The organism is Pseudomonas marginalis (genome assembly GCF_008692035.1).
GTDB lineage: Bacteria > Pseudomonadota > Gammaproteobacteria > Pseudomonadales > Pseudomonadaceae > Aquipseudomonas > Aquipseudomonas marginalis.
Genome location: NZ_VTFG01000002.1, coordinates 681,753 through 737,757 on the forward strand (window position 1 = coordinate 681,753; position 56,005 = coordinate 737,757).

Annotated in this window: 57 protein-coding genes, 1 tRNA gene and 1 pseudogene (2 of these 59 only partly in view); 31 read left to right on the forward strand and 28 right to left on the reverse strand. The window is 60.8% G+C overall.

The features are described from left to right. Together FX984_RS23185 and FX984_RS23190 are read left to right on the forward strand one after the other, a co-directional pair. Positions 1-745, forward strand: the 3' portion of a protein-coding gene (locus FX984_RS23185; RefSeq protein WP_027604342.1) for an alpha/beta fold hydrolase. It extends 140 nt beyond the left edge of the window; only the last 745 of its 885 coding nucleotides appear in the window; its start codon lies off the left edge, out of view; it ends in the stop codon at positions 743-745. A 110-nt stretch (positions 746-855) separates the two neighbouring features. Further along, positions 856-929, forward strand: a tRNA-Gly gene (locus tag FX984_RS23190). 143 nt (positions 930-1,072) lie between these two features. Here FX984_RS23190 and FX984_RS23195 read toward each other — a convergent pair. Further along, positions 1,073-1,582, reverse strand: a complete 510-nt coding sequence (locus FX984_RS23195; RefSeq protein WP_092356545.1) for a GNAT family N-acetyltransferase — start codon at positions 1,580-1,582, stop codon at positions 1,073-1,075. Between the two features lie 9 nt (positions 1,583-1,591). Then, entirely contained in the window at positions 1,592-1,960 is a 369-nt protein-coding gene (locus FX984_RS23200; protein ID WP_133822129.1) for a hypothetical protein, read from the reverse strand. A gap of 496 nt (positions 1,961-2,456) precedes the next feature. Between FX984_RS23200 and FX984_RS23205 the strand changes: the two genes are divergently transcribed. Continuing rightward, the gene (locus FX984_RS23205; RefSeq protein ID WP_027604345.1) at positions 2,457-2,981 is read left to right on the forward strand and encodes a DUF3833 domain-containing protein; all 525 of its coding nucleotides are present in this window, start codon (positions 2,457-2,459) and stop codon (positions 2,979-2,981) included. A 20-nt stretch (positions 2,982-3,001) separates the two neighbouring features. Then, a complete protein-coding gene (locus FX984_RS23210) occupies positions 3,002-3,307 on the forward strand; it encodes a DUF6482 family protein (protein ID WP_092356542.1) in 306 nt (101 codons plus the stop codon). A 68-nt stretch (positions 3,308-3,375) separates the two neighbouring features. Here the strand turns inward: FX984_RS23210 and FX984_RS23215 are convergent, their stop codons facing one another. Next, the gene (locus tag FX984_RS23215) at positions 3,376-3,615 is read right to left on the reverse strand and encodes a DUF6124 family protein (RefSeq protein WP_027604347.1); all 240 of its coding nucleotides are present in this window, start codon (positions 3,613-3,615) and stop codon (positions 3,376-3,378) included. Positions 3,616-4,018: 403 nt separating this feature from the next. Here FX984_RS23215 and FX984_RS32525 point away from each other — a divergent pair, with 403 nt between their 5' ends. Further along, a complete protein-coding gene (locus tag FX984_RS32525; protein ID WP_051429321.1) occupies positions 4,019-4,261 on the forward strand; it encodes a helix-turn-helix domain-containing transcriptional regulator in 243 nt (80 codons plus the stop codon). A 5-nt stretch (positions 4,262-4,266) separates the two neighbouring features. Here the strand turns inward: FX984_RS32525 and FX984_RS23225 are convergent, their stop codons facing one another. Both FX984_RS23225 and FX984_RS23230 read right to left on the reverse strand, forming a co-directional pair. Further along, positions 4,267-5,457, reverse strand: a complete 1,191-nt coding sequence (locus tag FX984_RS23225; RefSeq protein ID WP_146475791.1) for an MFS transporter — start codon at positions 5,455-5,457, stop codon at positions 4,267-4,269. Further along, positions 5,454-6,617: an MFS transporter gene (locus FX984_RS23230; RefSeq protein ID WP_146475792.1), complete on the reverse strand. Its 1,164-nt coding sequence runs from the start codon at positions 6,615-6,617 to the stop codon at positions 5,454-5,456. Before FX984_RS23230 ends, FX984_RS23225 begins: the two co-directional genes overlap by 4 nt. Before the next feature lie 95 nt (positions 6,618-6,712). Between FX984_RS23230 and FX984_RS23235 the strand changes: the two genes are divergently transcribed. The 5 genes from FX984_RS23235 to FX984_RS23255 all read left to right on the forward strand — a co-directional run bounded on the left by FX984_RS23235 (position 6,713) and on the right by FX984_RS23255 (position 9,413). Further along, on the forward strand, positions 6,713-7,609 hold the full coding sequence (locus FX984_RS23235) for a LysR family transcriptional regulator (protein ID WP_027604350.1): 897 nt from the start codon (positions 6,713-6,715) through the stop codon (positions 7,607-7,609). Positions 7,610-7,773: 164 nt separating this feature from the next. Beyond that, the gene (locus FX984_RS23240; RefSeq protein WP_003189411.1) at positions 7,774-7,956 is read left to right on the forward strand and encodes a type II toxin-antitoxin system HicA family toxin; all 183 of its coding nucleotides are present in this window, start codon (positions 7,774-7,776) and stop codon (positions 7,954-7,956) included. 22 nt (positions 7,957-7,978) lie between these two features. Then, on the forward strand, positions 7,979-8,389 hold the full coding sequence (locus FX984_RS23245) for a type II toxin-antitoxin system HicB family antitoxin (protein WP_027604351.1): 411 nt from the start codon (positions 7,979-7,981) through the stop codon (positions 8,387-8,389). Between the two features lie 88 nt (positions 8,390-8,477). Next, positions 8,478-8,819 (forward strand): hypothetical protein, encoded by a 342-nt coding sequence (locus FX984_RS23250; RefSeq protein WP_027604352.1) that lies wholly within the window; start codon positions 8,478-8,480, stop codon positions 8,817-8,819. Between the two features lie 93 nt (positions 8,820-8,912). After that, positions 8,913-9,413 carry a methylated-DNA--[protein]-cysteine S-methyltransferase gene (locus FX984_RS23255; RefSeq protein WP_027604353.1) on the forward strand — a complete coding sequence of 167 codons (501 nt, stop codon included), beginning with the start codon at positions 8,913-8,915 and terminating at the stop codon, positions 9,411-9,413. Here the strand turns inward: FX984_RS23255 and FX984_RS23260 are convergent, their stop codons facing one another. Further along, entirely contained in the window at positions 9,414-10,196 is a 783-nt protein-coding gene (locus FX984_RS23260) for a GNAT family N-acetyltransferase (protein WP_027604354.1), read from the reverse strand. A 175-nt stretch (positions 10,197-10,371) separates the two neighbouring features. Between FX984_RS23260 and FX984_RS23265 the strand changes: the two genes are divergently transcribed. Continuing rightward, a complete protein-coding gene (locus FX984_RS23265) occupies positions 10,372-10,797 on the forward strand; it encodes a low affinity iron permease family protein (protein ID WP_027604355.1) in 426 nt (141 codons plus the stop codon). Between the two features lie 54 nt (positions 10,798-10,851). Here FX984_RS23265 and FX984_RS23270 read toward each other — a convergent pair whose 3' ends face one another. The 4 genes from FX984_RS23270 to FX984_RS23285 all read right to left on the reverse strand — a co-directional run bounded on the left by FX984_RS23270 (position 10,852) and on the right by FX984_RS23285 (position 13,533). Continuing rightward, on the reverse strand, positions 10,852-11,379 hold the full coding sequence (locus FX984_RS23270; RefSeq protein ID WP_027604356.1) for a DUF4142 domain-containing protein: 528 nt from the start codon (positions 11,377-11,379) through the stop codon (positions 10,852-10,854). A gap of 118 nt (positions 11,380-11,497) precedes the next feature. Next, on the reverse strand, positions 11,498-12,139 hold the full coding sequence (locus FX984_RS23275; RefSeq protein ID WP_146475793.1) for a LysE family translocator: 642 nt from the start codon (positions 12,137-12,139) through the stop codon (positions 11,498-11,500). 54 nt (positions 12,140-12,193) lie between these two features. Continuing rightward, the gene (fos, locus tag FX984_RS23280) at positions 12,194-12,604 is read right to left on the reverse strand and encodes a fosfomycin resistance glutathione transferase (protein WP_146475794.1); all 411 of its coding nucleotides are present in this window, start codon (positions 12,602-12,604) and stop codon (positions 12,194-12,196) included. 11 nt (positions 12,605-12,615) lie between these two features. Next, a complete protein-coding gene (locus tag FX984_RS23285; protein WP_391564217.1) occupies positions 12,616-13,533 on the reverse strand; it encodes a LysR family transcriptional regulator in 918 nt (305 codons plus the stop codon). A gap of 77 nt (positions 13,534-13,610) precedes the next feature. On the opposite strand from FX984_RS23285, the gene FX984_RS23290 reads away from it, so the two are divergent. Next, entirely contained in the window at positions 13,611-14,099 is a 489-nt protein-coding gene (locus FX984_RS23290) for a DMT family transporter (protein ID WP_146475795.1), read from the forward strand. On the opposite strand, the gene FX984_RS23295 is transcribed toward FX984_RS23290, so the two are convergent. From FX984_RS23295 to FX984_RS23315, 5 genes are all read right to left on the reverse strand, one after another. Beyond that, positions 14,100-15,431, reverse strand: coding sequence for an MFS transporter (locus FX984_RS23295; protein WP_027604361.1), 1,332 nt, complete (start codon positions 15,429-15,431; stop codon positions 14,100-14,102). Positions 15,432-15,490: 59 nt separating this feature from the next. Further along, positions 15,491-16,432 (reverse strand): hydroxymethylglutaryl-CoA lyase, encoded by a 942-nt coding sequence (locus FX984_RS23300; RefSeq protein ID WP_092356524.1) that lies wholly within the window; start codon positions 16,430-16,432, stop codon positions 15,491-15,493. Next, positions 16,429-17,622: a CaiB/BaiF CoA transferase family protein gene (locus FX984_RS23305; protein ID WP_027604363.1), complete on the reverse strand. Its 1,194-nt coding sequence runs from the start codon at positions 17,620-17,622 to the stop codon at positions 16,429-16,431. Before FX984_RS23305 ends, FX984_RS23300 begins: the two co-directional genes overlap by 4 nt. A gap of 68 nt (positions 17,623-17,690) precedes the next feature. Then, the gene (locus tag FX984_RS23310) at positions 17,691-18,620 is read right to left on the reverse strand and encodes a LysR family transcriptional regulator (RefSeq protein ID WP_027604364.1); all 930 of its coding nucleotides are present in this window, start codon (positions 18,618-18,620) and stop codon (positions 17,691-17,693) included. Continuing rightward, positions 18,620-19,294, reverse strand: coding sequence for an NAD(P)H-binding protein (locus tag FX984_RS23315; protein ID WP_027604365.1), 675 nt, complete (start codon positions 19,292-19,294; stop codon positions 18,620-18,622). The genes FX984_RS23310 and FX984_RS23315 overlap by 1 nt, the downstream gene beginning before the upstream one ends. Before the next feature lie 355 nt (positions 19,295-19,649). Between FX984_RS23315 and FX984_RS23320 the strand changes: the two are divergent. Together FX984_RS23320 and FX984_RS23325 are read left to right on the forward strand one after the other, a co-directional pair. After that, a pseudogene (locus tag FX984_RS23320) lies at positions 19,650-20,877 on the forward strand (aminotransferase class I/II-fold pyridoxal phosphate-dependent enzyme). A 140-nt stretch (positions 20,878-21,017) separates the two neighbouring features. Next, positions 21,018-22,205: an MFS transporter gene (locus tag FX984_RS23325; protein ID WP_146475796.1), complete on the forward strand. Its 1,188-nt coding sequence runs from the start codon at positions 21,018-21,020 to the stop codon at positions 22,203-22,205. Here the strand turns inward: FX984_RS23325 and yiaY are convergent. After that, positions 22,172-23,320, reverse strand: a complete 1,149-nt coding sequence (yiaY, locus tag FX984_RS23330) for an L-threonine dehydrogenase (protein ID WP_098480233.1) — start codon at positions 23,318-23,320, stop codon at positions 22,172-22,174. The genes FX984_RS23325 and yiaY overlap by 34 nt on opposite strands. 125 nt (positions 23,321-23,445) lie before the next feature. Here yiaY and FX984_RS23335 point away from each other — a divergent pair, with 125 nt between their 5' ends. Further along, positions 23,446-24,462, forward strand: a complete 1,017-nt coding sequence (locus tag FX984_RS23335; protein WP_027604368.1) for a DUF4917 family protein — start codon at positions 23,446-23,448, stop codon at positions 24,460-24,462. Between the two features lie 61 nt (positions 24,463-24,523). On the opposite strand, the gene FX984_RS23340 is transcribed toward FX984_RS23335, so the two are convergent. After that, positions 24,524-25,051, reverse strand: a complete 528-nt coding sequence (locus FX984_RS23340; protein ID WP_027604369.1) for a helix-turn-helix domain-containing protein — start codon at positions 25,049-25,051, stop codon at positions 24,524-24,526. Between the two features lie 158 nt (positions 25,052-25,209). On the opposite strand from FX984_RS23340, the gene FX984_RS23345 reads away from it, so the two are divergent. The 6 genes from FX984_RS23345 (at position 25,210) to FX984_RS23370 (ending at position 32,217) form a co-directional block, all read left to right on the forward strand. Then, positions 25,210-25,992, forward strand: a complete 783-nt coding sequence (locus FX984_RS23345) for an aldolase (protein ID WP_027604370.1) — start codon at positions 25,210-25,212, stop codon at positions 25,990-25,992. A 28-nt stretch (positions 25,993-26,020) separates the two neighbouring features. Next, positions 26,021-26,893, forward strand: a complete 873-nt coding sequence (locus FX984_RS23350) for a dihydrodipicolinate synthase family protein (protein ID WP_027604371.1) — start codon at positions 26,021-26,023, stop codon at positions 26,891-26,893. A gap of 137 nt (positions 26,894-27,030) precedes the next feature. Beyond that, positions 27,031-27,570, forward strand: a complete 540-nt coding sequence (locus FX984_RS23355) for an RNA polymerase sigma factor (protein ID WP_027604372.1) — start codon at positions 27,031-27,033, stop codon at positions 27,568-27,570. Beyond that, positions 27,567-28,535: a FecR family protein gene (locus tag FX984_RS23360; protein ID WP_027604373.1), complete on the forward strand. Its 969-nt coding sequence runs from the start codon at positions 27,567-27,569 to the stop codon at positions 28,533-28,535. Before FX984_RS23355 ends, FX984_RS23360 begins: the two co-directional genes overlap by 4 nt. Positions 28,536-28,662: 127 nt before the next feature. Continuing rightward, positions 28,663-31,221: a TonB-dependent receptor gene (locus FX984_RS23365; protein ID WP_092356515.1), complete on the forward strand. Its 2,559-nt coding sequence runs from the start codon at positions 28,663-28,665 to the stop codon at positions 31,219-31,221. A 102-nt stretch (positions 31,222-31,323) separates the two neighbouring features. Next, a complete protein-coding gene (locus FX984_RS23370) occupies positions 31,324-32,217 on the forward strand; it encodes a DMT family transporter (RefSeq protein WP_027604375.1) in 894 nt (297 codons plus the stop codon). 4 nt (positions 32,218-32,221) lie between these two features. On the opposite strand, the gene FX984_RS23375 is transcribed toward FX984_RS23370, so the two are convergent. From FX984_RS23375 to FX984_RS23390, 4 genes are all read right to left on the reverse strand, one after another. Next, a complete protein-coding gene (locus tag FX984_RS23375) occupies positions 32,222-33,439 on the reverse strand; it encodes a class I SAM-dependent methyltransferase (protein ID WP_027604376.1) in 1,218 nt (405 codons plus the stop codon). A 121-nt stretch (positions 33,440-33,560) separates the two neighbouring features. Then, complete coding sequence (locus FX984_RS23380) at positions 33,561-34,178, reverse strand: TPM domain-containing protein (protein WP_027604377.1); 618 nt, start codon at positions 34,176-34,178, stop codon at positions 33,561-33,563. A 28-nt stretch (positions 34,179-34,206) separates the two neighbouring features. Further along, on the reverse strand, positions 34,207-34,935 hold the full coding sequence (locus FX984_RS23385) for a TPM domain-containing protein (RefSeq protein WP_027604378.1): 729 nt from the start codon (positions 34,933-34,935) through the stop codon (positions 34,207-34,209). An 18-nt stretch (positions 34,936-34,953) separates the two neighbouring features. After that, on the reverse strand, positions 34,954-35,565 hold the full coding sequence (locus FX984_RS23390) for a LemA family protein (RefSeq protein WP_065928260.1): 612 nt from the start codon (positions 35,563-35,565) through the stop codon (positions 34,954-34,956). Positions 35,566-35,803: 238 nt separating this feature from the next. Here FX984_RS23390 and bglX point away from each other — a divergent pair, with 238 nt between their 5' ends. Then, positions 35,804-38,095 (forward strand): beta-glucosidase BglX, encoded by a 2,292-nt coding sequence (gene bglX, locus FX984_RS23395; protein WP_098480238.1) that lies wholly within the window; start codon positions 35,804-35,806, stop codon positions 38,093-38,095. 63 nt (positions 38,096-38,158) lie between these two features. Here bglX and FX984_RS23400 read toward each other — a convergent pair whose 3' ends face one another. The 4 genes from FX984_RS23400 to FX984_RS23415 form a co-directional block, all read right to left on the reverse strand. Then, the gene (locus tag FX984_RS23400; protein ID WP_027604381.1) at positions 38,159-39,316 is read right to left on the reverse strand and encodes a phospholipase D-like domain-containing protein; all 1,158 of its coding nucleotides are present in this window, start codon (positions 39,314-39,316) and stop codon (positions 38,159-38,161) included. Between the two features lies 1 nt (position 39,317). Continuing rightward, complete coding sequence (locus tag FX984_RS23405) at positions 39,318-39,908, reverse strand: YceI family protein (RefSeq protein WP_108573976.1); 591 nt, start codon at positions 39,906-39,908, stop codon at positions 39,318-39,320. 90 nt (positions 39,909-39,998) lie between these two features. Continuing rightward, complete coding sequence (locus FX984_RS23410; protein ID WP_027604383.1) at positions 39,999-40,313, reverse strand: hypothetical protein; 315 nt, start codon at positions 40,311-40,313, stop codon at positions 39,999-40,001. After that, positions 40,310-41,383, reverse strand: coding sequence for a serine hydrolase domain-containing protein (locus tag FX984_RS23415; RefSeq protein ID WP_146475797.1), 1,074 nt, complete (start codon positions 41,381-41,383; stop codon positions 40,310-40,312). Before FX984_RS23415 ends, FX984_RS23410 begins: the two co-directional genes overlap by 4 nt. 184 nt (positions 41,384-41,567) lie before the next feature. Between FX984_RS23415 and olsB the strand changes: the two genes are divergently transcribed. Together olsB and FX984_RS23425 are read left to right on the forward strand one after the other, a co-directional pair. Beyond that, positions 41,568-42,323 (forward strand): L-ornithine N(alpha)-acyltransferase, encoded by a 756-nt coding sequence (olsB, locus tag FX984_RS23420; RefSeq protein WP_027604385.1) that lies wholly within the window; start codon positions 41,568-41,570, stop codon positions 42,321-42,323. After that, a complete protein-coding gene (locus FX984_RS23425; protein ID WP_146475798.1) occupies positions 42,323-43,114 on the forward strand; it encodes a lysophospholipid acyltransferase family protein in 792 nt (263 codons plus the stop codon). Before olsB ends, FX984_RS23425 begins: the two co-directional genes overlap by 1 nt. Before the next feature lie 52 nt (positions 43,115-43,166). On the opposite strand, the gene FX984_RS23430 is transcribed toward FX984_RS23425, so the two are convergent. After that, positions 43,167-43,751: an acyl carrier protein phosphodiesterase gene (locus tag FX984_RS23430; RefSeq protein WP_092487785.1), complete on the reverse strand. Its 585-nt coding sequence runs from the start codon at positions 43,749-43,751 to the stop codon at positions 43,167-43,169. Between the two features lie 154 nt (positions 43,752-43,905). Here FX984_RS23430 and FX984_RS23435 point away from each other — a divergent pair, with 154 nt between their 5' ends. The 3 genes from FX984_RS23435 to FX984_RS23445 are packed head-to-tail and all read left to right on the forward strand — an operon-like array spanning position 43,906 to position 46,496. Beyond that, entirely contained in the window at positions 43,906-44,232 is a 327-nt protein-coding gene (locus FX984_RS23435; protein WP_027604388.1) for an ArsR/SmtB family transcription factor, read from the forward strand. 13 nt (positions 44,233-44,245) lie between these two features. Next, positions 44,246-45,412 (forward strand): MFS transporter, encoded by a 1,167-nt coding sequence (locus FX984_RS23440; RefSeq protein WP_027604389.1) that lies wholly within the window; start codon positions 44,246-44,248, stop codon positions 45,410-45,412. A gap of 28 nt (positions 45,413-45,440) precedes the next feature. Then, a complete protein-coding gene (locus tag FX984_RS23445; protein ID WP_027604390.1) occupies positions 45,441-46,496 on the forward strand; it encodes an alkene reductase in 1,056 nt (351 codons plus the stop codon). Positions 46,497-46,729: 233 nt separating this feature from the next. Here FX984_RS23445 and FX984_RS23450 read toward each other — a convergent pair whose 3' ends face one another. Beyond that, positions 46,730-47,362 carry a TetR family transcriptional regulator gene (locus FX984_RS23450; RefSeq protein ID WP_027604391.1) on the reverse strand — a complete coding sequence of 211 codons (633 nt, stop codon included), beginning with the start codon at positions 47,360-47,362 and terminating at the stop codon, positions 46,730-46,732. A gap of 285 nt (positions 47,363-47,647) precedes the next feature. Between FX984_RS23450 and FX984_RS23455 the strand changes: the two genes are divergently transcribed. Genes FX984_RS23455 through adeC form a run of 3 tightly spaced genes read left to right on the forward strand, consistent with a single transcriptional unit; the run spans position 47,648 to position 53,415 of the window. Beyond that, entirely contained in the window at positions 47,648-48,796 is a 1,149-nt protein-coding gene (locus FX984_RS23455; RefSeq protein WP_027604392.1) for an efflux RND transporter periplasmic adaptor subunit, read from the forward strand. 3 nt (positions 48,797-48,799) lie between these two features. Further along, positions 48,800-51,961, forward strand: coding sequence for an efflux RND transporter permease subunit (locus FX984_RS23460; RefSeq protein WP_027604393.1), 3,162 nt, complete (start codon positions 48,800-48,802; stop codon positions 51,959-51,961). Continuing rightward, the gene (gene adeC / locus FX984_RS23465) at positions 51,958-53,415 is read left to right on the forward strand and encodes an AdeC/AdeK/OprM family multidrug efflux complex outer membrane factor (protein WP_108573974.1); all 1,458 of its coding nucleotides are present in this window, start codon (positions 51,958-51,960) and stop codon (positions 53,413-53,415) included. Before FX984_RS23460 ends, adeC begins: the two co-directional genes overlap by 4 nt. A gap of 85 nt (positions 53,416-53,500) precedes the next feature. Here adeC and FX984_RS23470 read toward each other — a convergent pair whose 3' ends face one another. After that, entirely contained in the window at positions 53,501-54,493 is a 993-nt protein-coding gene (locus FX984_RS23470; RefSeq protein WP_146475799.1) for a hypothetical protein, read from the reverse strand. Between the two features lie 195 nt (positions 54,494-54,688). Between FX984_RS23470 and FX984_RS23475 the strand changes: the two genes are divergently transcribed. After that, on the forward strand, positions 54,689-56,005 hold the 5' portion of the coding sequence (locus tag FX984_RS23475) for a molecular chaperone HscC (protein WP_027604396.1). It continues 381 nt past the right edge of the window; only the first 1,317 of its 1,698 coding nucleotides appear in the window; it begins with the start codon at positions 54,689-54,691; its stop codon lies off the right edge, out of view.

Consider the following 56,005-nt stretch of genomic DNA (forward strand, 5'->3'; position numbering starts at 1 on the left):
GAAAAGCCTGTACCCGCAATTCAATGTGGTTTTGTACGACCAGCCCTACGCCGGTCGCTCCAAAATCCATAACCGTCATGAGCAAATGCTGACGAAGGAAGTCGAAGGCCAGATCCTCCTGGAGCTTATCGACCACTTCGCCGCCGAGCACGTGCTGTCCTTCTCCTGGGGCGGCGCCGCCACCCTGGTGGCCCTCGCCCAGCGGCCACGGCGTGTGGAAAAGGCCGTGATCAGCTCGTTCTCGCCGGTGATCAACGCGCCGATGCGCGACTACCTCGAGCGTGGCGTCGACTACCTCGGCAACCTCGACCGCGACCGCGTCGGGCACTTGATCAACAGCACCATCGGCAAACACCTGCCGTCGCTGTTCAAGCGTTTCAACTACAAGCATGTGAGCAGCCTGGCCGAGCACGAATACGGGCAGATGCATTTTCACATCAGCCAGGTACTGCACAACGACCGCCTGTGCTACCTCAAGGCCGCGCGGCAGATCGATGTGCCGGTGCTGTTTTTGAACGGCGAATGGGACGAATACACCAGCGCCGAGGATGCCAGGCAGTTCGGGCAGTACGTGACGAAGAGCAGCTTCAGCACCATCCAGGCGACGGGGCACTTCCTGGATATGGAGCACAAGGCCGCCTGCCGGGACAGCCGGGACGCGGTGGTGGGCTTTTTGAAACCGGAACGGCAAGCCAGCCGATTGCGTTATCACCAGGGCCAGACGCAGCATGCATTCGCCATCTGAAATGAAGGCTTGCCGTGGCGAACGGACGTGCTCGCCACGGCAAGCTGCACAAATTCCGAAGAAAAACTTCAAATCCCGGCGCACATCTGGTACAAAGTCAGCCGCTCTGAGCGGGTGTCGTATAATGGCATTACTCCAGCTTCCCAAGCTGATAACGAGGGTTCGATTCCCTTCACCCGCTCCACTCAGACATAGATTCCACGCCGGCAGGATTTTGGCGGGGGATGCATAAAAAAACCGGTCCTTGGTGGCCGGTTTTTTTATGGGCTTTCCAGAATCAGCTTTATTGGGGAACGCCTCTACTTATTCTTCCTGCTCACCAGCAACTCAAGCCACCGCCCGGAATCCTTTGATCAGAGTTGCAGTGGACAATATTAGACGCCTAGGATTATTCGTTGACGCCACGAAACCCAACTTAGCCTGGTAATAACTTGCAGCTCTCTGATCTTTAGCATCCACGACTACAAACGCTACGCCCGATTGTTTGGACACCGTATAAACCCGCCTGAAGAAGTCGGACATGAGCCGCTGGCCAAGCCCCACGCCCTGCCTGCTTTTATCAATCGCCAAACGACTCAAAAGCACTGCCGGCATGGGGTATCCGGGCATCCGCTTTTTTTGGTCTTCACTCAGTTCGTCAACCGCAACAGATGCATTCGCCAAAGCATAGTAGCCGAGCAAAATGCCCCTTTCGATGTACATGAATGTTCGAGAAACGTTGCGCTTTTCGTCTTGCCCTGCGTGCTGGGCGATATAAGCGTTTAGCGCTGGGTGAACTTCACAATCGAAAGCAGAACGGTCAATAGACTTGTTAAAATTGACGGTAATGAAATCCATTGAGAGGCCTTAGCGCAAGGCGAGCAATTTTTGCAGAGCCTCTGTCGGCTCTGGTGGCGTATCCAACAGTTGGTGTGCGGTACCGGCATCAAGCACAGTGACGCCGTAAAGGTCCAAATCAAAAGCCATTTCTTCATGCGCGACAGAGCGTACAGCCAGCGCTGCTACAACTTTCTTGAGCTCTGCCAGCTCGCGTTCCACACTCGAAAGATGCGTAGCACGCATTGAACGAGTCTTAAGCCCACTGGTGCGACTGAACGCACTACTTGCCAGGCTTTTCGAGGCATGTCGCTCAACCACCGCGTCGGCGTCTGACAAAGCAGCCGACACCTTGTCGGCGGTCAGCTGCGTGCTTTTTGGTTGAACCGGTTTGTTCACGATGCATCCCTCTGTATTCGTGAATCCTAGCACATTGGACTTTACGCCTATCCTCAGGCCTTGCCTCTCGGACTTGCCCCGACTGAGTGAGATAGAACGCGATACGCCTCCATGTTCACTTCGAACGATTTCGTCCATCTGCCACAGACTTTGCGCCAAACGATCAAATAAGACTTTTTCCACCACTTCTCTCCCCTCTGGTGCTCTGTAAGGCCTGCTCAACCCATTCTCATTTGATCTATGGGGTAGCTTTTTTCGGGACACCAGCACACTCCAAATGCCCTGCATACAGCTGCGGTCAAGCGCGGATAGTCGCTGGCAAACCATAAGTACCTCGTCCAACACGCACAACACCGACGCTTCCGATGATTGCGTAGGCAATGCCCGAAATTTCAACATCCCTCGCGCACTCAAAAACATGTACAAACAATGAATTATGTACAAGTATCAGACCCAAGCGTTGGCATCGCGCCTCGCACGCTCAAGGAGCCTGGTCATGACGCGTCTATGGGTTTCACTGTTGCTGGCATTGAGTGTGAGCAGCTGCGCCAATGTGGGTGTCGACCACTACGCCGACCAGCAACCGAAACTGGACCTGGAGCGCTTCTTCAGTAAACCGGTGAAAGCCTGGGGCATCTTCCAGAAGCGTTCGGGGGAAGTGGCCAAGCGCTTTGAGGTCGATATTGCCAGCCGGCGCGAGGGCAACGCGTTGATTCTGGATGAGCGTTTCTTGTACAGCGATGGCACGCGCCAGCAACGAGTGTGGACACTGACGCCGGACGGCCCAGGACGCTGGCGCGGACGAGCCGGGGATGTGGTGGGCGAGGCGATCGGCGAAGTGGCGGGTAATGCGCTGCGTTGGCGCTACCGGCTCAACCTGCCGGTGGATGGCTCGGTGTACGAAGTCAGCTTTGACGATTGGATGTACCTGATGGACGAGGACACCTTGATCAACCGCTCGAGCATGTCCAAGTTCGGTGTCGAGTGGGGTCAGGTCACACTGTTCTTTCGTCGCCAATGAGCCACGAGCGAGGGTCAATCATGAATATGCAAATGCTGGCCGAGCTGGCCGGGAAAGGCGAAATACGTGAGCTGGAGTTGCTGTCCCTGGAGGGTGGTTTCTATATCGCTCGCGTCAGGCTGGAGCACATCGAGGCGACGTTACTGGACGATCAGGGCAAGCCGATGCGCATCGGGTCCACCACGCATTTACGCGACCTGTTGCAGCGGGTTCCGCCGTTTCCTTGCGTACTGGTGCAACACTGCGTTCACGATGAAATGTGCGGTACGCGTGAAGGGCCTATCGGTGCGTTGCGCATTCCGTTTTCGCTGGCGGCGACACTGTAAATCCTGGCTCCCCTCCCCCGTGGTATGGGCGGCCTGGGAAGGCAAGCCGTTTACACCGTACGGGTGACCTACGCGGCTCGGTCCACGCGGTCCTGAACAGCCTCGACCAGCAGCAGGCCCAGTTCAATCATTTGCTGAATGGCCAGGGCCAGGTAGCGCTGTTGAGAGGGCAGGCTTTCGACGAACTCGTGGGTCATGGCACCTGCACCGGCGATGGTTTCGTAGGCGTTGGCGAGCAGCGCTTGAGTGTCGATTTCGGGGCGGACGCTGAACAGTTTTACGGATGGATTGCATGAGTCAGTACACATCTGTTGATCCTCGTTAGGGACCGCATACCAGAGCTACTAAACAATGGGTGGCGGCTGTACGCAGGTTAGTAGACCGGCGAATCAACGAAACCGGCGCGCCCGAAGACGCCCTGCGTGCAGCCACCATAAGAGCAGCTGTACGCCGTTGATCGTATCGGGCTACTAAACCCGACCGCTGATGGGCAGCGGCTGACGAACCTTAAAGAGGCCGTCCAAGGCGCACAACTCGGACGAGTCTGATCGTTGTGTAGGCAATGCCGCAAGGTTCAGACTCATGCTCGAAGCGTGAAGAAATCGAAGCTTTTGGCAACAAATAGCCGTTGAAGAACGTTTGAATTCAACCTACCACTCACATCATTGTCCATGGCCCCAGCCCACCAGAAATGCATACGCAGGTTTGATCATGACTCAGCCATTGACCGCTTTCGATATTGTTGACCTGCTCGACAGCCAGGAAGCCATCCACGAATACCTTTCTCAGGTGATTGCAGAGGGTGATAAATCAGAGTTCCTAAGGGCTGTCGATTTTGCGGCCAAAGCCCGTGAGAAAATCCGGGCAGAACTGGCGATGGTTGAGTCCAGCCGAGAACCTCAGCCGTTCGACTCCGTGGCATTTAAGCAAAAAATTCCAAGTACCCGAGAGTGAGCCTTTTAAGCCTCAACCCCACTCCTCTGCACCACCCACGCCAACGGCAACGTCACACCCAACATCCCCGCCAACACCATCACCGCCACCGGCACGCCAAGCACATCCCCCACTGCACCAAACACCACCGGCGCCAGCGCGCCACCCCCAATCGTGCCGGTGTAGAACAGTGCAAACGCCTGCTCGCGCTTGCCCGCGCCGGCAAGGTCGGGCACGGCGCCGTACAGTACCGAGGAGGTGCCATTAAGCACCAGGCCCAAGAGCGGCAGCATCACCATCAACCCGCTGAGCGGCAGGTACACCGCCGCGACGATCAGCACTGCAGTGCTGGTTTCCGTGATCCACACGGTCTTCATCATGCCGATGCGCGCGCCGAGGTAGCCGCAGAACAGTTTGCCGAAGGCACCACCGATGAACAGCAAGGTGAGGGCGAGGCCGATGCCAGCAGTACCGGCGCCTTTGGCTTGCAGCAGGAACGGCAGGAAAGTGAGAAATCCCATGCGCACGGCGCTGTCGAGGGTGCCGGTGAGGATCAGCGCGCGCAGGCCCGTGGCGGAGGCGCTACCCCTGAGGGACTTGGCTTTTTTTGTGGCGGTGGATTCGGATGCTTGAGCAGGAATCAGCCACCACAACAGCCCCGCCGCCGCCAGGCCAAGCAGGCCCAGCAACGTGGCGCTGGCCCGCCAACTGATGACGGTGAGCAGCAGCCCGACCAGACCAGGAATCAAGGTTTTGCCGATATCGCCGGAGAAGTTGTACTGGGACAGCGCCTGCTTGACCCCACCGCCGTCCTCGTAGGCGTCGGTGATCATCGACGAGGCCAGTGGGTGCTGGGTGCTGGCCCCCAGGCCGCCCAGCAGCAGCGCCACCAACAACACAGCCAGCCCTGTCGCCTGGCCCACCAGCAGGTAGGCAACACCCGCCAGCGCCGTGCCGCCCACCAGCATCGGTGTGCGGCCCCAGCGTCTGGCGGCGCGGCTGGCCAGTAATTGGAACACAGCCATCATCCCGGAATAGGCACCCCGCAGAAGGCCGATCTGGGCGTAGGACAAGGCGAACTGAGCCTGCCAGACAGGCAGCAAAACGTAGATCACGTCAGTGAGCCCATCATGCACGGCATGGGCGCTGCAACCAGCGAACAAAGCGCGACGGCGCGTCGATAATTCGGGCGAAGGCACAGCAACGGTATCGTTCATGGCGTAGGAATCAGCTCAGGTTTAAGGGGCTTCCAGCCGGTCAAGGCGATCAACAAGATCAGCAGTTGGAACCCGATGATCAGCACCACGCACCCGACCCAGCCCCAGCGTTCCCAGATCAGCGCCGGGACAATGGCGCCGCCGCTGCCGCCCAGGTAATAACAGGTGAGATACACCCCGACAGCACCCGTCTTGTTATCGCCCGCGGTGGCCGTGATAAACCCATTGGCGGCCGCCTGGGCGAGGAACACACCGGTGGAACTAAGCGCCAGGCCCACTACGATGCACCACAGGGACGGCATCAGGGTCAACGCCGAACCACTGACGCCCAGCACGGCGGCGACACCCAGCAGTTGGGCATGGGGCCGGGCTTTGCTGAGGCGTCCGGCGATGGGGATCACGATCAACGCCAACAGGAACACCATGTACAGCGCCCCCAACGCCGCAGGCCCGAGGTTGAACGGCGGCAGGCCCAAGTACAAACCTGCGTAGGTAAACGCCGCGACTTGCGAAAACAACACGCAGAAACCTACGGCGTATGCGGCCAACAGCGGCTGGCGAAATACACCTGACGAGGAGGCTTTAACCTGCACGGTCCGCGGACGGTTGGCCGGCAACAGAAACTGGATGAATCCGCCGACCATCAAGCTCAGCACCGCGAGCACTTCAAAGGCCTCACGCCAGCCCACATACTCGGTCATGACTCCGGTGACGAAGCGCCCGGCGAACCCGCCCAACACGGTGCCCGCGACGTAGAGACTCGTCACCTCCGTGACCGTGCCGCCGCTCCAGCGGTCGCCGATGTAGGCCACACTGGTGGCGAACAGCACCGGGATCAGCATGCCCTCGACAAAGCGCCACACCAGCACTTCGGCAAAGCTGTCGGCATAAGCGGTCATCAATGCCGGCACCGCCAGCAACACAGCGGCCACCGAGATCACCGTGCGTTGTGCAAAACGTCCGGTCAGGCGACTGACGAAAGGTGCCGTGATCGCCACCGCCAGGGTGGTGACGGTGATGCTCCAGCCCGCCTCCTTGGCACTGATATGAAAGTGCGCGGCAAACGTCTGGAGGATGCTTTGGGTCGCATAGAGGTTGAGAAACGCCGCGCAGCCACACAGGAACAGGGCAAGGCGGGCACAATGCAGGCGCGGTTTCATGAAACCTCTCGTTTTATTTTGAAAGGTCTTTATAGAATGGCCGGCGGGTCTTAAACCAATACCGAATTCCGACCGATTGATACCCAAGGATCAGGATGCTCGACCTACGCAAGCTGCGTTACTTTCTGACCGTCGCCGAAGAATTGCACTTCGGTCGCGCGGCCCTGCGCCTGCACCTCGCCCAGCCGCCTTTGACCCGGCATATTTCAGCGCTGGAGGCAGAGTTGGGTTTCAAGCTGTTCGATCGCACCAGCCGCACCGTGACCCTCACCGCACAGGGACGCTCGTTCTTGCCCTATGCACGTGGCGTGTTGGAACAGGTGGAGTTGGCTCAGGTGATTGCCGGGAAGTTGGCAGCAGGGACAGCGGGTCAACTGGCCTTGGGCTACGTCAGCTCGATTGCCCTGTCGGACCTGTTCAGCCAATCGATCCAGGCCTTCGCCCAACGCTTTCCCGATGTGCAACTGACCCTGGTGGAATGCGCCTCCGGCAGTCTCGGTGCGCAAGTGGCCGATGGACGGCTGGATATTGGGTTGAGCCGGCTGTTGCCACAAAACGACGCAGTGCAAACGCTGTCGTTGGGCGAGGAACCCTTGGTGGCAGCGGTGTCGAGTGACAGCCCGTTGGCCTGCCAGGCCGACATCAGCCTGGCGCAGCTCAGTGCCTATCCTTTGATTCTGTTTCCAGCCGATTACGGCTCGGGGCTGAACCAGTCCATCGAGCAGCTTTACCGCCACCATGGCGTGCCCCTGCATGCCGGACCGACCGGACGGCAGATCACTTCGATCATTGCACTGGTGGCCGCCGGGCAAGGGGTGGCGCTGGTACCGGCCTGTACCCGGAGTTTGATGAACAAAGGCGTGACTTATCGGCCTTTGGTGGAGGCGGATGCGTGTGCGCAGTTGTTGGTGTTGACGCCGACCGAAAGACACAGTGTGTTGATTGACGCGTTTCTTGCCGTTATAGGAGAGGCATTACACATCCGGCAATGACCCGAAAAACCTCGCAATACCTCCCCACAGCGCCGATCCCACTGGCTTTTACACTGCATTCACCACCTGCCGAAATACCGGCCATCGAAGACTGGTAGGTAGAGTGTTGATAATTTATTTTCAGTGGTTATAGTCACCACCAACACACACCACAAGGAGGTGCTGTGGATAGCCGATACTTGATAGGTCACATCGTCGCAGACGGCTGGTACCTGGTGCGCATCAGAGGCAGTCATCACCACTTCAAGCACCCGACGAAGCCTGGCTTGGTGACGATCCCCCATCCAAAGAAAGACCTGTTGGACAAGACCGCCAAGAGCATTTTGAAACAAGCTCTGTTGAGTTAATCGTCCCTGGAGGACAACGAACATGCTGTACCCCATCGCAATTTCAACCGGTGACCACGATCACGCCTGGGGCGTGGAAGTCCCGGATATTCCCGGTTGCTACTCTGCCGGCGACGACCTGGACGACGCCATGGCCATGGCGCGCGAAGCCATCGAAGGGCACTTCGAAATCCTCGCGGAAGACGGCGCGCCGATCCCGAGCGCCCAGAAGGTCACCGTGCATGCCGCCAACCCTCAGTACGCCGGCTGCACTTGGGCGGTTGTAGACATCGATGTCACCAAGTACCTGGGCAAGGCGCAAAAACTCAACATCACGTTGCCGGGCTACCTGCTCAACCGCATCGATGAATACGTACTGCACCACCCGGAGGAAAAAAGCCGCTCCGGCTTCCTCGCGTCGGCGGCGCTCAAGGTGCTGCAACAGGATCGGTAGCTGCAACGGGAGCAAAGTCTGAATGCGGCACTGCATCCATAGCGTGATGATGTCGCTTCATTGAGCTTGCGGCCCCAGGGTTATTGCCATGATTGAACCCAAACAACCCACATCCACACCTGTTCTGCGCCAAGTACTCGGCTGGGTGCTGGTGTTGCCACTGCTGGTCGCGCTGGTGCGACTTCCGTACCCCTTGGGGCTGGGGCTGGCGCTCGGATCCATCGCCGCATCCGTCTACGGCGTAGTGTTTGCCAGGCGCCATGCCAGCCGAGGCGTCACCGCATTCGCTGCAATCGTCACGCTGTTCAATCTGATTTCCCTGGTCGCCATCGGGGAGGCCTCAGTCATCATGGGGCTCTACAGGATTTCCTGGTTCTACTGGTACCCGTACTATTCCAACTGGGTTTACTGGAATGTCCAGGGCCAGTGAGAATTCCACCGCAAGAAACGTAGTGTTCAGTCCGGCGGATGGCAATACCGTAGGCCTGTAGCGTTTAACAACTGCCCCTCGAGGAGCCCGCTCATGTCTTACGAATACAAGCTCATGCCCTCCCCTGTCGGTGAGCTCACCCTGGTGGCGCGCGATGGCAAGCTCAGTGCCATCCTGTGGGAAGTCGAGCGCGCCAACCGTGTGCGCCTGGGTCAATTGCACGAAGCCAACGACAGCCCGGTGCTGTTGGAAACCGAGCGCCAGTTGAAGGAGTACTTTGCGGGGACTCGCCACACATTCGACCTGGAACTGGATTTCACCGGTACCGCCTTTCAGAAGCAGGTCTGGCAGGCGCTGCTGACTATTCCTTTTGGCGAAACCCGCAGCTACAGCCAGATCGCCCGGCAAATTGGCAACCCGAAAGCCGTACGAGCCGTGGGCGCCGCCAATGGGCGTAATCCCATCTCGATCATTGCGCCGTGCCATCGAGTGATTGGTGCCTCGGGCACCTTGACCGGGTTTGCCGGAGGACTCGACGCCAAGCAGTATCTGTTGACGCTTGAGGACTGCAGCCAGGTGAAAATGAGCTTCTGATCAGGCAATTGCAACCGGCCCTCGAGTAAAAGCCTGGTAATCGAATAAGCCTTCGAAACCCAGCTTGCGATACAGCGAGATCCCCTCCATCGTCGCTTCAAGAAAACAGCGCCGGGCCCCCAGGCTTGCAGCGTGAAGCAGGGCGGCTTGAAGCAATCGCGTGCCATAACCTCTTGCGCGAAAATCCACGAGCGTGCCGAAATCGCTAAGCCGTGCCTCTCCATTCCACATGGATAAAGTCAACGAACACCTCACCTGCCCCTCGGTGGAAAGGATGAAGTGGTAAAGCGATTGGCCCGTTTCAAGGGCCCGCTGGTGCCGGGCCTGATAACGTGCAACACCCTCGGGCGCCATCGAAAACGCATTGCCAAGGGGAACTGCCCAGTGGGCCAGGTTCCGAGTCAAGCTGATCTGCACCGAGCGGTCATCCGTAGATAAAACAAAACCCGACAGATCGAGGACCATCGCAGTGGTCTTTTCGGCAGGCTGAAAGCCCAGCCCGATGAGGGCCTCGGCTACCGCACCGACCTTTTCCTCATGAATCACGACGCGCGTATCCAGGAAAATACGACGAAGCAGGTCCAGGGGCGCTGTCATAGCCCCCCCCAGCGGGGCACTGCCGACCCGGATAAACAACAGGTTCCACGGGTCGAAATATTCGCCGGTAAAGTAAGCGTTGATACAGGCGTTGTAGCGGCGATGCAGCGAGCACGTCGCGGCGAAATAATGATCTTCGGTCTGGTGATAAAGCGTAGGCAGGTCGCAGGCGGTATCAGCGTGCATGGGAATTTCCGCATAAAAACCCAGTCTTGCGCCTATCGCTGCAGAGCGCCGTAGGCTCACTCCTAAGAACCGTGCAGAAAACGCACGATGTTGCTCACACCCTAAGTTGTAAAAAGAAATTTCAGAGCGTGCCTGCGGTCAGTATTTTCATCACTCACCTTTAAGGAAAACGGTCATGAAATTCTCTGCAGTCTCACAATCCCTGTCCCGTTGGGCAGGCAGTGCCCGGACGTTCTATGCGGCGGTCGCGTTGATTTTCCTGTGGAGCTTGAGCGGTCCGTACTTCCACTACAACGACACCTGGCAGTTGATCATCAACACCTCGACCACCATCATCACCTTCCTGATGGTGTTCCTGATCCAGAACACCCAAAACCGCGATAACGACATCCTGCACATCAAGATCGATGAACTGCTGCGGGTCTCCAAGGATGCGCAGAACGCCGTGCTGAGCCTGGACGGCCTGGACCGCAAGGAACTGGAAAAACTGCGCCAGGAATACCGCAGCATCGGCAACACCGGCACCGTCAGCCTGAACAGCAGCTGTGGCCACGCGGCCGACGATGCGGCCCCGAACAAGACCGATCTGAACCAGGCATAAAAAAACGGCGGTTGGACATGATCCAACCGCCGTTTTTTATATCAAGCGAAAGGCTCAACCGTCGCCTTGATGGCCCTTACCGTAGGTCGAGGCCAGGGCTCGGGCCTTTTGCAGACGTTCTTCCAGCTTGGGCAGCGTCTCATCCACCAGTGCCTTGATTTCCGGCACATCCGAGGCCGCCCCTTCGCGCTTGAACAGGGCAATGGCGTCTTCGTTTTCCTTCACTTGCTGCGCGGTGTAGGCCGCGTCGAAGGAGTCGCCGTCCTTGAGTTCGGGCATCAGGGTTTCGGCCTTGTCGACGATCTTCTCCCGTGGGGCCACGGGCAGGTCAAGCTTCTTGGCGATCGCCGCCAAATGCTGGTTGGCCAGGGTGCGCTCGTTGATCACCTCGATGGTGTAGTCCTTGATTTCCTGGGACGAGGTCTTGGCGTGGGCCATGCGACTGGTTTCGATATCGGCCATGCCTTTGGCCGAAGCCTGCTCGATGAATTCAGCAGGCGACTGGGCGAAAGCATTGCTGGCGCCGAGGCCCAGCAGCATCGCGAAACTGGCGGTGCGTAACCGGATAGCCATGCGGCTCATGATGGGTTCCTCCAGGGCAAAAATAAGTGCGGGGAAAGACACCTCGCCCTGAATTCGAATTTTCAGGGCGGCAAAGGTTTAGAAAAAACTTGCCCGTGCGACGAACGGTCGTGCCCAGTCAGGCCGGTTTGCTGCCGAACAGGCCTGGCAGCGCATGGGCCAGGGCATTGATGGCGAAGCCGATAAACATCACGCCGCAAAGCCTGGTGATGAGGATTTCGTGGCGCTGATACACCGTGCGCACCCGCTGGGCACCGACCACGCCGATCAGGATCGCGTAGGCCAACAGGCCACCGACGAAGCTCAGGAAGATCAACGCCGGCAGCATCGACCAGGTCAGCAATTCGGCGCGGCTGGACAGCAATGTAGTAAATGTCGCCACGGCCACCGGATACGCCTTGGGGTTGGTCAAGCCGAACAGGATGCCGTGCCAGAACGGATGCCGCGCCGCGCCCTGGGGGGCTTCACTGCTGCGACGCTGGGTACGAATCGCGCGCCAGCCGAGCCAGAACAGGTACAGCCCACTGAGCACGCCGAGCACATCGAACGCGCTGCTGCCGACTTCCCGCGCGCCCACAATCGCGATCAGCGCCGTACTGCACCACAGCACATCGCCGAGCAAGTGCCCGCACAGAAACCCCGCCCCGGCACGACGCCCCCGGGCGGCGCCGATGCCAAACACCGCCAATACGCCGGGGCCAGGCGTAATACCGTAGATAAAACCCGAAGCGAGGACGGCAAGCAGCAAGGAGGGGGTCATGGTCGCGACTCTGACAAAACATGGGAAGGTGGACGGATTCTGCACGTTCCTGCGCTATGGGTAAAACCGCATTCCCGCATAGGGCTGGTCACGGCAGGCCAGCAGGCGCGAAGCCAGGTCGCCGACATGGGCTTCGAGCTTATGGCCGTCGGGATCAAGGAAATAGAACGAGGCACCTTCGCTGCGATTGTCGCGCCACGCTTGCACCTTGGCGGCGCGCAGACGCGAGACCAGCGCAGCGAAATCACTCGCAGCGACAGTGAACCCATAGTGGGTGTAATCGGCCGACGGCTTCGAGTCGCGCAGCGGATCAAGGGACAGGCATAGCCATAGGCCCGGCAATGACAAATAGGCGCCGGTGTCCCAGGTGGCTTCGAGCTTGAGTTGCAACAACTCATGGTAAAAGGTGACGCTGCGACTCACGTCGGTGACGGCCAGGGTCAAGTGGTTGAAGCCTGAGAACATGTTTTTTCCTGTTATCTGCGGCCTTCGGACAACATACCCTGCACCTGCCCAATCAACCACTGCAACCCCGAATCCCCGCCCCGTCGCGCATGCCACGCCAGTTCAAAGGTAAACGACGGAATATGAAACGGCGGCGCCACGGCGACCAGATGCGGGTGATCAATATTCAGCAAGCCTCGCGACGATACGGTGAGAATCAAGTCCGTGCCCTCGATCAACTGCGGCGCCACGCCCCAGTGCGGCAGGCTGATCGCCACATGCCGTCGCTCGCGAATCGCGGTCAGTGCCCGCTCGATTTCCGGCGCGCCGCTGCCGCGCATTTCCAACAGTACGTGGGGGCGCGACAGGTAGGTGGGCAGGTCGAGCGCACCGCCCTGCGGCAGGCTGTTGCGGTCCAGCAGGCAGGTGTAATGCTCTTCGAATAACGCTGCGGTGCGCAGCTCGGCGGGCATGTCGGGAAAGACGCCGGCAGCCAGGTCGATATCACCATTGAGCACGCCCTCCACCATGCCTTCGCGGCTGGCCTGGATGATTTGCAGGTCGATACCGGACGCTTCACGTCGCAGGACGCGGACCAGACCCGGTAGGAAAATCGCCGCACTGTAGTCCGACATCGCCACGCGAAACCGGCGCTTGGCCGATGCCGGGTCAAAGCGATTCGGCGCCAGCAACGCCTGCACCTGGGCCAGGGCTTCGGCCAATGGCGCCGCTAACTCCAGGGCGCGGGCCGTGGGCACTAACATGCCGCCCTGGCGTACCAGCAACGGGTCACCCAATAAATCGCGCAAGCGCGCCAGCGCGTGGCTCACTGCCGGCTGGCTGAGGTGCAAACGCTCAGCGGCGCGGGTGACGTGTTGCTCACTGAGCAAGGCGTCAAGGACCACCAACAGGTTAAGGTCGACGCGGCGCAGATCATTCATCAGTTGCATGCTCGGCATAAGAACTTGGAATTTAAATTTGCGTGACGAATAGCCTAGAGTCCAGCAAAACCTCTGGGAGATTCGCCATGACGACGTTGCATGGGGCCGGTTTGTTGCTATTGGCGGTGATCGCCGGGGCGATGGTGCCGTTTCAAAGTGCGATCAATGCCAACCTCGGACGCGGCCTTGGGCATCCTCTGTGGGCCACCCTGGCGTCGCTGCTGGTGAGCATCCTCGTGCTGCTGCCGGTGATCGTGGCGCTGCGCCTGCCGCTGCCCGGCCTCGCATTTATCACCAAGGCGCCCCTGTGGATGTGGGCCGGGGGCGCGTTTGGCGTGTGCTTTATCGCGCTGGCGTTGACGCTGCTGCCCAAGCTGGGCGCGTCGGGGTTTATCGCCCTGGCCATGGCCGGGCAGATTCTCGCGTCGCTGCTGCTGGATCACTTCGGCCTGTTTGGCTTGGCGGAGCGCCCACTGACAACGCCTCGAATCCTGGGTGCGTTGTTGTTGATGGGCGGCGTGGCGTTGATTCAGTTCAGCGCCACACCGGCCCACGCGCTGACAACCGCCGGCTGATCAGGCCTTGTCGAGGGTGCGCAGCTTTTGCGGCAGGCCCCACAGCAGCAGCGCCGCCGCCAACAGCGCGCACACGCCGATCACATAGAGTGCCGGGGTGGTGCTGCCGGTAAGGTCCTTGATCCGCCCCACCATCACCGGGCTGACAATCCCACCGAACTGCCCGAGGGTATTGATCACCGCAATCCCGCCCGCCGCGCCTGCGCCGGCACCGGCCAGCAACTTGGGTGGCAGGGTCCAGAAGGTCGGGATCGACGCGATGATGCCGGCGCCCAACATGCCCAGGGCGATGATCAGGAAGGTGGTGTGGTCGGCAAAGATCCCCGCACTGAAGAAGCCCACCGCGCCCAGCACCACCAAGCCGCAGACAAACTTGCGGCGCTCGCCGGTCGCGTCCGACAGCCGCCCGATCACCACCATGCTGATCGCGCCGCACACATAGGGAATCGCGGTGAGCAGGCCGATCATCACCGGGCTTTGGGTGCCGGCGCTGCGGATCAGCTGCGGCGCCCAGAAGTTGAGGCCGTAAGACGCCACCTGGATCAGGAAGTAGATAAACCCGAGCATCAGGAAGCCGGGAATGCGGATCGCCGACAACAGTGAGCCGCCATGTGTGTTCGGCTCATGCCGGGCAATGCGGCTCGACAGCAGGGTCTTCTCCGCCGGCGTCAGCCAGTGCGCATCTTCGATACGGTCCTTGAGCAGGGTCAGCACCAGCAAGCCCAAGCCGATGCAGGGCAAGCCGCCGAGCAGGAACAGCCAGTGCCAGCCGCGCATCTGCAGCACGCCGTCGAGGTGTTCCAGCACCAGGCCGGAGAACGGCGCACCTACCAGGCCGGCAAAGGCGGACGCCAGGAACAGCATCGAGGTAATGCGCCCGCGGAAGTGCTGCGGGAACCACAACGTCAGGTAATACAGCACACCGGGCGCGAAGCCCGCCTCCATCGCACCGATGATGAAACGCAGGCCATAGAACTGCCATTCGGCGGTGACAAACACCATGGCCGCCGTGGCCAGGCCCCACGACATCATGATCCGCGCGATCCAGCGCCGCGCGCCGACCTTGTACAGCATCATGTTGCTCGGCACTTCAAAGATCACATACCCCACCACGAACAACCCGGCGCCCAGGCCGTAGGCGGTGTCGCTCAGGCTGAGGTCGGCCTGCAGCTGGAACTTGGCAAAGCTGATGTTGATGCGGTCAAAAAACGCGAACAGGTAGCACACCATGATCAGCGGCATCAGGCGCCAGGCGACCTTGCTGACCAGGGCTTTTTCGGCATCGATTTCAGCGGCCGGGCGCGCGCCGGCCTCCAACGTATTAGTGCTCATGGTTTCTCTCCAGCGGACTGCTCACAGGCGTCCGATTGTTTTTGTTGTCTGGTATGGCGTTACAAGGCGGCGATGTAGTCCGGCGGCGGATGCAGGTCGCAATTGCGCCCGGCCTTGGCCACCTGGCCAGGCAATTCATGGCCCAGCAAGACCGGCAAGCGGCGGGACAGGTTCAGCAGGTGCGGCAGGTCGACTCCGGTGTGAATGCCCACCTCTTCACACAGGTTGACCAGGTCTTCGGTGCAGATATTGCCCGACGCCCCCGGCGCAAACGGGCACCCACCCAGGCCACCCAACGCCGCGTCAAAACGCCGTGCCCCGGCTTCGTAGGCGGCCAGCACATTGCACAGGCCCAGGCCGCGGGTGTTATGGAAATGCAGGGTCAGGTCGCTGGCCGGCACGTGTTGCAACACGCGCTTGACCAGGCGTTCCACCTGGCGCGGGTTGGCCATGCCGGTGGTGTCGGCAAGGCTGATGCCCTGGATGCCGAGTTGCAGATAGGCCTCGACCAGTTGCAGCACGCGGTCTTCATCGATCCTGCCTTCGAACGGGCAGCCAAAGGTGGTGGCGATGCTGCCGTTGAGGCGTACCGGGTGCCCGGCGGCAAAGCTGACGATCTCGCCGAATGCCGCCAACGACGCCTCGCACCGCATGCGCATATTCGCCAGGTTGTGGGTCTGGCTGGCCGACATCACCAGGTTCAGTTCATCGGCGCGCGACTCGACGGCGCGCTGGGCGCCCTTGAGGTTAGGGATCAGCGCAACGTAGATCACCCCGGCTTTGCGCGCAATGCCCTGGAACACGTGTTCGCCATCGCGCAATGCAGGGATGGCCTTGGGCGACACGAAGGAACCGGCTTCGATCCGCGAAAAACCGGCCAGGGAAAGCTGGTCGATCAGGGCGATCTTGTCAGCGGTCTCGACCCAGGTCGGCTCGATTTGCAGGCCATCGCGCGGGGACACTTCCTGCACGATCAGCGAGTCGGAATAGTCGGTGATCATTGCACCACCCCCGAGGTTTTCAGGCGTTGGATGTCGGCAACCGTAAGGCCCAGGCTGCCGAGGATGTCATCGGTGTGCTGGCCCAGGCTCGGGCCCTGCCAGTTCACGGCGCCGGGGGTTTCCGAGAGCTTGGGTACGATGCCGGGCATCTTCACCGACACACCGCCCGGCAGTTCGGCATTGAGCAACATGTCGCGCGCCTGGTAGTGCGGGTCGCTGACGATATCGGCCACGGAGTAGATGCGCCCGGCCGGCACTTCGGCGGCTTCCAGGGCGCTGAGCACCTGCTCGATAGGCAGGCTGCTGGTCCAGTGGGTGATGGCGGCATCGAGCAAAGCGCTTTTCGCCGCACGGCCATCGTTGTGGGCGAATTCGGCGGCTTCGGCCAGGTCGGCACGGCCGATGGTGGTCATCAGGCGCTTGTAGATCGGGTCGCTGTTACCGGCGATCACCACATAGGCACCGTCGGCGGTCAGGTAGGTATTCGAAGGTGCGATACCGGGCAAGGCACCGCCGCTGCGCTCACGCACGTGGCCGAGCATGTCGTATTCGGGCACCAGGCTTTCCATCAGGTTGAACACGCTTTCCGCCAGGGACACATCGACAACCTGCCCGTCGCCCTGGCCCGTCTTGACCCGCAGCAACGCCATCAGCGCGCCGATCACGCCATGCAACGACGCCAGGGAGTCGCCTAGGCTGACGCCGACCCGCGCCGGGGGCGAGTCGGGGTTGCCGGTGGTGTAGCGAATCCCGCCCATGGCTTCGCCGATGGCACCGAAACCAGGGCGGTCGCGGTACGGGCCGGTCTGGCCGTAGCCGGAGATACGCACCAGGGTCAGCTTGGGGTTGAGCGCGTGCAGTACGTCCCAGCCCAGGCCGAGTTTTTCCAGGCCACCGGGGCGCAGGTTTTCGATCAGCACATCGGCGTCGCCGAGCAGCTGCTTGATCAGGTCCAGGCCTTCAGCGGACTTGAGGTCCAGGGCCAGGGATTTCTTGTTGCGCGATTGCAGGTACCACCACAGCGAGGTGCCTTCATGCAGCTTTCGCCATTTACGAAGTGGATCACCCTGCCCCAGGGCTTCGATCTTGATCACCTCGGCGCCGAACTCGGCCATCAGCCGGGCGGCGAACGGTGCGGCAATCAGCGTGCCGATCTCAATCACCTTGATACCGCTCAAGGGAGCCGTCATGGGGTGTACCTCTTATTCTTGGAATGTGCAGCCAAGGCTAGAGGACAGGGACAGGAAAAATCCAACCGTCAGTTGGCAAGGAGCGTTCGCTGAATGCGAACGCTCAGGTAATCGAACAACAGCCGGCTCACGGGTGACAACTGCGCCTCATCGCGCACCACCAGGATCAAACTGCGGTCCGACCAGGCATCGGTCAGCGGCACGGCATGCAGGCCCAGGGCACGGCCAAACAACTCATAGGCCTTCAGCGGCAGGATGCCGATGCCCATGTTCGCCTGGACCATCCGGCACATCGCATCAAAGCCCGGCACATGAATACGCAGGCGCAGTGTCTTGCCGGCCTCGCGCGCGGCGGCGTGGGTGCGCATGTTGATCGAGCTGGCGGCGTGCAGGCCCACGTAGTCACTGTCCAGGGTCTCGGCGAAGGCCAGGCTTTCGCGCGGCGCCAAGGGGTGATCCGCCGGCATCAACACCACCAGTTTGTCGTGGCGATAGGTCACGCTGGGCAGGCCCTTGGTGTCGGTATCACTGGAGCAGATCCCCAGGTCCGCCACCCCATCCAGCACACCTTGCACCACGCCGTTGCTGGGGCGTTCTTCGAGGTCGGTTTTCACTTCGGGATGCAGCCTGGAAAAATCCCGCAAGTCTTCCGGAAGAAACTGAATAATCGCCGAGAGATTGGCCAGCATCCGCACGTAACCGCGCACGCCATGGCTATGCTCGCCAAGCTCCAGGCCCATTTTTTCCACGTTGAACAGCATCTGCCGGGCATGGTGCAGCAGGGTTTCGCCGGCGGCGGTGAGGTCCATGCCCTTGGCCCGTCGCACGAACAGGCTCACCCCCAGCACCTGCTCCAGCTCCATCAAACGCTTGCTGGCTGCCGACACGGCGATGGCTTCGCGGGCGGCGGCACGGGTCAGGGTGCCCTCTTCGAACACCGCGACGAACAGCTGCAGGGTGATCAAGTCAAGGCGACGCACCAGGCTCTTGTGCAACATCAGGCGCGCTCGGACGCCAGGCGATTGATCTCGGCCTGTTCCACCACCGGTTGCGGCGCGCCATGGCGCACCGCCGCGAGCATCGCCCGGCCGACAGTCTCGGTGCTCACCACCCAGCCCGGCTTGACCCGACGCACCAACGACAGTACGGGCCCGAGTACGGAATAGAAGGCTTGATACAACGGCGTCTTCGAGCGCACACCGTGCAGCGGCTGAATGATCCCCGGCCGGAACAGGAACACCGCCTTGAACGGCAGGCGCAGCAGGGCATTCTCGGTCTTGCCCTTGACCCGCGCCCACATCGACTTGCCCGCTTCGGAGCTGTCGGTACCGGCGCCGGACACGTAGATAAACGTCATCTGCGGATTAAGCCGCGCCAGGGTGCTGGCGGCGACGAGGGTCAGGTCATAAGTGAGGTGGGTGTACTTGGTTTCATTCAGGCCGGCAGACGACACGCCGAGGCAGAAGAAACACGCGTCAAACCCTTGCAGCAGGTTTTCCAGGGGTTGGAAATCCAGCATGTCGCTGTGCAATACCTGATGCAACTTGCCGTGTTCCCGGGTCAGGGGCGTGCGGCCGACGGCGACGACTTCCTGTACGTCAGCGGCCAGCAGGCACTCGCGCAGGACGCCCTGGCCGACCATGCCGGTGGCACCGAATAACAGAACTCTCATCAAGTACTCCCTTCATCCATATGGTTTCGACTACCCAAGAGACAGGTCCTTGAAGGCCATCGTCACATCCGGCCGGTATGCGGACACCTTACTCAATCCTGCGGGATACGACCTCAACAAAACGCGAACGCCCCCACTGCATTCATTTACCCAATCACAATCAAATGCTCCCTGGATCCGCTACGTTGAGTCATGCACATAAGAATCGGTCGGATGTCCATTGGGACTTACAAAATGTAGGACCTTACTCACAACAAAATATCCATTCGGAGTAGCTTGCATGGGAAATATCTGACTTACCTTATCAAAATTTTCCCTTTACTGTTTTTGCCTTCCCTAAGGACAGGTAAAAACAATGGAAAATATTCATTCAAAAAATCAGTTCACAAATTACAAAAAACTGATCGACCTTGCCGACAGAGACTGGCACTCAGCACAGTCAGGCCGAATTTGCGAACTTAATGTAAAAGTCAAAAGCAACAACCAACTTATTGATCAGTACGGACGAAAACCTCATCACTTTTGCACAACATCATATCTTGGCCTCGACTATAACCCAAAGATACTAAAAGGGGCTATCCAAGGAATAAAAGAAAGCCAAAACACTTCGCATTGCAAACTCAAAAAATCGATGCAAACTTGAAATACTTGAACGATATGAAACAGAGCTATCAGGCCTTTTCAACTCAATCTGCCTCAGCACTTTGTCCTGTAGTGCGGCCAGCTCCGGACTCTTGCCCATGCTCGCCAGCGGCGTATTTACCAATAACTCCCCACCCACAATGATATTCGACAAATATTCCCACTATTCAATGAATCATATTAAAGCCTCGTGCGCAGATGAAACAGAAGTAAAAACCGCGCCTCACAATGACATGTGCTGGATTGAAGACTTGTGCAAAAAACGTAAACATGTAGCTTACATAGCAGACGGCATATACAGCATGGGTGGAGTCGCAGATATCGATAGCCTGCTCTACTTGAAGGCGCGTTACGGACTGTTCCTTTATTTGGATGACTCCCACGCCTTGTCCGCATTTGGAGATAAAGGGGCCGGTTTTATCCGGCCGCGCTTGCAAGAGATAGACAATAAAACCTTAATCGTGGCCTCTCTAGGCAAATCATTTGGTGCCAGTGGAGGAATGATCATGTTCGGTAGAGAAAGACAGAAAAGTCTAATGTATCGATACGGCGGGCCCAGTAACTGGTCCCAAAGTCTCAATTCTGCCGCTATAGGAGCCGGGCTGGCGTCAATAAAAATACATCAAACAACCGAGCTATCCGTGCTTCAAGAACAGCTTCAAACCAATATCCGGTTATTCGACAGCCTTATCCACACTGAACAACAGGGTGCCGACACCGCAATACGATTGGTAACCTGCGGCGAGGCTGAAAAAGCGAACAAACTCGCTATGCGACTGGCTGACAGCGGATTTTTCACCTCTGCCGTATTTTTTCCTGTCGTGCCCAAGGAAAAAGCAGCATTACGTATAACTCTTCGGGCAGACATGAGCCCTAAAACAGTAGAGTTGTTTTGCTCCACACTGACAGCCTTAATACAGGAACATAAAGACGCAAAATAAATTGCGCACCTACTATAAACAACCGCCACATACTCACTCTTATTTCTCAATGAGCATAAACATCAATCATTGTTCGGATCCATACGGAGGAATCGACTTACGATGACGTACGCAGAACTTAAGGCGCAGGACGCCTCCCCTTGAAAAACACCACCCGTCTCGCCCTCGCTTGCTGCGCCGCCTTCCTCGCCCAAGTCGGCATTAGCAGCTATTTGCCCGCTGTGCCGGTCATCGCCCAGTCCCTGCTCGCCGCCGAGGACTACGTCGCACTGGCCCTGGCCGTGTACCTGGTGGGCATGGCGCTGCCGATGTTGCTCTGGGGCAGCCTGGGGGAGCGTTTTGGCAGAAAGCCGGTCCTGCTGGCGGCGCTGGCGGTATATGCCTCGGCAAGCGCGGCGATTCCATCGGCATTTAACGTCGAGTCTTTTTTGTCATTACGCCTGATTCAGGGTTTGGGCGCGGGTGGAGTCGCGGTCATGGCCAGGGTGTTGGTGCGGGACAGTTTCAGCGGGGCGCTTTTGGCCAGAGGGTTGTCGTGGCTGGGGATGACGTTTGTAATCGCGCTAGGTATCGGCCAGTTCATGGGGGCGCTGTTGCAGGCGGCCTTCGGCTGGAAGGCCATTTTCTATGGGTTGGCAATAAGTGCCCTCACGTTGATTGCTGTGCTGCAAAGGGTGGTGTTTCCGTCAGTGATGAAGGCTGATTCGCCAGACTCAGCCTGGCGGATCTACGCCACGATTGTGCGGCATCCCCCCTTTCTACACGCAGCATTGGCCGGTGGGCTGGGCTATGGGGTGATCATTGCCTTCAACACCTGTGCTCCGCTGATACTGCAAGGGCGCTTCGAGTGGAGCGCGGCGCAGTACGGCTGGCTGGGGTGGCCGATCAGCGGGGCCTATCTGGCGGGGGCGTTGATGGTCAACCGCTTCGTCGCGCGGATGGGGCGGTTGACGATGATGAGCTGGGGCGTGGCGCTGGCGTTAATGGGAACGGCGCTGATGCTGTTGGGCAGTGTGTTTGCCAGCGGGATCGCGCTGTTGTTGTGGTTGCCGTATTGCCTGGCGGTATTTGGGCAATCGATGAGTTACCCCATCAGTTTGTCACTGGCTAATGATCAGTCGCCGGTCAGCGGTTCCTATGCCATGGCCTTGAGTGGCTTCATGCATCAGTTGATGGCGGCGTTGATCGGCGGCGTAGCAAGCCTGCTGGTGAGCCAGCAGGCTTGGCCATTGACGCTCTTGTGCGTGGCATTGGCTGGCGGCGCGTTCATGTGCGCCGCCAGTTGCCGGACAGATCAGAACGCGCTACGAAAGATCTCCTCAATCTGACGCTGATCGGCGCGCCGTGGGTTGGTCAGCCCGCATGCGTCCTTCAATGCATTGGTGGCCAGCAGCGGAATGTCCTGCAACTTGGCACCCAGTTCGCGCAGGCCGGCAGGGATTTCAACGTCCTGGGACAGGCTGCGAATGGCGGCGATGGCGGCTTGGGCGCCCTCTTCGTCAGTGCTGCCCTTGGCGTCGACACCCAGCGCGCGGCCGACATCGCTCAAGCGCTTGGCACTGACGCTGGCGTTGAAGCTTTGTACATGGGGCAGCAGCACCGCGTTGCACACGCCGTGAGGCAGGTCATAGAGACCGCCGAGTTGGTGGGCCATGGCATGCACGAAACCCAGGGAGGCATTGTTGAACGCCATGCCTGCGAGGAACTGGGCATAGGCCATGTTTTCCCGCGCGGCCTTGTCGCTGCCGTCGCGTACGGCCAGGCGCAGGTTGGCGCTGATCAGTTCGATGGCCTTGATCGCACAGGCGTCGGTGATCGGGGTGGCCGCCGTGGACACGTAGGCTTCGATGGCGTGGGTCAGGGCGTCCATGCCGGTGGCGGCGGTGAGGCCCTTGGGCATGCCGACCATCAGGCTCGGGTCATTGACCGACAGCAGTGGCGTGACGTTGCGGTCGACGATGGCCATTTTCACGTGGCGGGTTTCGTCGGTGATGATGCAGAAACGCGTCATCTCGCTGGCGGTGCCTGCGGTGGTGTTGATCGCCACCAGGGGCATCTGCGGCTTGCTGGATTGGTCGACCCCTTCGTAGTCGCTGATATGCCCGCCGTTGGTGGCGCACAGGGCGATGCCCTTGGCACAGTCATGGGGCGAACCGCCGCCCAGGGACACCACGAAATCGCAGGCGCTCTGCTGCAGCAACGCCAGGCCTTTCTCGACGTTTTCCACATTGGGGTTGGGCTTGGCGCCGTCGTAGATCACCGAATCGATGTCCTGCATCGCCAACTTCTCGGCGATCATGCCGGCCACGCCCGCCTTGGCCAGGCCCGCGTCGGTGACGATCAGCGCTTTGCGAAAACCGTAGTTGCGAATGGCATTCATGGCTTCGTCGAGGCAGTCGGTGCCCATGATGTTGACGGCGGGAATGAAGAAGGTGCTGCTCATGGCGAATCCTCGGATGACGTGTATGCCTACAGCATCAACCTCACCTGCCTGCGGCATCTTGACCAGGATCAACGCCGGCTCGTGATAAAGTCGCCATCCAGCCGATTTCGAGTAGACCCACAGCAATGAAGGATTTCCAGGATATTGACGCCCACCTTGAAGATTGGAGCGCCCTGCGCAGCCGCACCGCCTTCAGTGGGATTCTGATCGGCAATGGCGCGAGCCGCACGATTTGGGAAGACTTTGCCTACGACTCGCTGTTCGAAAACGCACGCACCGTCGAAGAAAAACCCCTGGGCCCATCCGAGCTCAGCGTGTTCGACGCCCTGCAGACCCGCAGCTTCGAGCAGACCCTGGGGGCCTTGAAAACCACCAGCCGAGTCAACAAGGCCCTGGCGGTCAGCTCGGCGGCACCGCGTAATCGCTACTACGCGATCAAGGAAGCGCTGATCAATACCATCCACGCCGTGCACATTCCGTGGCGCCTGGTGCAGCCGTCGACGCTGGCGACGATCAACCGCGAACTGGCGACCTACACCAGCGTGTTCACCACCAATTACGACCTGCTCAACTATTGGGCGATCCTGCACACGCCGGGCATCGACGACCTGTTCCGCAGCGCCGATGCCAGCTTCGACCTGCGCAACACCCACACCGATAGCACGCGCATCCTCTACCTGCACGGCGGCTTGCACCTGGTGCGCAACCTTGACGGCACCGCACGCAAATTGCCGAGCACCGACAGCACCTTGCTCAGCAGCTTTGCGATCAACAACACGATCAAGACCCTGGACGATGTGCCGCTGTTTATCAACGAAGGCACGGTGCAAGAGAAGCTCAAGACCATCCGCAGCTCGGATTACCTGTCGTTCTGCTATGAACAGTTGCTGAGCCATGAGGGCGCGCTGTGCATCTTTGGCCATGACCTGGGAACGCAGGATCAACACGTGGTGGATGCAATTCGCCAGGCCCGCCCCGCGACCCTGGCGATCTCGGTATCGGGCCGCAGCGACGGGTTTATTCGCCAGCAGAAGCGGCGGTATTCGCAGTTGTTTGATGGCAGTGGCGCGCAGTTGAAGTTTTTTGCCGCGCGCACGCATCCGTTGGGTGACCCCGCACTGTCGGTACCTGTCGAACGTTGAGCCACCGGTGGGAGGGGCTTGCTCCCGCCCATACCGACCGCATTTCAAACCGTCAGCGCGGTCATTCTTGCGAGCTGTGTACAACCACCAATAGCTGCGCCTGCACAGGCCCTACCGAACGCAGCCGATGCGGCTTCTGCGCATTGAAATGCAGCGCATCGCCGCGCTCCAGAATCACCCGTTCGTTCATGAAATCCACTTCTACCGCCCCTTCATGCACGAACAGGAACTCCTCTCCAAGGTGCTCCTTGAAGGTCTTGTCGGAGAATTGCGCCGGCGGGTAGATGATGAACGGCAACAAGCTGCGCTCACTGACCTGATGGGCCAGCACTGCGTAACCCGGCGCGGTGTCGGGCCGCTCATGGCTGCGCACCAGGCTGTAGCTGTCGAGGCTGACGCGGTCTTCGCTGAACAGTTCTTCGACCTTCACGTTCAACGCCTTGGCCAGTTTCAGCGCAGCGGCAATCGACGGCGTGTTGAGCCCACGCTCGACCTTGGACAGGTAACTCTTGGTCATCCCGGACTTTTCAGCCAGGGCCTCCAAGGTTACGCCAAGTTTTTTCCTCAATAATTTCAAACGGATAGACATGTGCTGCGGTTAATCCATGCAGAAGCGATAAGCTGCGCTTGCCAATGACACTTTGTGTCATATAGCATCATTAGTGTCATTTGCCTCACCCAACGACCTTGCGAGCAGCGGGAGACCAGCAAATCCGACGTCCATTGAACCACCCAAAGGACACCGATATGGCCAAGACATTAGCACTCCCCAAAGACCAACTGGTCAAGCAAGCGCTGGTCCAGATGCAAAACACCCTGGCGGATAATACGTGGACCGTCCGGCAAAAGCTGGCGCTCACTTGCCGAATCCTGTTCGAACACGGCCACGACTCCGGCCTCGCCGGGCAGATCACCGCGCGCGGGCCTGAACAGGGCACCTACTACACCCAGCAACTGGGCCTGGGTTTTGATGAAATCACGGCCAGCAACCTGTTGCTGGTCAACGAGGATCTTGAGGTGCTGGAAGGTCACGGCATCCCCAACCCGGCCAACCGCTTTCACAGCTGGGTGTACCGCGGGCGAGCGGATGTGAATTGCATTATTCATACGCACCCGACCCATATCGCTGCGCTGTCGATGTTGGAAGTGCCGTTGCAGGTGTCCCACATGGACCTCTGCCCGTTGTACGAAGACTGCGCGTTCCTGGAGGCCTGGCCGGGCGTGCCGGTGGGCAATGAAGAGGGGGAAATCATCACCGAGGCCCTGGGCGACAAGCGCGCGATCCTGCTGTCGCACCACGGCCAGTTGTCGACCGGAGGGAGTGTCGAGGAAGCGTGCGTGATCGCGCAGTTGATCGAACGCGCGGCCAAGTTGCAGTTGCTCGCCATGGCAGCCGGTGCGATCAAGCCGATCCTGCCGCAACTGGGGCGCGAAGCCCATGCCTGGATTTCCCGACCCAAGCGCCACGGCGCCGCGTTCAATTACTACGTGCGGCAGAACCTGCGCCAGCACGCCGATTGCCTGAACTGACCCGACCTTTTTCTACCGGAGACTTTCCATGTCCAGCCCAACTATTCACGGCATCATCGGCTACACCATCACCCCGTTCAGCGCTGACGGCCAGCGCATCGACCTCGACGCCCTCGGTCGTTCCATCGACCGTTTGATCGACAGCGGCGTGCACGCCATCGCGCCTCTGGGCAGCACCGGTGAAGGTGCGTATTTGAGCGATGCCGAGTGGGACGAAGTCAGCGCCTACAGCCTGGCAAAAATCGCCCGGCGCGTGCCCACGGTGGTCAGCGTCTCCGACCTGACCACCGCCAAGGCCGTGCGCCGCGCCCGCTACGCCGAAGCCAATGGCGCGGATGTGGTGATGGTGCTGCCGGCCTCGTATTGGAAGCTCAGCGAGGCGGAAATCCTCGCCCACTACGCTGCGATCGGCGACAGCATCGGCGTGCCGATCATGCTCTACAACAACCCGGCCACCAGCGGTACGGACATGTCGGTGGATCTGATCCTGCGTATCGTCAAGCAGGTGGCAAACGTGACGATGGTCAAGGAGAGCACCGGGGACGTTCAACGCATGCATCAACTGCGGCGCCACAGCGACGTGCCGTTCTACAACGGCTGCAACCCGCTGGCCCTGGAAGCCTTCGCGGCCGGAGCCAAGGGTTGGTGCACGGCGGCGCCAAACCTCATCCCGCACCTGAACCTGGCGTTGTATGCGGCGGTGCTGGCCAATGACCTGGACAAGGCGCGCGAGCTGTTTTATCGGCAGTTGCCGTTGCTGGAGTTCATCCTCAAGGGCGGGTTGCCGGCGACGATCAAGGCCGGGCTGCGCCTGACCGGGTTGGAGGCGGGCGAACCTCGTTTGCCGGTGTTTCCATTGGGTGAAGCAGGGATCGAACAACTGAAGACCTTGCTGCGGTAAAACTGCGACCTTATGTGGGAGGGGTTTGCCTCCTCCCCATATTTTAATCCGGGCCCGTCTAAAATAGAGACAAATGACAATGGTTCTCGATATCATTCGCGACTTTTCCACGTCGTGCTTCGTCAAGAAGGATATCCATGTCTCGTCCCAAGCCCGACCCGGTGTCGGCCGATGCCTTTCGCGGGTTCTATGCAGATATTCTGTATTTCCTGCGCAGACGCACGGACAACGCCAGCGACGCGGCGGACATGACCCAGGACGTCTTTACCCAGTGGCTGGACTACCGCGACCGGGCCAAGGTCGAACAGCCACGGGCATTTTTGTTCCAGATGGCACGCAACCTGCTGCGTGATCACTGGCGCAAACAGAAGGTACGGCAGACCGTCCACCCAGATCAGGCCGACAGGGACGCGGAACCGATCACCGACGAGCAAAACGACCCCATGGCCGCCGCCCAGCGCCTGCAACGCCTGGAACAGTTGAAAGAAGTCCTCGCCGAACTCTCGCCCCGCCGGCGAGAAGCCCTTATGCTGCACCGCTTCGAAGGCCTGAGCCAGGCGCAGATCGCCGAGCGCATGGGTATTTCGACGAGCATGGTGGAAAAGCACATCGCTTTTGCCCTGCTGCATTGCAAGCGACGCCTTCAAAACGACCCCGGCACGGAGCAGCCAGAATGAACCGCCTGAGCGACACCGACGGCCTGGATATCGAAGCCAGTGACGCCATCGATGCCCAAGCCGCCAGTTGGTTTGCGCGCAACCGGAACGACACAGGCCGTGCCGATCGCAAGGCCTTTGCCGCCTGGCAGGCCACGCCGGCCCATGCCCGCGCCTATGCCGAATTCGAGCAGTTGTGGGCCGACCTGGCCCAGTTGCAGCAACTGAACAAACCCGTGGCGCTGCCCAAGCGCAAAGCATCGGTATTGCGCCCGGCCCTGGCCGTAGCCGCCGCCGTGCTATGTGCCGTATTGGCCCCTCACATCGGTGCGCCCCGCGAGTTGTATCACAGCCAGGTGGCGGCCCATGCCAAGGGCATGCGCACCCTGAACCTGCCCGATGGCAGCACCCTGTCGGTGAATGCCAACACCCGCCTGCGCGTGGACTTCAGCGCCCACCAGCGCATCGTGCACCTGGACAAGGGCCAGGTGTATATCGAAGTGGCGGCCGACAAAGAGCGGCCGCTGTTCGTTCAAGCCGGCGAGGCCAGTGTGCGGGTGGTCGGCACCGGCTTCGATGTGCGCCGCAGCCAGCAGCAACTGGTGGTCAGCGTCGCCCACGGCCAGGTCGCTTTCGAGCCGTCCGCCACAAGCCCCGTCTCTCTGCTCGGGGCCCAGCAACGCGCCATCTACAGCTACGCCAAGGGCACCTTGCAACAGCAAACCCTCACGGCCGAAGAAGTCGCCGATTGGCGCAGCGGGCACTTGTCGTTCCGCAACCGTGAACTGGCCAGCCTGATCGATGAACTGAGCCTGTATCGCCCGCAGGCACCGTTGCAGGTCAGCAACGCGGTAGCGCACCTGAAAGTCTCGGGCAATCTGGACGTGAATGATCCGGACGCCCTGCTTAACGCCCTGCCCGCCCTGTTGCCGGTGAAAACCGTGGTCTCGGCCGATGGCATCGTGCGGATTGAACCGAGCAAATAACCTGCGAAGTTCTTATTTGAGAATATTTTGCATTCGCAGGTGTGGATTTTTTTGCCTGCCCCGTCTTCCTCCGGTCTGTATCTGATCAGCACACCTTTTTGGCCATTTGGCCGCTCCGGGGGATTCCATGTTTCGCGCGCCTTGCCACGCTTCGCACCTGTATCTTCGACCGACCCTTATCGCCACCTGCCTGGCGTTCAGCCTCGGCGCCCAAGCCGAGTCATTCACCCTGCAACTGCCCGCCCAGGCGCTGGCCACGTCCCTGAGCCAAGTAGCGCAGCAGGCGAAGATCCAGCTGTTGTTCGATGAGGAGCTGCTCAAGAACGTGCAGGCACCGGCGCTCAACGGTGACTTCACACCGGAAGTTGCGATTCGCAGCCTGCTGAAAAACGGTGAGTTCACCCTGATCAAGGTCGGCAGCACATACGTGGTAAAGCCCGAAGAGGCCAAGACCACCCAGAGCGGCGCGATCCAGCTGGACACCCTGAGCGTGATCGGCACCGGCAATCAGGTCGACTCGAGCACCGTCGGCCGCTCCACCCTGAGCCAGGCGGATATCGATCGCTACCAGGCCAATAACATCCCCAGCCTGTTGCAGACCCTGCCCGGCGTGAGCCAGGGTGGCTCACTGAAACCCGGCGGTCAGACCATCAACATCCGTGGCTTCGGCGATGCCGAAGACGTGCCGCTGACCGTCGATGGCGCGACCAAAAGCGGTTTCGAGCGCTACCAGCAAGGCACCGTGTTTATCGAGCCTGAGTTGATCAAGAGCATCGAAGTGGAGAAAGGCCCCAACTCGCCGTTCAGCGGGAACGGCGGCTTTGGCGGTACGGTGAACATGACCACCAAGGATGCCCCGGATTTGCTCAAGGACGGTCGCAACAGCGGTGCGATGCTCAAGTACGGTTATTCCAGCAACGACCACGAACAGGTCTACAGCAGCGCCGTGTATGGCCGCACCGACGATGGCCGTTTCGACGCGCTGGCCTACCTGACAAAACGCGACGGTGACGACATGAAGGTGGCCGCCAAGCTGCCCAATGAGAACAACCGTTACCCGATCAACCCCCAACGCCTGCCCAATACGGCCCAGGATGTGGACGGCAAGCTGTTCAAGGTCAATGCGCACTTCACCGATGAACACAGCGTCGGCCTGTCCTACTCACGGTCCCACAGCAACCGCTGGACACCGTTTTCCGCCGCCAGCTACCCCACGCCACCGACTCAGGCCAACATTGACCGCTACGGCTACGAGGGGGCACTCAAGCGTTTTTTAGCCCACCGCGATACCGTCGACACCACGTGGTCGGGCAAGTATGAGTACCAGCCCCTGGACAACCCGCTGGTGGACCTGACCGTCAAATATTCCCAGTCCAACACCGACCAGACCGACGAGCGCGATGCCACGGCGTTTTTCCAGCTGGCCACCGGCGGGCGCAAGATGGACACGGCCTACACCGACAAGAACCTCGACATCCGTAACGTCAGCCTGTTTGACACGGGTCCCTTGCAACACGCAGTGACCCTCGGCGGCCAAATTCGCAAGCACACCCGCAAAACCGAGATGTGGATGCCCGGCGCCACCTACAACACCCCACTCTACAACTACGGGCATTTCCAACCGGGCTTCATGCCGCATGGCAAGGTCGATACCAACAGCTTCTTCATCCAGGACGCGGTGACCCTGGGGGACGTGACCGTTACCCCATCGCTGCGCTACGACCACGTGCGCAACCGCGGCGAGGCCAACGATGCGCCGTACTACAGCAACCCCGACCCGGCCGTCGGCCACGACTACAGCGACCGGACCTACACCGGCTGGTCGCCGCGCCTGGCGCTGTTCTGGACGGTAACCCCCCATGTCGGGCTGTTTGCCAATTGGAGCCAGACCTGGCGCGCGCCGGTGATCGACGAGCAGTACGAAGTGCAGGGCCTGGGCAGCCGCACCGCCACCAGCGTCGACCTCGACCCGGAGCGCATCACCTCGATCACCGTGGGTAACATCACCAGCTTCGATAACCTGATCGCCCAGGATGACAACCTGCAAATACGCACGACCCTGTTCCACAACAAAGTCGAGGACGAGATCTTCAAGGCTACCGGTGTGGGCTGCCAGAACCAGGCCATCAACGGCGGCAGCATTTCCACGGCCTGCCCGCCGGGGGCGATGTCCAACTATCGCAATATCGGCGGCCTGACCATCAAGGGCTTCGAGGTCGAGTCGTTCTATAACTCCACCTACCTGTTCGGCTCGGTATCGTACGCCTATGCCACCGGCCAACACGAAGGGGCCTACACCAACCCGTGGGGGCCGGATGTGTCGGCACGCGATATTCCGCCGACCAAATGGGTACTGGTGTTAGGGACCAACATCCCGGCCTGGGATGCCCAGGTCGGTTGGACGGGGCAATTCGTCGGCGCCACCGACCGCCTGCCCAGCGACAAATATTCGGGCGGCCCGGGCTCCAGCGTCGGCGACGTGTTCTACGACCAGTATGGCAACAAGCGCTACAACACCCAGGGCCTGTTCGCCAAATGGAAGCCGCAGCAAGCGTACCTCAAGGGCACTGAGGTCAACTTCACGCTGGACAATATGTTCAACAACAACTTCCGTCCGGCCCTGAGCGGCGACCGTGCCTACACCAAGGGGCGCGACGCCAAGATCAGCATCACGCGCTTCTTCTGAAAACTGTACGGATAAATCCGCACCCAGCTGTAGGTCCGCAATCGGCGGGGGTTGTGGCTAGATGGGCTTCCCTTGAAGCCCTCTGGATTTCGGATCCCGCCCATGAGCTCGCGCGAAAACACCGGCATGGCCCTCGGCCTGCTGGGTGTCATCATCTTCAGCCTGACCCTGCCCTTCACCCGTATCGTGGTGCAGGAGATCCACCCGTTGCTCAACGGCCTGGGCCGTGCCTTGTTCGCGGCGGTCCCGGCGGCGGCGCTGTTGCTGTGGCGCCGCGAGCGCTGGCCGACCTGGCGCCAGGTGCGGGGTTTGTGCCTGGTCATTGCCGGGGTGATTCTGGGCTTCCCGGTGCTGTCGGCGTGGGCCATGCAAACCTTGCCGGCCTCCCATGGCGCACTGGTCAATGGCCTGCAACCGCTGTGCGTGGCGCTGTATGCGGCGTGGCTGTCCCATGAGCGGCCGTCGAAAGCCTTCTGGGCCTGCGCGGCGCTGGGCAGCGGGTTGGTGTTGAGTTATGCATTGATCACCGGCGCCGGCAGTATCCAGGCCGGCGATTTATTGATGCTCGGCGCGATAGCCGTGGGTGGCCTGGGCTATGCCGAAGGTGGCCGGTTGGCCAAGGAGATGGGCGGCTGGCAGGTGATCTGCTGGGCGCTGGTACTGTCCACGCCCGTGTTGATCGGCCCGGTGTGGTACCTGACGGCGCAGCACCAAGGCGCGGTCTCGATGCGCGCCTGGTGGGCGTTCGGCTATGTGTCGCTGTTCTCGCAGTTCCTGGGCTTCTTCGCCTGGTACGCCGGCCTGGCCATGGGCGGCATTGCGCGGGTCAGCCAGATTCAGCTGTTGCAGATCTTCTTCACCATCGCGTTTTCGGCGCTGTTCTTTGGTGAACATATCGAGCCGATTACCTGGGTGTTTGCCTGTGGGGTCATCGTCACGGTGATGCTCGGGCGCAAGACCGCGGTGCAGGCTGCGCCGATCGCTAAGTCGGCGTGAGCCCCTATTTAAGGTAGCCATCCGCGCGCAGCAGGGTTTCCAGGCAGTGTTCGGAGATGTGATAGAACGCCTTCAACTCCTGGATTCTCTCCAGCAACTGCGCGTTGTCCACCGGCTCCGCACGCTTGACCGCCAGGATCATCTTGTTCTTGTTGGTGTGCTCCAGGGAGATGAACTCGAACACCTTGGTCTCGTAGCCGCACGCTTCGAGGAACAACGCACGCAAGCTGTCGGTGACCATTTCCGCCTGCTGGCCCAGGTGCAGGCCGTATTGCAGCATCGGCTTGAGCAGCGCCGGGCTCTGGATCTGCAGGCGAATCTGCTTATGGCAGCACGGCGAGCACATGATGATCGATGCGCCGGAACGAATGCCGGTGTGGATCGCGTAATCGGTGGCGACGTCACAGGCATGCAGGGCGATCATCACGTCCAGTTGGCTGGGCGCCACGCTGCGCACATCACCACATTTGAACACCAGCCCCGGGTGTTCCAGGCGAGCGGCGGCGGTGTTGCACAGGGTCACCATGTCTTCGCGCAACTCGACGCCGGTGACTTCGCCTTCGGCCTTGAGGGTGTTGCGCAGGTAGTCGTGGATCGCAAACGTGAGGTAGCCCTTGCCCGAACCGAAATCGGCGACGCGCACCGGTTGGTCCAGCTTCAGCGGTGAGGAGGTCAGCGCATGGCTGAACACTTCGATGAATTTGTTGATCTGCTTCCACTTGCGCGACATCGACGGGATCAGCGCCTGCCTGGCGTCGGTCACGCCCAGGTCGGCGAGGAACGGCCGGCTCAGGTCGAGGAAGCGATGTTTCTCACGGTTATGCTCGGCCGATGGCGCCTCGCGCAGTTGCTGAGGCTTGCTCCTGAACAGCGAGCTTTTGTTCTTCTTGCTGTATTCCAACTGGGCTTCGTCGGTCAGCGACAGCAGGTGCGCGTTCTTGAACGAGCCCGGCAGCAACGCGGCAATCGCCGCCACGCCGTCGGCCAGCGCCAAGTTCTTGGTGATGTCGCGGGTCTTGTAGCGGTAGACGAAGGACAGGCACGGCTGCTCCTTGACGGTCACCGCCTTGATGATCAGCCGCTGCAACTCGGCTTCGTCGCCGACGTATTTGGCCAGCACCAGCTTGATAAAGGCGTTCTGCGCAAGGCTTGTGCTCAACAGTTCGATGAACTGGGCGTGATGATCCGGCGCGGGGCTGGCAGGTTGAGCGGTAACGGACATGAACAAAAACGCCTCGGGCAGGGAATGCCGGGCATTTTAGGGGGGATGGGGGTTCAGGGCACGGGGTTATTTGATCAACGGTACTGCCCCCTCCCACATTTGATCTCCGGTGCTGGATGTTCTATTCGAGTACGACCAGGCGATTTGGCAGTTCATTCCGGGCGTGTGTCACCGGTACATGCACCTTCAACAACTCGCCACACGCCTCGATACAGGCAATAAACCCAGCCAGCGTCTGCCCCTGTTTCACCTGCTGGGTAAACGCCTTGACGATGGCATCCCAACTGCTGTTATCCAGGCGCTTGGAGATACCTTCGTCCACCAGGATTTCCACATAACGCTCCGCTTCGCTGACAAAAATCAGCACCCCGGTGCTGCCCAGGGTGTGGTGCAGGTTCTGCTCCAGGAACTGCCGGCGCGCGAGGTTGGAGGCGCGCCAATGGCGTACCGAGCGCGGGATCAGGCGGGTGGTCACCTTGGGCAGGCGAAACAGCAGGCACAACACGATGAACGTCGCCCACTGCGCCAACAGCAAGGTGTACATGGTCAGGTAGCCCGACAGGTAATGCACCACGCCCGGTACCACCAAGGCGATCAGGCTGGCCCACAGCAGGGGGATGTAGGCGTAATCGTCGGCGCGGGCCGCCAGCACGGTGACCAGTTCGGCGTCGGTGGTTTTTTCGACCCGGGCAATCGCTTCGGCGACTTGGCGCTGCTCGTGTTCAGTCAGTAATGCCATGGTTGTAGTTGCTCTCTAGTTATTGTCATTACCAGCCGCCCGACGCGCCGCCGCCGCCGAAGCCACCACCGCCGCCTCGGAAACCGCCGCCACCTCCCCCGCCACCGCCGCCGCGTCCACTGCTGCCGAGGATCGCCAAAAAGATCGCGCCCACCGGCAGGCCCATGCGATTGCACAGCCACAACACGCCGATCAGCAGGATGAACAGGCCGATGGAAAAGCCGGGATTATCCTTGGCAAAGTTGGCATCCGCCACATGCGCCGGCACCGCCAGCGGTTCGCCGCCGACCACCTGCACCATCGCCGCCACGCCGTCGCTGATGCCCTGGCTGAAATTGCCGGCCTTGAACTTGGGCGCAATCACCTGGTTGATGATCACCCAGGCCTGCGCATCGGTGAGCACGCCTTCAAGGCCATAGCCAACTTCGATCCGCAACGTGCGCTCGTCACGGGCGACAATCAGCAACGCGCCGTTGTCCTTGCCCTTCTGGCCGATGCCCCACTGGCGACCCAACTGGTAACCGTAGTCCTCGATGGGCACGCCCTGCAGGTCGGGCACCGTGACCACCACGATCTGGTCGCCACGGGTCTGCTCCAGCGCCTGCAACTGCTGGGTGATGTGCTCGCGCGTGGCCGGGTCGATCATCTGGGCGGTGTCCACCACCCGCCCGCTCAACGCCGGGAACGTCAGCGCCGCCTGGGCCACCCCCACGCAGGCCAGCATCCATAGCGCCAGGCCTATCCGTAATAAACGCATCGACACCTCAGTGCAGCCTTATTTGAACTTCACTTGCGGCGCTTTATCGGCATCGGCACTGGTGGCTTCAAAGGTGGCGCGGATCGGCAGGTCGCTGTACATCACGCTGTGCCACAGGCGGCCAGGGAAGGTGCGGATCTCGGTGTTGTACGCCTGCACGGCCTGGATGAAATCGCGACGGGCCACGGCGATGCGGTTTTCGGTGCCCTCGAGCTGGGATTGCAGGGCCAGGAAGTTCTGGTTGGCCTTCAGGTCCGGGTAGCGCTCGGAGACCACCATCAAGCGGCTGAGGGCACCGCTCAAACCGTCCTGGGCCTGTTGGAACTGCTTGAGTTTTTCCGGGTTGTCCAGGGTGCTGGCATCCACCTGGATCGAGGTGGCCTTGGCCCGCGCCTCGATCACGGCGGTCAGGGTGTCCTGTTCATGGGCGGCGTAACCCTTGACCACTTCCACCAGGTTGGGGATCAGGTCGGCGCGGCGCTGGTACTGGTTCTGCACCTGGCCCCAGGCCGCCTTGGCCTGTTCGTCCAGGGTCGGGATGTTATTGATGCCGCAGCCGCTCAATACTGTGCTGATCAATAGCAAAGCCGCGGCCTTGAGGCCCCAGCGGGAATGTTGTGCTGCTTGCATGGTGTTTCTCCTGCCCAAACTGGATGGAATATGACGACTAACCCTAAAAACCACACGCTTGGGGCATAATCCGCCACCACTGGAATGCATCGAGCCAATCAGCTACAAAGATGCCCAGCGCGATAAAGAGTTCAGAGTGTGCTGCATTTATCTGAACAACACCCGAACAACAATAGACGCTCCCCACATTTTGGCCGATCAGCCCAAGCGCTGTGCAGTGAGCCGAAAAAGGATATTCATGAAGAAGCTGTGTTTGCTCGGCCTTGTTGCCACGCTGGCCACCCACCCCGTCTGGGCAGAAACAAAGCCTGCTGCGCTTAAGGACAAGGACGCTTTCGTCAGCGACCTGCTCAAGCAGATGACGCTGGATGAAAAGATCGGCCAATTGCGCCTGATCAGCATCGGCCCAGAAATGCCCCGCGAGCTGATCCGCAAGGAAATCGCCGCCGGCCGCATCGGTGGCACGTTCAACTCCATCACCCGCCCGGAAAACCGTCCGATGCAGGACGCGGCCATGCGCAGCCGCTTGAAGATCCCGATGTTCTTCGCCTATGACGTGATCCACGGCCACCGCACGATCTTCCCGATCAGCCTGGCCCTGGCCTCCAGCTGGGACATGGACGCCATCGGCCGCTCCGGGCGTATCGCCGCCCAGGAAGCCGCCGCCGACAGCCTCGACATCACCTTTGCACCGATGGTCGATATCTCCCGCGACCCGCGCTGGGGTCGCACGTCCGAAGGCTTCGGTGAAGACACCTATCTGGTCTCGCGCATTGCCGAGGTGATGGTCAAGGCCTTCCAGGGCGCCAGCCCCGCGAATGCCGACAGCATCATGGCCAGCGTCAAGCACTTCGCCCTCTACGGCGCAGTGGAAGGCGGGCGTGACTACAACGTGGTCGACATGAGCCCGGTCAAGATGTACCAGGACTACCTGCCGCCGTACCACGCGGCGATCAAGGCCGGCTCCGGCGGCGTGATGGTGGCGCTGAACTCGATCAATGGCGTGCCCGCCACCGCCAACACCTGGCTGATGAACGACCTGCTGCGCAAGGACTGGGGCTTCAAGGGCCTGGCCGTCAGCGACCACGGCGCGATCTTCGAGCTGATCAAGCACGGCGTGGCCAAGGACGGGCGCGAAGCCGCCAAGCTGGCGATCAAGGCCGGCATCGACATGAGCATGAACGACTCGTTGTACGGCAAGGAATTGCCGGGGCTGCTCAAGTCCGGCGAGATCGAACAGAGCGACATCGACAACGCCGTGCGTGAAGTGCTCGCTGCCAAGTACGACATGGGCCTGTTCAAAGACCCGTACCTGCGCATCGGCAAGGCCGAGGATGACCCGGCCGACACCTACGCCGACAGCCGCCTGCACCGTGCCGAGGCCCGTGATGTGGCGCGCCGCAGCCTGGTGCTGCTGAAGAACCAGAACGACGCCCTGCCGCTGAAAAAGTCCGCGACCATCGCGCTCGTGGGCCCACTGGCCAAGGCGCCGATCGACATGATGGGCAGTTGGGCGGCGGCCGGCAAGCCGGAGCAATCGGTCACGCTGCTTGACGGCATGAACGCGGTCATCGGCGAAAAAGGCAAGATCATCTACGCCCGTGGCGCCAACATCACCAACGACAAGGCGGTGGTCGACTACCTCAACTTCCTCAACTTCGATGCACCGGAAGTGGTGGATGACACCCGCCCGGCCCAGGTGATGATCGATGAAGCGGTCAAGGCCGCCAAGGATGCCGACGTGGTGGTCGCCGCCGTGGGTGAATCCCGTGGCATGTCCCACGAATCGTCGAGCCGCACCGACCTGAATATCCCGCAAAGCCAGCGCGACCTGATCAAGGCCCTGAAAGCCACCGGCAAACCGCTGGTGCTGGTACTGATGAACGGCCGCCCGCTGTCGATCCTGGAAGAGAAACAACAAGCCGACGCGATCCTGGAAACCTGGTTCGCCGGTACCGAAGGCGGCAACGCCATCGCCGACGTGCTGTTCGGTGACTACAACCCATCTGGCAAGCTGCCGATCACCTTCCCACGCTCCGTGGGGCAGATTCCGACCTACTACAACCACCTGACCATTGGCCGGCCATTCACCCCGGGCAAGCCGGGCAACTACACCTCACAGTACTTCGATGACACCACCGGGCCGCTGTTCCCGTTTGGCTATGGCCTGAGCTACACCACGTTCAGCCTGTCGGACATGGCGCTGTCGTCCACCACCCTGAACAAGACCGGCAAGCTCGACGCCAGCGTCACGGTGCAGAACACCGGCAAGGTCGATGGCGAAACCGTGGTGCAGTTGTATATCCAGGACGTGGCGGGTTCGATGATCCGTCCGATCAAGGAGCTGAAGAACTTCCAGAAGGTCATGCTCAAGGCTGGCGAAGAACGCACGCTGCACTTCACCATCACCGAGGACGACTTGAAGTTCTACAACACCCAGCTCAAGTTCGCCGCCGAACCGGGTGAGTTCAATGTGCAGATCGGGCTGGACTCCCAGGACGTACAGCAGCAGACCTTCGAACTGCTCTAACACCTGACACGGTCAAAAAATGTGGGAGCAAGCCCCCTCCCACATTTGACCTCAGTGTTCTTGCTAGCCACGTCGATCCAGCAGGTTCACCACCAACCGATCAATCCACCCCCACACCCGCTGCTTCACCCGCCGCCACAACGGCCGCGCCTTCCACGCTTCCAGGCTGACCACCAGGCTCTGGGCAAAATCCGCGGTAAAGCTCGCCGCCACCGCCTGCGTCAGCCCGGGGTCCAACGCTTCCAGGTTGGCTTCCAGGTTGAAGCGCAGATTCCAGTGATCGAAGTTGCACGAGCCGATACTCACCCAATCGTCCACCAGCGCCATCTTCAGGTGCAAAAAGCACGGCTGGTATTCAAAGATCTGCACGCCTGCACGCAGCAAGCGCGGGTAATAACGGTGCCCGGCGTAGCGCACGGAGGGGTGGTCGGTGCGCGGGCCGGTGAGCAGCAAACGCACATCCACCCCACGCCCTGCGGCCCGACGCAATGCGCGGCGCACGCCCCAGGTGGGCAGGAAATACGGCGTGGCGAACCAGATACGTTGCTGGCTGCTGTTCAGCGCGCGGATCAGCGATTGCAGGATATCGCGGTGCTGTCGGGCGTCTGCATAGGCCACTCGGCCCAGGCCTGGCCCCGTCGCCGGCACCTTGGGCAAACGCGGCAAACCGAAATGGGTGGCGGGCTTCCACGCACGGCGCGCGACATTGGCGTGCCATTGCCGTTCGAACAGCGCTTGCCAGTCCAGCACCAGCGGGCCGTGGACCTGCACCATCACCTCATGCCACTCGGCGGTGTCTTGCCCCGGCGTCCAGAACTCATCGGTGACGCCCGTGCCACCGACCACGGCAGTTTCCTGGTCGATCAGCAACAGCTTGCGGTGGTCGCGATACAGGTTGCGCATCCAGCGGCGCCAGCTCAGGCGATTGTAGAAACGCAGCTCCACACCGGCGTCGGTCAGGCGCTTACGCAGCCCCAGGGTAAACGCCAGGCTGCCGTAGTCATCAAACAGGCAGCGCACCCGCACGCCGCGCTCGGCGGCCAGCACCAGCGCCTGCACCATCGCTTCGGCGCAGGCGCCAGCCTCCACCAGATACAATTCCAACTCCACTTGCCGCTCGGCCCGGGCAATGCCCACCAGCATCTGCGGAAAAAATTGCGGGCCGTCGATCAACAACTCGAAACGGTTGGCGCTGCGCCACGGGAACACTGCGCCGCTCATGTCAGCGCGCCGTAAAGATCAGCACCGCACCCACCGGCACCGACAAACTGATCGACTTAAGCCCTGCCGCCTTGCGCAACGCTGCCACCCCCGGCGCCAGGTCGAAATCCTCCGCACGCAACACCACCGGTTCCAGGGTCACCACCTGGAAGCGTCGGTCATCCAGGCGCGTGGCCAACAACTCGGCGCTGTAGGTCTGGGTCTTGCCATGCAGGGTGACGCTCAAGGGCAAGCGCAGTTCCAGTTGCGCGCCAGGCGCCAGGTCATTGATGGGTTGCAGATTGATCTGTGCGCTGATCAGCGCCTCGGGGAAAGTCTTGATCTCGAACAGCTGGTTGCGCATGCGCTCGTCGCGCAGCGGGATGCCGCTGTTGACCGACTCCAGCTCTACTTCCAATTGCGCCGCGCCCTTGCCGTCGACCTTGCCGTGCAGCACCAGGAAGCGATGGACTTCAGCAATCTCGGTGTTTTTGGTGGTGACGAACGACAGGCGCGAGGACTCGTTGTCCAGGTACCAGTCGGCATGGGCGGGCACCGCGGCAGCGGCCAGCAGGGCGAAGGCCAGGGGTTTGATAACAGACGCGTTGAACATTAAGCACTCGTGGGGCGAAAAACCTGCACGAACCTTAAGCGCAATGTCACGAACGGCGCAAATCCAATGTGGGGGGTGACTTGCGCTGTGTCAGGGATTCAGACGACAGCCCTGTCGATCCCCCAACCACCGCGCGCTGTGCGTACGCCCCAAGCCACTCGCCGTCACTTCACTGCGTTCCGGGTTATCGCTGAACCCACTGGTGGGCACGTACTGCTTCACATAACCCCGGCAATAGTCGGCTGGATTGTTCGCCACATAGCGGCACGAGCAGTACTCCTTGGCGGTATACGCCGCGATGATATCGGGGAAGGCTTGCAGGTTGACGCGCTCGTGCCAAACCCAGCCTGACAGGGCGAGCAACAGCACCAGAAAAAGGCTGGTAAACGGCCGACGACGCATCATGGTTGCACCGCCGCAAGCACGCGCTTGAGCAGTTCGTTGTGGCGGTAGCTGCCGTCGCGATCATCGCCATAGCGCACGATCACCAGGTGTTCGTCGGGCATCACGTACAGCGCCTGGCCCCAATGACCGAGGGCGGCGAAGGTGTCGGCGGGGGCGTCGGGCCAGGGCCTCGGGGCGCCTTGGTTGAGCCACCATTGGCCACCGGGGACGGCTTCGTCCTGGCCGGCGGTGTATTTGTCGAAGGGTTGGCGGTTGAACGCCACCCAGTCCCTGGGCAGCAATTGTTGATCCCCCCAGCGCCCGTCGCGGGCCATCAGCAGGCCGACACGCGCCAGGTCACGCGCGGTGAGGAACGCATAGGACGAGGCGACAAAGGTTTCGTCGGCATCGGTTTCCCAGGTGGCGTTATGAATGCCCAGCGGCTTGAACAGCGCGTCCCAGGGGTAACTCATGTACGCCTTGTGGCCGAGCATGCCCTTGAGCGCGGCGGACAGGATATTGCTGTCGCCGCTGGAATAACGAAAGGCCTGGCCCGGTGCGCTGAAGGACTCAGTGCTGGCGGCGAACTCGGCCATATCGGCGCGACCACGGGTGTAAAGCATCGCCACCACCGAGGACTTCAGCGGCGCGTATTCATACTCTTCCTGCCAGTCCAGGCCCGAGGCCCAGTGCAGCAGGTCGGCCATGGTCACCTTGGGGTGTTGTTTCATCGGCGGGTAAAAGCGTGCCGCAGGGTCGGTCAGTTTGAAACGGTTTTCGCCGTAGGCCACGCCGAGCACCGTGGCCATCAGGCTTTTGCTGATGGACCAGGTCAAGTGTGGCGTGCTGGCCGTGGTCGGTGCGGCGTAGCGTTCATAGATGACCACACCGTCGCGGATCACCAGCAGCGCGTCGGTGCGAATGCCTTGGCGGGCAGTGTCGTCACGGGGCGGGAATGCATAGGCGTCAAGGGCTTCGACGGCGGGTCCTGCGAGTAGCGTGCCCTTGGCCCACTCCTTGTCGGGCCAGGTTTCAGCGCAGGCGGTAACGGTGACGAACAGCAGGGAAACGCACAGCAGGCCTCTGACCATGGACACACACTCAAGGGAGCATTCAAGCCCGCGAGCCTAGCCGAGGGCAATGACAGATTTGCTACAGAGGCCCTGTCATCCAAGCGTCACCATAACTTCATGGAGATGACACCGGGGCTACATAGCCTGACTTTGGACAACAAAGTCGACCGGCCGAAACGTGGCTGGCACTCGGAGATTCGCCATGACTCAGATCGCCCGCATCAGCGACACCGGCAATGAACGCCGTCTGCAAGCCGAACGCCTGGTTGGCGCCAAGGCTTTGCAGGAAGCCCAGGCCCTGCGTTTCAACGTCTTCAGCGGCGAGTTCAACGCCAAGCTCAAAGGCGCGGAACACGGCCTGGACATGGATGACTATGATGTTCACTGCAGCCACATCGGCGTGCGGGACTTGAACAGCGGTCGACTCGTCGCCACCACCCGTTTGCTCGACCACCAGGCCGCCAGCACCCTGGGCCGGTTCTACAGCGAAGAAGAATTCAGCCTGCATGGCCTGCTGCATCTGCAGGGCCCGATCCTGGAAATCGGCCGCACCTGCGTCGACCCGGCCTACCGCAACGGCGGCACCATCGCCGTGTTGTGGGGCGAGTTGGCCGAAGTGCTCAACCAGGGCGGCTACAGCTACCTGATGGGCTGCGCGAGCATCCCGATGCACGACGGTGGCATCCAGGCCCACGCGATCATGCAGCGCCTGCGCGAACGTTACCTGTGCAACGAACACCTGCGCGCCGAACCGAAAAAACCGCTGCCGGCGCTGGACCTGCCGACCAACGTGATCGCCGAGATGCCGCCGCTGCTCAAGGCCTACATGCGCCTGGGTGCGAAGATCTGCGGCGAGCCGTGCTGGGATGAAGATTTCCAGGTCGCCGACGTGTTCATCCTGCTTAAGCGCGATGAGCTATGCCCGCGCTATGCGCGCCACTTCAAGGCGGCCATGTGATGAGCCGCCTGCGCGTGTACGGGCGCATCGCCCGGGTGCTGGTGGTAGTGGCGCTGGGCTTGAGCATGGCCAGTGTGTTTGGCGTGTTCGAACGCTTGGGCGTGGCCAACTCGATGGTGCGGCGCCAACGCTGGTCGCGGTTCTTCATGGCGCGGCTGACCAACGCCCTGCCCTTTCGCGTGACAGTGCACGGCGAGTTGCCGACCCAGCCCATGCTGTGGGTGAGCAACCACGTGTCCTGGACCGATATTCCGTTGCTGGGCGCAGTGGCGCCGATGTCGTTTTTGTCCAAGGCCGAAGTGCGCACCTGGCCGGTGGCCGGCTGGTTGGCGGCCAAGGCCGGTAGCTTGTTTATCCGTCGCGGTTCGGGCGACAGCCAGTTGATCCGCAAGCAGATGACCCGCCACCTGGAACAACAGCACCCGCTGCTGATGTTCCCCGAAGGCACCACCACCGACGGCCGCAGCCTGCGCACCTTCCACGGGCGCTTGCTGGCCAGTGCGATTGACGCGGATGTGTCGCTGCAACCGGTGGCCATCCGTTATCTGCGCAATGGGCAGGTCGACCCGCTGGCACCGTTTATTGGCGATGACGATTTGCTCTCGCACCTGATGCGCCTGTTCGGCAATGACCAGGGCGATGTGGAAATCCACGTGCTCAAACCGATTGCCTGCGCCGGACAGGAACGTGCGGCACTGGCTTTCCAGGCGCAGCAGGCGGTGCAGAAGGCGTTGTTTGGGCCGGTGCCGGAGGCTGAACAAGTAGCGGCGCGACCAGCCTTTGCCGCGTGATATGAGCTAGACACTGCTCCAAATGTGGGAGGGGGCTTGCCCCCTCCCACATTTAGCTTTGTGTTGTCAGGTGGTTATGCGCGAAGGCTTGCAGTTCGGGGTAGAAGATCCGGAAGTCTTCACTCAACGGCTCATACAACTCACGCAATTCCTGCATCGCAAACCCTAATTCCTGGGGTTGTGTGAGCCGCCGCGAAATCCCGCGCAACACCGGCTCCATCACCGCGAACTCGCGGTACGACCCCAACCAATCATCCGCCGCCATATACGGCGCTATCTGCGCCAGCCGCCCCGGCAACTGCGGTTCGGCCGCCAGCACGCGGTACACCTGCGAGGTGAAGTGCTCCAGGGGCTGATCGGCGTACAGCGCCCAATCCCGCGCCAGGCAGTGATCGAAGAACACATCAAGGACAATACCGGCATAGCGCCGCCGGGTGAGGCTGAAGCGCGACAACGCCTCGCCCACCAACGGGTGGCTGTCGGTGAAGCGGTCGATCGAGCGATGCAACTGGATCGCCGCTTCGATTGGCGGGCTGAACTGGCCTTGCAGGCGGCCTTTGACAAAGTCGCCATACAGGCTGCCCAGCAGTTGCGCAGGAAGTTGGCCGCCCAGGTGCAGATGTGCGAGATAATTCATGCCGCGCAGTCTAGCACTGGCGCCAACGTATCGTTATAACCCGATATACCGATTCAGCCTGAGCTCAGAGCAAATTCATATTGGTATATCGGGATATAACGATTTAAAGTTCGCCTCATCGCGATATAACGCTTTACGACACCGAGCACCTGCCATGTCCATCGACCTCGACGAAATAATAAAAGCCCTGGCGCACCCAGTACGACGAGACATCCTCACCTGGCTGAAAGACCCGAAAGTGCAGTTCCCCGAGCAAGTGCACAACCACGAATACGGCATCTGTGCCGGGCAGATCGACCAGCGCTGCGGCTTGTCCCAGTCGACCGTGTCGGCCCACCTGGCCACCTTGCAACGGGCGGGATTGATCAGCAGCCAGAAGGCCGGGCAGTGGCACTTTTTCAAGCGCAATGAGGAAGTGATCCAAGCCTTCCTCGCGGCGCTTACCACTGAACTCAGCGCTGAAATCAGCGCGACGTTGTAACAAGGAAACGATAATGCCCCTCTCGCTACTCATCCTGGCCCTGAGCGCCTTCGCCATCGGCACTACCGAGTTCGTGATCATGGGCCTGCTGCCTGATGTGGCGGCGGACCTCGGCGTGTCGATTCCCGGCGCCGGCTGGCTGGTCACCGGCTATGCCCTGGGCGTGGCCATTGGTGCGCCATTTATGGCACTGGCCACCGCCAGGTTGCCCCGCAAGGCGGCCCTGGTAGCGTTGATGGGCATCTTCATTATCGGCAACCTGCTCTGCGCCCTGGCCAGTGACTACAACGTGCTGATGGTTGCCCGTGTGATCACCGCGCTATGCCACGGTGCGTTCTTCGGCATCGGTTCGGTGGTCGCCGCCAACCTGGTGCCGGCCAACAAGCGCGCTTCGGCCGTGGCCCTGATGTTCACCGGCTTGACCCTGGCCAACGTGCTTGGTGTGCCACTGGGCACCGCGCTGGGCCAGGAAGCCGGCTGGCGCTCGACCTTCTGGGCAGTGACGGTGATTGGCGTAGTGGCGTTGATCGGCCTGATCCGCTTCCTGCCGGCCAAGCGTGACGAAGAAAAACTCGACATGCGCGCCGAACTGGCCGCCCTCAAGGGTGCCGGCATCTGGTTGTCGCTGAGCATGACCGCGCTGTTCGCCGCATCCATGTTCACCCTCTTCACCTATGTTGCGCCGCTGCTCGGCGATGTCACCGGCGTGTCGCCCAAAGGCGTGACCTGGACCCTGCTGCTGATCGGCCTGGGCCTCACCGTGGGCAATATCATCGGCGGCAAGCTGGCGGACAAACGCCTGGCAGCCACCCTGATCGGCGTGTTTATCAGTATGGCGGTGGTGTCCACCGCGCTGACCTGGACCAGCGTCGCCGTGATCCCGACCGAGATCACCCTGTTCCTCTGGGCCACCGCTTCATTTGCCGCCGTACCTGCGCTGCAGATCAACGTGGTGACCTTCGGCAAGGCCGCACCGAACCTGGTGTCCACCCTGAACATCGGCGCCTTCAACATCGGCAATGCCCTCGGCGCCTGGGTGGGCGGCAGCGTGATTGCCCACGGTTTCGGCCTGAGCAGCGTGCCTCTGGCGGCAGCGGCCCTGGCGATCCTGGCGCTGCTGGTGACCCTGATTACTTTCCGTCAGGGCGGCGATGCCGACCTGGCCCCTGCGACCCACTGATCAACTTCAAAGAGAAGGGTGTTTTCCCATGACGACTATTTTCGATCCGATCAAACTGGGCGACCTGGAGCTGTCGAACCGCATCATCATGGCGCCGCTGACCCGCTGCCGCGCCGATGCCGGCCGCGTACCCAACGCGCTGATGGCCGAGTACTACGTGCAACGTGCTTCCGCCGGGCTGATCCTCAGCGAAGCCACTTCGGTGACACCGCTGGGCGTGGGCTACCCGGACACGCCGGGCATCTGGTCCAACGACCAGGTGCGCGGCTGGGCCAATATCACCAAGGCCGTGCATGGCGCAGGGGGCAAGATCTTCCTGCAACTGTGGCACGTCGGCCGCATTTCCCACGCGTCCTACCTGAACGGCGAAACCCCGGTGGCGCCGAGCGCGATCCAGGCTAAAGGTCACGTCAGCCTGGTGCGCCCATTGGCCGACTACCCAACGCCGCGTGCTCTGGAAACCGCTGAAATCGCCGACATCGTCGACGCTTACCGCACCGGCGCCGAGAACGCCAAGGCCGCAGGCTTTGATGGCGTGGAGATCCACGGCGCCAACGGCTACCTGCTCGACCAGTTCCTGCAAAGCAGCACCAATAAGCGCACCGATAACTATGGTGGGTCCCTGGAAAACCGTGCACGCCTGCTGTTGGAAGTGACCGATGCGGCCATCGAGGTCTGGGGCCCTGGCCGTGTGGGTGTGCATTTGGCACCGCGCGCCGATGCCCACGACATGGGCGACGACAACCTGAAGGAGACCTTCACCTACGTCGCCAGCGAGCTGGGCAAGCGTGGTATCGCCTTCATCTGCTCCCGTGAAAAGGCAGGTGCGGACAGCCTCGGTCCTCAGTTGAAAAAAGCCTTTGGCGGCGTGTACATCGCCAACGAACGTTTCACCAAGGACAGCGCCAATGCCTGGCTGGCCGAAGGCAAAGCGGACGCCGTGGCCTGGGGTGTGCCGTTCATTGCCAACCCGGACCTGCCAGCACGCCTGAAAGCCGATGCGCCGTTGAACGAAGCGCATCCGGAAACCTTCTACGGCCAGGGCCCGGTGGGCTACATCGATTACCCGACGCTGCCACTGTAATCACCCGACACGCGAAACCAAATGTGGGAGGGGGCTCGCCCCCTCCCACATTGTTGCCCTGGGAAACACTCCTTAACAGCCTTGCAACAAAATCCCTACAAAATACTTAGGCGGCTATGTATCAACCGCCCGCCAGCCCGTATATAAAGTCACCCCACCTATCAGGCAGAAGGACGATTGACGGTCCTTAGGCTTTACTGTTGACACAACCTGATGCAATTACGCATTTTGTCTCAATTGCGCAGGCTGGGGCTCAGGCGCAGCATATCGAGCCCTGCATCCACCCAGCGTTCGGCCTCCTGATGTAGCTGGAAGCTGTCGGGTACCAGCAGCCACTGGCCAATCAGCCCGTTGATGTAGGCATGGATGCACACTGCGCCACGGGTGGTGTCGAGGTTTTCCGGAAGTTGCCCGCGATGGACCGCGTTACGCAGTGTCAGGCCGATGCGCAGGTTGCATTCCAGGCTGTGGGTCTGGCGCTGACGGCGCATGTCGCACATTTCATCGGTGAATTCGCACTTATGAAACAAAATCTCATTGATGCGCCGGGTTTTCGGGTCCAGGGCCACCTGATGAAACAAATGAATCAGCAGCTTGCGCATGCACCCCAACGGATCGACTTCGTCCTCGCTTTCACTGGCCCTGGCCAATTCGTCCAGTGGCTCATGCAGCGTGTCCAGCAGGGCCTGCAACAGATCGGATTTATTACTGAAGTGCCAATAAATGGCGCCCCGCGTGACACCGGCCAGCGCAGCGATATCCGCCAGCGTAGTCCGTGCAACGCCGCGTTCATAAAAGGCTTGCTCGGCGGCTTCGAGAATTTGGCTGCGCGTTTCCTGAGCTTCCTCTTTAGTGCGACGAACCATGGCAGTACAACCTCAATCAGGACACATAAGACTATCGCTAACGCAGTGTTAATAGACGTTAACGATCATCCGAATATTTGTGGGACGACACCGTCATGGGCGCCGAACGTAGTGGAATCGAGGCTTTTGGCTTGCTTTGTCAACAATCCGCGCAGCCTGTCAAGAGTTTACAAACAACCATGAACGTAAGTATATTGCGTAGCAAGCTACTTATCTACTCACAGCGTGTTTTTTACCCTTCCACACTTCTTGTGCGCACCCTGCGCGCCTGACCCGAGGATCTTCATGCAACTTAAGCCAGCTGTTACCGCTCTGGTCACTGCCGTCGCCCTGGCATCGCTGCTCAGCGGATGTAAAAAGGAAGAAGCGGCTCCGCCCGCTCAAGTCCCTCAGGTCGGCGTGGTCACCATTCAACCGCAAGCCTATACCCTGACGTCCGAGCTGCCAGGCCGCACCACCGCCTACCGCATCGCGGAAGTTCGCCCACAGGTCAACGGCATCATCCTCAAGCGCCTGTTCAAGGAAGGCGCGGATGTGAAGGAAGGCCAGCAGCTCTATCAGATCGATCCGTCGGTCTATGAAGCCACGCTGAAAAGCGCACAAGCCAGCCTGACCCAGACCAAGTCCATCTCCGACCGCTACAAGCAGTTGGTCGATGAGCAAGCCGTCAGCCGCCAGGAATACGACACCGCCGTGGCCAACCGCATGACTGCGGAAGCAAACGTGCAAACCGCCCAGATCAACGTGCGCTACACCAAGGTGTTCGCGCCGATCTCCGGGCGTATCGGTCGTTCTTCGGTGACCGAAGGCGCGCTGGTCAGCAATGGCCAGACCGATGCCATGGCGGTAATCCAGCAACTGGACCCGATCTACGTCGACGTCACGCAGTCTTCGGCTGAAATGCTGAAACTGCGCCGCGACCTGGAAAGCGGCCAACTGGAAAAAGCCGGCGCCAACGCCGCCAAGGTCAAGCTGACCCTGGAAGACGGCAGCGACTACGGCCATGACGGCAAACTGGAATTCTCCGAAGTCTCGGTCGACCAGACCACCGGCTCCGTGACCCTGCGCGCGGTGTTCCCCAACCCTGACCACACCCTGCTGCCGGGCATGTTTGTGCACGCCCAGCTGCAAGCCGGTGTGAACAGCAAGGCGATCCTCGCGCCACAGCAAGGCGTGACCCGCGACCTCAAGGGCATCCCGACGGCGCTGGTGGTCAACGCCGACAACAAGGTCGAGCAGCGTGTACTGGTGGCCAACCGCACCGCCGGCGCCTATTGGCTGGTGGAGAAAGGCCTGAACGCCGGTGACCGCGTGATCACCGAAGGCCTGCAGTACGTCAAGCCGGGTGTGGAGGTCAAGGTCAAGGAGGCTGACAACGCCAAGCCCGCCGGTTCCGCCGCTGCTCCTGCTGCCGCGCCTGGCCAGGGGGAGTAATCCATGTCGAAATTTTTTATCGACCGTCCCATTTTCGCCTGGGTAATTGCCCTGGTGATCATGCTGGTCGGGGCACTGTCGATCCTGAAGTTGCCCATCAACCAATACCCGGCCATCGCGCCAACCGCCATCGACATCCAGGTAACCTACCCAGGCGCGTCCGCGCAAACCGTGCAGGACACCGTGGTGCAGGTCATCGAGCAGCAGCTCAACGGTATCGACAACCTGCGTTATGTGGCCTCGGACAGTAACTCCGACGGCAGCATGACCATCACCGCGACGTTCAACCAGGGTACCAACCCGGACATCGCCCAGGTGCAGGTGCAGAACAAGCTGAACCTGGCGACCCCATTGCTGCCGCAGGAAGTGCAGCAACAGGGTATCCGCGTAACCAAGTCGGTGAAGAACTTCCTGATGGTGATCGGCCTGGTGTCGGAAGACGGCAGCATGACCAAGGATGACTTGTCCAACTACATCGTTTCCAACATCCAGGACCCGATTTCCCGGACCGCAGGTGTGGGTGACTTCCAGGTGTTCGGTTCGCAGTACGCCATGCGTATCTGGCTGGACCCGGCCAAGCTGAACAACTTCCAGCTCACGCCGGTGGATGTCAGCACGGCCATCTCGGCACAGAACGTCCAGGTGGCCACCGGTCAATTGGGCGGCCTGCCTGCCCTGCCCGGCAACCAGCTGAACGCCACCATCATCGGCAAGACCCGCCTGCAGACGGCTGAGCAGTTCGGCAATATCCTCATGAAGGTCAATGCCGACGGTTCCCAGGTTCGCCTGCGTGACGTGGCGCGTATCGAACTCGGCGGCCAGAACTACAGCATCAGCGCGCAGTTCAACGGCAACCCGGCTTCCGGTATGGCGATCAAGCTCGCGTCGGGCGCCAACGCCCTGGACACCGCCAAGGCCATCCGTGCCACCGTGGCGTCCCTGGAACCGTTCTTCCCGCCTGGCATGAAGGCGGTGGTGCCGTATGACACCACCCCGGTCGTGACCGAATCGATCTCCGGTGTAGTGCACACCCTGATCGAAGCGATCGTGCTGGTGTTCCTGGTAATGTTCCTGTTCCTGCAGAACTTCCGCGCCACCATCATCACCACCATGACCGTACCGGTGGTATTGCTGGGTACCTTCGGGATCCTCGCGGCGTTCGGTTTCACCATCAACACATTGACCATGTTCGGCATGATCCTCGCCATCGGCCTGCTGGTGGACGACGCCATCGTCGTGGTGGAAAACGTCGAGCGGGTAATGGCCGAGGAGCATTTGTCGCCGAAAGAGGCGACGGTCAAGTCCATGGGCCAGATCCAGGGCGCCCTGGTGGGTATTGCCCTGGTACTGTCGGCGGTACTGTTGCCGATGGCATTCTTCGGCGGCTCCACCGGTGTGATCTACAAACAGTTCTCCATCACCATCGTTTCGGCCATGGCGTTGTCGGTACTGGTTGCCCTGATCTTCACCCCGGCCCTGTGCGCCACCATGCTCAAGCCGATCGACCCGGAAAAACACGGCCAACCCAAGCGTGGTTTCTTCGGCTGGTTCAACCGCACCTTCGACCGTGGCGTACTGAGCTACGAGCGCGGCGTGGGTAACATGATCAAGCACAAGATCCCGGCCTTCCTGGTGTACGCCCTGATCATCGCCGGCATGATCTGGCTGTTCATGCGCATCCCGGCTGCGTTCCTGCCCGATGAAGACCAGGGTGTGATCTTTGCCCAGGTGCAGACCCCGGTAGGTTCGTCGGCTGAACGCACGCAAAAAGTCATCGACGACATGCGCGCCTACCTGCTCAATGACAAGGAAGGCGAGCCGGGCGAAGGCAAAGGCGTGAAATCGGTGTTTACCGTGAACGGTTTCAACTTCGCCGGTCGTGGCCAGAGTTCGGGCCTGGCCTTCGTGATGCTCAAGCCGTGGGATGAGCGCGACTCGTCCACCTCGGTGTTCGAGATTGCCAAGCGTGCCCAGGGTTACTTCATGCAGACCTTCCAGGACGCCATGGTGTTTGCCATTGTGCCGCCGTCTGTACTGGAACTCGGTAACGCCACCGGTTTCGACGTGTTCCTGCAAGACCAGGGCGGTGTCGGCCATGAAAAGCTGATGGCGGCGCGTAACCAGTTCCTGGGCATGGCTGCCCAGAGCAAGATCCTGGCCGGTGTGCGCCCCAACGGCGTGAACGATGAGCCGCAATACGAGCTCACCGTCGACGACGAGAAGGCCAGTGCCCAGGGCATCACGCTGTCCAACATCAACCAGACCCTGGCGATTGCCTTGGGTGGCAGCTACGTCAACGACTTCATCGACCGTGGTCGGGTGAAGAAGGTTTACGTGCAAGGTGAAGCCGCCAGCCGGATGTCCCCGGAAGACCTGAACAAATGGTACGTGCGCAGCGACTCCGGGAAGATGGTGCCGTTGTCGGCCATCGCCTCGGGCAAGTGGATCTACGGCTCGCCGAAGCTCTCGCGTTATAACGGTGTAGCGGCGATGGAAATCCTCGGTACCCCGGCACCGGGCTACAGTACCGGTGACGCCATGGCCGAAGTCGAACGCATCGCCAAGCAACTGCCGGCGGGCGTGGGCTACGCCTGGACGGGCCTGTCGTATGAAGAACGCCTGTCCGGCTCCCAGGCGCCGGCACTGTATGCGCTGTCGCTGCTGGTGGTGTTCCTGTGCCTCGCGGCGCTGTACGAAAGCTGGTCGATCCCGATCGCAGTGATCCTGGTGGTTCCACTGGGCGTGGTGGGTGCGTTGATCGCCACCAGCATGCGCGGCTTGTCCAACGACGTGTTCTTCCAGGTGGGCTTGCTGGTGACGGTGGGCCTGGCGGCGAAGAACGCCATCCTGATCGTGGAGTTCGCCAAGGAACTCCACGAGCAAGGCAAAGGCATCGTCGAGGCGGCCATCGAGGCCTCGCGGATGCGCCTGCGGCCGATCATCATGACCTCCATGGCGTTCGTCCTCGGCGTGTTGCCGCTGGCGATCTCCTCGGGTGCCGGCTCAGGCAGCCAGCACGCAATCGGTACCGGTGTCATTGGCGGTATGATCACGGCCACGGTGCTGGCGATCTTCTGGGTCCCCCTGTTCTTCGCGAGCGTGTCCGCCATGGGCGAACGTAACAAGACTGAACCTAAGCAAACTCCTCAAGAGGCTGGCCAATGAGCAAGTCGCTACTTTCCTTAGCCGTCACCGCATTCGTGCTCAGTGGCTGCTCGCTGATCCCTGACTACCAGCGCCCTGAAGCGCCGGTGGCAGCTCAGTTCCCACAGGGGCCGGCGTATTCGTCGGCCCAGGCGCCGGGCCAAGCCGCTGCCGAGCAGGGCTGGAAGCAGTTTTTCCATGACCCTGCCCTGCAACAGCTGATCCAGACCGCGCTGGTGAACAACCGTGACCTGCGTGTCGCGGCCCTGAACATCGACGCGTATGCGGCGCAGTACCAGATCCAGCGTGCCGACCTGTTCCCGGCCATATCGGCCACGGGCAGCGGCAGCCGTTCGCGCACCCCGGCCAAGCTGTCGCAGACCGGCGAATCGACCATCACCAGCCAGTACTCGGCCGGCCTCGGGATCAGTTCTTATGAGCTGGACCTGTTCGGTCGTGTGCGCAGCCTGAGTGAAGAAGCGCTGCAAAAGTACTTCGCCACTGAAGAAGCACGGCGCAGCACCCAGATCAGCCTGGTGGCCAGCGTGGCGAATGCCTACCTGACCTGGCAGGCCGACAAGGAACTGCTCAAGCTGACCCAGGACACCCTCGGCGCTTACGAGCAGAGCTTCAAACTGACATCACGCAGCAATGAAGTCGGTGTGGCGTCGGCCCTCGACCTCAGCCAGGCGCGCACCTCGGTGGAAAATGCCCGCGTAGCGCTGGCACGCTACACCCGCCAGGTGGCCCAGGACGAAAACAACCTGACCCTGCTGCTGGGCACCGGCCTGCCGACGAATATCGCCAGCAAGCCGCTGTCGGATGACCTGCTCAGCGACGTACCGGCTGGCTTGCCCTCGGACCTGCTGCAACGTCGTCCCGACATCGTGCAGGCCGAGTACAACCTCAAGGCCGCCAACGCCAACATCGGTGCGGCCCGTGCAGCGTTCTTCCCGAGCATCAGCCTGACCGCCAGCGCCGGTACCGCCAGCCCTACCCTGGGCGGTCTGTTCAAAGGCGGTTCGGGTACCTGGTCGTTCGCCCCGCAGATCAACATCCCGATCTTCAACGCCGGCAGCCTGCGCGCCAGCCTGGACTATTCGAAGATCCAGAAAGAGATCAACGTGGCGAACTACGAGAAGGCGATCCAGACCGGCTTCCAGGAAGTCTCCGACGGCCTCGCCGCGCGTGAGACCTACAAGCAGCAGCTGGAGGCCCAGCGTGGCTTCGTCGCGGCCAACCAGGATTACTACCGCCTGGCCGAGCGTCGCTACCGCATCGGTGTCGACAGCAACCTGACCTTCCTCGATGCCCAGCGCCAACTGTTCAGTGCCCAGCAATCGCTGATCACCGACCGCCTGGCGCAGCTGACCAGCGAGGTCAACCTGTACAAGGCCCTCGGTGGTGGCTGGAACGAGCAGACCGCGAAGAACGAGCCGTTGAAAGAAGAAGCACCGGCGTTGAAGTTGTTCTGATAGCGCCGCAATAAACAAAAACCGCCTCCCTTATCAGGAGGCGGTTTTTTATGGCCCGCGATATTTTACAGGCTGGGTGCCAAGGTTAAGTTCTCAATTCACTGACTTGAACCTGGAACACAGAACTCGAAATATCATACTGGGTGTTTTGACCGTCCGAGCCACGAGCAGTGATTGAGAAATTAAACTCACCGATAAACCAGAACCCTTCGTCTGGATGATCAGTGCGCCTTACGCGGAATGTACCCGTCGGATCAGAAAACCCGTATGAGAATTCAGGCCGCATAATAAAAAGCGTATCAACACTATTTGGCGGCCCCCCAGGCCCTGTGATCGGGTAATCAGTAAAGGTTTTCAGCTCTCTCCCTGCGAACTCGAGGACCGCACGATCACCTCCATCACGGGGCAAGCACTGAATAAAATAACTCGAGTCTGAGTAGATCACGAAAAATACATTACCCAGGTCGATGGGGTCATAACTGCCATTGACACTGGCGTTGATCTCACAAAGAACTGGAACCTTCGCTTGCACTCGGTGCTTGGGTACAAACTTACCCGTTGCGCCGTGGTTTGCTAACGCGCAGGTGATTTGAAGGGCATGGCAGACAACTTCCATATCGCCCTTGCCATCTGGCTTGAAGTAGATGGAAAACTGCATGCTCAGCGCTATACGGCCGTCCTTGTATTCAAGAAGGTCAACCGTCAGGGCCCCCGAATATTCGTCCGGGAAATACTCGATGCGGTTTCCCAAGGCAAAAGCCGCCCTGACTCCAGGGTCCTCCGGCCGGATCGGATAGGTCTGGCCTGCTTTCAGCCCTTCAGCCTTAAGGGTCAGTTCATTTTTCGAACCGGGATTGTCTTCAAACCCTAAACAAATGGAAAACTGAGCACCCTCGATATAGATCAACTCGAATGTGTCGAATGTAATCGGGATCTTCTTGTTACTCCCAAAGATCAGGTCCGCGTTGAACGTATTCGACGACGTTAACAACTCACCTATGTCTGTTCCAAAGCTCATGAGCACTTCTCCCTTGAGCACCAGAAAAATACTGCCACCGCCTTGAACATAGGCGTTCAAAAACGGGCCATCTACTGTCAACCCTGACAGTAGACGCAGAAGCGGTTAAACATAAGGCTGACAGGTTGGCCAAGCGCTTTGTGGCGAGCGGGCTTGCCCCGCTCGTCACAAAGCGCTCCCGCCTTGCTTTGCGCTCAACCTTTCAGGTTAAAATCTGTCACAGATTCTTACAGACCACAGAGGGAGCTTGTCGTAATGATCGTAGGAATCGACCTGGGGACCACTAACAGTCTCGCAGCCGTCTGGCGCGGCGATGCCGCCGAAATGGTGCCCAATGCCCTGGGCCAGTTGCTGACCCCCAGCGTGGTCGGGCTGGATGACCAAGGCCGTGTCCTGGTGGGCCAGGCCGCCAAGGAGCGCCTGCACACCCACCCGCACCTGACGACTTCGCTGTTCAAGCGCTACATGGGCAGCGCCACTGAAGTGCGCCTGGGCGACCGCTCGTTCCGCCCCGAAGAACTCTCGGCGCTGGTGCTCAAGAGCCTCAAGGAAGACATCGAGCGCACCTACGGCCAAACCGTTACCGACGCGGTGATCAGCGTGCCCGCCTATTTCAGCGACGGCCAACGCAAGGCCACGCGCATCGCCGGTGAACTGGCCGGGCTCAGCGTTGAGAAACTGATCAACGAACCGACCGCCGCCGCCTTGGCCTACGGCCTGCACCAGCGTGATAAAGAAACCTCGTTCCTGGTCTTCGACCTTGGCGGCGGCACCTTCGACGTGTCGATCATCGAGCTGTTCGACGGGGTGATGGAAGTACGCGCCAGCGCCGGCGACAACTTTCTCGGCGGCGAAGACTTCGACACCCTGTTGCTCGAACACTTTGTCGACAGCCAACGCAACGCCACGGGTTTCCCGCCCACCAGCACGGTGCTGCAAGCCCTGCGCCGCGAAGCCGAGCGCGTACGCAAAGCCTTGGGCCAGGACGACAGCGCCGAGTTCGCCCTGCGCGTCGACGGCCAGCAATGGACAAAAACCATCACCCAACAGGAACTGGCCAAGCTCTACACGCCACTGCTGGAACGCCTGCGCGCACCGATCGAACGCGCCCTGCGCGATGCGCGGATTCGGGTCGGCGACCTGGATGAAATCCTGCTGGTGGGCGGTACCACACGCATGCCGCTGGTGCGCAAACTCGCCGCCGGCCTGTTCGGGCGCTTTCCCTCCATCAGCCTCGATCCCGACCAGGTGGTCGCCCATGGTGCGGCGATCCAGGCCGCCCTCAAGGCCCGTTCCGCGGCCCTCGAAGAAGTGGTGCTGACCGACGTCTGCCCCTACACCCTGGGGATCGAAACCTCCAACCAGTACGGCGGCCATATCGAAAGCGGCCATTACCTGCCGTTGATCGAACGCAACAGCAGCGTGCCGGTGAGCCGGGTCAAAAGCGTGGTCACCCTGCACGACGACCAGGCCCACGTACTGCTGAAGATCTACCAGGGCGAAAGCCGCCTGGTCAAAGACAACATCGAGCTGGGCCAACTGGATATTCCGGTGCCCAAGCGCAAGGCCGGT

Excerpts from the sequence above, each read along its gene's own strand:
- FX984_RS23290 (WP_146475795.1), top strand. The coding sequence starts at position 13,611 with ATGACGACGTTGCATGGGGCCGGTTTGTTGCTATTGGCGGTGATCGCC.
- FX984_RS23390 (WP_065928260.1), bottom strand. The coding sequence starts at position 35,565 with ATGCAAGCAGCACAACATTCCCGCTGGGGCCTCAAGGCCGCGGCTTTG.
- olsB (WP_027604385.1), top strand. The coding sequence starts at position 41,568 with ATGACTCAGATCGCCCGCATCAGCGACACCGGCAATGAACGCCGTCTG.
- FX984_RS23365 (WP_092356515.1), top strand. The coding sequence starts at position 28,663 with ATGTTTCGCGCGCCTTGCCACGCTTCGCACCTGTATCTTCGACCGACC.
- FX984_RS23350 (WP_027604371.1), top strand. The coding sequence starts at position 26,021 with ATGTCCAGCCCAACTATTCACGGCATCATCGGCTACACCATCACCCCG.
- FX984_RS23405 (WP_108573976.1), bottom strand. The coding sequence starts at position 39,908 with ATGTTCAACGCGTCTGTTATCAAACCCCTGGCCTTCGCCCTGCTGGCC.
- adeC (WP_108573974.1), top strand. The coding sequence starts at position 51,958 with ATGAGCAAGTCGCTACTTTCCTTAGCCGTCACCGCATTCGTGCTCAGT.
- FX984_RS23295 (WP_027604361.1), bottom strand. The coding sequence starts at position 15,431 with ATGAGCACTAATACGTTGGAGGCCGGCGCGCGCCCGGCCGCTGAAATC.
- FX984_RS23410 (WP_027604383.1), bottom strand. The coding sequence starts at position 40,313 with ATGATGCGTCGTCGGCCGTTTACCAGCCTTTTTCTGGTGCTGTTGCTC.
- FX984_RS23455 (WP_027604392.1), top strand. The coding sequence starts at position 47,648 with ATGCAACTTAAGCCAGCTGTTACCGCTCTGGTCACTGCCGTCGCCCTG.
- FX984_RS23195 (WP_092356545.1), bottom strand. The coding sequence starts at position 1,582 with ATGGATTTCATTACCGTCAATTTTAACAAGTCTATTGACCGTTCTGCT.
- yiaY (WP_098480233.1), bottom strand. The coding sequence starts at position 23,320 with ATGAGCAGCACCTTCTTCATTCCCGCCGTCAACATCATGGGCACCGAC.
- FX984_RS23285 (WP_391564217.1), bottom strand. The coding sequence starts at position 13,533 with ATGCAACTGATGAATGATCTGCGCCGCGTCGACCTTAACCTGTTGGTG.
- FX984_RS23375 (WP_027604376.1), bottom strand. The coding sequence starts at position 33,439 with ATGTCCGTTACCGCTCAACCTGCCAGCCCCGCGCCGGATCATCACGCC.
- FX984_RS23415 (WP_146475797.1), bottom strand. The coding sequence starts at position 41,383 with ATGGTCAGAGGCCTGCTGTGCGTTTCCCTGCTGTTCGTCACCGTTACC.
- FX984_RS23345 (WP_027604370.1), top strand. The coding sequence starts at position 25,210 with ATGGCCAAGACATTAGCACTCCCCAAAGACCAACTGGTCAAGCAAGCG.
- FX984_RS23235 (WP_027604350.1), top strand. The coding sequence starts at position 6,713 with ATGCTCGACCTACGCAAGCTGCGTTACTTTCTGACCGTCGCCGAAGAA.
- FX984_RS23425 (WP_146475798.1), top strand. The coding sequence starts at position 42,323 with ATGAGCCGCCTGCGCGTGTACGGGCGCATCGCCCGGGTGCTGGTGGTA.
- FX984_RS23300 (WP_092356524.1), bottom strand. The coding sequence starts at position 16,432 with ATGATCACCGACTATTCCGACTCGCTGATCGTGCAGGAAGTGTCCCCG.
- FX984_RS23210 (WP_092356542.1), top strand. The coding sequence starts at position 3,002 with ATGAATATGCAAATGCTGGCCGAGCTGGCCGGGAAAGGCGAAATACGT.
- FX984_RS23430 (WP_092487785.1), bottom strand. The coding sequence starts at position 43,751 with ATGAATTATCTCGCACATCTGCACCTGGGCGGCCAACTTCCTGCGCAA.
- FX984_RS23340 (WP_027604369.1), bottom strand. The coding sequence starts at position 25,051 with ATGTCTATCCGTTTGAAATTATTGAGGAAAAAACTTGGCGTAACCTTG.
- FX984_RS23230 (WP_146475792.1), bottom strand. The coding sequence starts at position 6,617 with ATGAAACCGCGCCTGCATTGTGCCCGCCTTGCCCTGTTCCTGTGTGGC.
- FX984_RS23255 (WP_027604353.1), top strand. The coding sequence starts at position 8,913 with ATGTCTTACGAATACAAGCTCATGCCCTCCCCTGTCGGTGAGCTCACC.
- FX984_RS23360 (WP_027604373.1), top strand. The coding sequence starts at position 27,567 with ATGAACCGCCTGAGCGACACCGACGGCCTGGATATCGAAGCCAGTGAC.
- FX984_RS23260 (WP_027604354.1), bottom strand. The coding sequence starts at position 10,196 with ATGCACGCTGATACCGCCTGCGACCTGCCTACGCTTTATCACCAGACC.
- FX984_RS23385 (WP_027604378.1), bottom strand. The coding sequence starts at position 34,935 with ATGCGTTTATTACGGATAGGCCTGGCGCTATGGATGCTGGCCTGCGTG.
- FX984_RS23215 (WP_027604347.1), bottom strand. The coding sequence starts at position 3,615 with ATGTGTACTGACTCATGCAATCCATCCGTAAAACTGTTCAGCGTCCGC.
- FX984_RS23265 (WP_027604355.1), top strand. The coding sequence starts at position 10,372 with ATGAAATTCTCTGCAGTCTCACAATCCCTGTCCCGTTGGGCAGGCAGT.
- FX984_RS23400 (WP_027604381.1), bottom strand. The coding sequence starts at position 39,316 with ATGAGCGGCGCAGTGTTCCCGTGGCGCAGCGCCAACCGTTTCGAGTTG.
- bglX (WP_098480238.1), top strand. The coding sequence starts at position 35,804 with ATGAAGAAGCTGTGTTTGCTCGGCCTTGTTGCCACGCTGGCCACCCAC.
- FX984_RS23275 (WP_146475793.1), bottom strand. The coding sequence starts at position 12,139 with ATGACCCCCTCCTTGCTGCTTGCCGTCCTCGCTTCGGGTTTTATCTAC.
- fos (WP_146475794.1), bottom strand. The coding sequence starts at position 12,604 with ATGTTCTCAGGCTTCAACCACTTGACCCTGGCCGTCACCGACGTGAGT.
- FX984_RS23335 (WP_027604368.1), top strand. The coding sequence starts at position 23,446 with ATGAAGGATTTCCAGGATATTGACGCCCACCTTGAAGATTGGAGCGCC.
- FX984_RS23250 (WP_027604352.1), top strand. The coding sequence starts at position 8,478 with ATGATTGAACCCAAACAACCCACATCCACACCTGTTCTGCGCCAAGTA.
- FX984_RS23380 (WP_027604377.1), bottom strand. The coding sequence starts at position 34,178 with ATGGCATTACTGACTGAACACGAGCAGCGCCAAGTCGCCGAAGCGATT.
- FX984_RS23445 (WP_027604390.1), top strand. The coding sequence starts at position 45,441 with ATGACGACTATTTTCGATCCGATCAAACTGGGCGACCTGGAGCTGTCG.
- FX984_RS23270 (WP_027604356.1), bottom strand. The coding sequence starts at position 11,379 with ATGAGCCGCATGGCTATCCGGTTACGCACCGCCAGTTTCGCGATGCTG.
- FX984_RS23460 (WP_027604393.1), top strand. The coding sequence starts at position 48,800 with ATGTCGAAATTTTTTATCGACCGTCCCATTTTCGCCTGGGTAATTGCC.
- FX984_RS23355 (WP_027604372.1), top strand. The coding sequence starts at position 27,031 with ATGTCTCGTCCCAAGCCCGACCCGGTGTCGGCCGATGCCTTTCGCGGG.
- FX984_RS23440 (WP_027604389.1), top strand. The coding sequence starts at position 44,246 with ATGCCCCTCTCGCTACTCATCCTGGCCCTGAGCGCCTTCGCCATCGGC.
- FX984_RS23435 (WP_027604388.1), top strand. The coding sequence starts at position 43,906 with ATGTCCATCGACCTCGACGAAATAATAAAAGCCCTGGCGCACCCAGTA.
- FX984_RS32525 (WP_051429321.1), top strand. The coding sequence starts at position 4,019 with ATGACTCAGCCATTGACCGCTTTCGATATTGTTGACCTGCTCGACAGC.
- FX984_RS23450 (WP_027604391.1), bottom strand. The coding sequence starts at position 47,362 with ATGGTTCGTCGCACTAAAGAGGAAGCTCAGGAAACGCGCAGCCAAATT.
- FX984_RS23315 (WP_027604365.1), bottom strand. The coding sequence starts at position 19,294 with ATGAGAGTTCTGTTATTCGGTGCCACCGGCATGGTCGGCCAGGGCGTC.
- FX984_RS23305 (WP_027604363.1), bottom strand. The coding sequence starts at position 17,622 with ATGACGGCTCCCTTGAGCGGTATCAAGGTGATTGAGATCGGCACGCTG.
- FX984_RS23225 (WP_146475791.1), bottom strand. The coding sequence starts at position 5,457 with ATGAACGATACCGTTGCTGTGCCTTCGCCCGAATTATCGACGCGCCGT.
- FX984_RS23245 (WP_027604351.1), top strand. The coding sequence starts at position 7,979 with ATGCTGTACCCCATCGCAATTTCAACCGGTGACCACGATCACGCCTGG.
- FX984_RS23370 (WP_027604375.1), top strand. The coding sequence starts at position 31,324 with ATGAGCTCGCGCGAAAACACCGGCATGGCCCTCGGCCTGCTGGGTGTC.
- FX984_RS23205 (WP_027604345.1), top strand. The coding sequence starts at position 2,457 with ATGACGCGTCTATGGGTTTCACTGTTGCTGGCATTGAGTGTGAGCAGC.
- FX984_RS23310 (WP_027604364.1), bottom strand. The coding sequence starts at position 18,620 with ATGTTGCACAAGAGCCTGGTGCGTCGCCTTGACTTGATCACCCTGCAG.